Here is a 49,227-nt window from a genome sequence, read left to right on the forward strand (position 1 = left end):
GTCAACAGTCAACAGTCAACAGTCAACAGTCAACAGTCAACAGTCAACAGTCAACAGTCAACAGTCAACAGTCAACAAATTGGCGCTAATCCTCCACTTTCAAAGCCCTTCTTGCCAACTTCACATAAGTTTTCACAGTTTCATAAGGCATTTCCAAATCAGCAGCAATATCAAACAAAGATTCCCCCAATTCCCGGCGCGCCAAAATCGTCGCCCAAGTTTCAGAAATCTCAGCAGCGCGACTTCCGCCTCTACGCTTTCTGTGCGCCATAAACTTCTTTGTCAATTCATCTATTCGCGCCGCCAATACGCTTTGTATCGACACTTCAGGTAGCGCTTCTGTCAACCATTGTGCTCGCGTTTGTCCTAATCCAAAAGTTATTTTGTGGCCCGTGCCACAGTAAGGCGCTAACCGCCCCAAAGCATAAAATAATTGTACAAAATCAGGACGATTGTGAGCCGATCGCCCTAGCCCAAATTCCACAGCCCCTGTGAATCCCGTTACCATGCCTTTTTTGCCCGCGGCTACCTTTTGTGACTCCAATTTGTGGCGGCTAATAATTGCATTTTCATCAATCCAATTCAAAAATTCTGCTTGGTCAAAATTTAGCCCCGAAAAGTTATTCCAGCGGCGCAAATAGCTGTGAAAAACATTTTCGGGAACTGGCAAAGGGAAGTGATGGCCTTTGCTACGAAAGCTTGTAGGAGTCAAAAAACTAAGTTTGATGGTTGGCGAAAATGGGGGTTCTGCTGTTAATAATTGCTGGTAAGTTGTGGGTTCAAAAGCAATATCCCAAGAGCGAATTAGCAGGGGAGCATTTCGCAAATCTATCTCTTCGGGCAAATTTTGCAGCCACTGACTCAGCCACTGCACTACTGGCTTTGAAAGTCCTGTTACGTACCAGCGATAAATTCGATCGCCCAAAAGCTGAAATTCTTTGCCACCGGGGAGCAAATCACCTTCCAATCCCGAAATAGTAAAGGCTTTTTCTGACTGTTCATCGTGCAAAAGTTTCGATAAACCCGGGTCCGTTTGGTGTACTTGACCTAAAAACCAAGCGTGCAAACCTATAGCATACTGCGCGTACAGATAGCTAGCAGCGCCGGGAGTCAATTCAAACACTAATCCGACTAACTCGGTGTCAGCCGGCCAAATCAGCCCAGACGGAGGAGATTTTTTGCTGGGGGTGCGGTTCGGGGAAGTTGCCATCAGATGCCGTGCCTATAGCCGTCACAGAAAGAGCGCCGTGCTATCTTATCCGATTTTTATCCCCTTTGGGGGATGATAGTTGAGGGCGATCGATCGCCCAAATCTTTTGGCTGCTTCAAAAACCCGGTCTGCCGCCAGTTTCCCGCACCCTCCGGGATAGACAAAAACCACTAAAAAACCAACAACCTAAAACTCAATCTTTGTCAAGGTTTTCTTCCTTGTAAGTAAACAGAAATATACAAGTGTTTAAAATCACATTCTGCGCTACAATTGTCAAAAGCTCGTAGCATCCTCAACTCCGATCCTAAACTATGAACACAACAGAAAAATCTAAACTCTCCAACGAAAAAACTTTGGAGGCGATGAAGAATTTCTCCGAAACCTACGCCAAGCGCACGGGAACTTACTTTTGTTCTGAACCTTCCGTCACTGCTGTCGTGATAGAAGGACTAGCAAAACACAAGGATGAACTAGGCGCTCCCTTATGCCCTTGCCGCCATTACGAAGATAAAGAAGCAGAAGTAAAAGCCGCCTACTGGAACTGTCCCTGCATTCCCATGCGCGAGCGCAAAGAGTGTCACTGTATGTTATTTCTGACGCCAGATAACGATTTCGCTGGAACTAATCAGGAAATAGGAATGGATCAGATTCAAGCTGTCAGAGACACTATGTAATCGGTTAAGTAGGCGGTCGTGAAATGGCAGTAGTTTTGAAAACAGGTCGTGATTTTTCCTATTTTTAAGACTTAGCTATTAAAAAACAATCGATCGCCGCCTACTCAAACACACATCCGCCCTCGATAATCCCCAATCTCCAATCGAATGACAGAGGAAATCCCGCTCGACTTTTGGCAAGGTATCGAACAGTTTAACAGCCAAGAATTTTACGCTTGTCACGATACTTTAGAGGCTTTGTGGATGGAAGCCGGCGAGCCGGAAAAAAGGTTTTATCAGGGAATATTGCAAATTGCCGTCGCGCTTTATCACTTAGGAAATCACAACTGGCGCGGTGCAGTAATATTGCTGGGAGAAGGAATAAATCGGCTCAGTTATTATCAGCCGAGTTATGCCGGAATAGCTGTTGAAGACTTGCTCGGACAAAGTGCTAAACTTTTGAGTGCTTTGCAACAAGCGGGCCCGGAAGAAGTAGCTAAATTTCAACAGTTATTCGCAGGTACAGAAGTTGCCGGCTTGCAATTGCCGCGAATTATCAAACTACCAAAAAGTTAAATAAATGTTTGTATTAGGGTGTGCAGTATACTTGGCCTCTACACAGAGGAGGGCTGGCTTTCTTGCCGGCTGCCCAAGTATATTAATTTGTTGTGGAACGAGCCTCTTGCCCGTTCCCGGTTAAGACAGTTGCAGCCACTCGGCAAAATAACCAATTAAATTCGCTATTGTCTTGCTAGGATAATTGGTTGAGACTATCGGGTCAATCGATCGACCTCACGGGAATCTTTCTGGCCGTTAAGATAAAATACCTAACTGGAGGTAATCCCCTTCAGCAATTTTACAAATTTTGAGGCTCCAAGCTTATGATGCCCTCCGCTAAACTACTCAATTCCAGAATATTCAAAGGATTATCGCTGCTGTTGCCCCTGACTCTGGCAGGCGCGATTGCCTCTCCCACCTACCCGCAAGCCGGGCCGCCCCGCACTCTCAGCGTGCGATCGGACATTCAAGAAGCCGACTCCAAAACCGGCATCGTGACAGCCCGTGGCAACGTCCAAATTAACTATCCAGCCCGCCAAATACAAGCAACTGCGGCTCAAGCTCAATATTTCAGTCGCGAGCGCCGGATCATTCTCAGCGGAGATGTTTACGTATTGCAGCAGGGCAACAGCCTGCGCGGCGAAACCATAACATACCTCATCGACGAAGGGCGGTTTATTGCCCTGCCAGACAACCCAGGACAGGTAGAATCTGTTTATCTGGTTGCCCCGGAACAAGATGCTGCCGCCCAAAATGCAGTGGGATCCGAACGTCCAACTACAGCCCCCCGGTAAAAGCGACTCGCAGCAGCGAAATTTCGCCTCAGCCAAAACATACTACTTGGGATAGATGCGAAATTTCGTCTTTATAAAACTAACAAACTTGAAAAGGTAAAATTTAAATTAGAGAGTCGATCGCACAAAGCCGCAGTCTGAAATTTAGCTTGTAGAGGTTGCCGGGAGCGAAAATGAAAATTGTACTCGAAAATATTCACAAATCCTACGGAAAACGCAATGTAGTTAGTCGCGTCAACCTGTCGGTAGCCCAAGGAGAAATCGTAGGACTGCTTGGCCCCAATGGTGCCGGCAAAACCACAACATTTTACATAGCAACCGGATTAGAAAAACCCAATCAAGGAACTGTTTGGCTAAACGATTTAGACATCACTAAATTGGCGATGCACCAGCGAGCGCATTTGGGAATTGGCTATCTCGCTCAAGAAGCAAGCATTTTCCGAAACATGAGCGTGCGGGACAACATTTTGTTAGTCCTAGAACAAACCCAAGTGCCGCGGTGGGAATGGAAAGATAGAGTCGATTTCCTATTGCAAGAATTTCGCTTAGAAAAAATAGCATCCAGTTTGGGAATTCAAATATCGGGGGGAGAAAGGCGGCGGACTGAACTAGCGAGAGCCTTAGCTGCTGGGCGAGACGGCCCGATGTTTCTATTTTTAGACGAACCGTTTGCAGGTGTCGATCCGATCGCCGTAGACGAAATTCAAACCATTATTGCTAAATTGCGCGATCGTAAAATCGGCATCCTGATCACCGATCACAACGTCCGAGAAACCCTCGAAATTACCGATCGAGCCTACATCATGCGAGACGGCCAAATTTTAGCCTCCGGGGCAGAAGAAGAACTCTACAGCAACCCTTTAGTGCGACAGTATTACTTAGGTGACAACTTCGTGCGATAGTCTTTTGAAGGCATTCCCCATGGTCATAAATTTAGATTTGAGATGTTAGATTGAGGAGCAAACTGCAAAAATCCCAAACTATGAAAATAGCAATATCCAATTCTTTGAATCCCATCAACTGGCTGCCGAGAATTTCCGTAATGGACTGGTACATTACCAAAGAACTAATCGGCCCATTTTTATTTGGCGTCGGACTCTTTACATCCGTCGCCGTAACAGTTGGAGCTTTATTTGAATTAGTCCGCAGAGTAGCAGAATCCGGCCTCCCCTACAGCGCAGCCATAGAAATTTTTCTCCTGCAAATTCCTTACTTTGTAGTATTGGCTTTCCCGATGTCGATGCTGCTAGCAACCTTAATGGCCTACAGCCGAATGTCTAGCGACAGCGAACTCATCGCCCTCCGCAGTTGCGGAGTTAGCGTTTACCGATTAATACTGCCCGCAGTGATTATGAGTTTAATTGTTGCAGGCTTAACCTTTGGTTTGCAAGAGTTAATCGTACCCGCCGCCAGCTACAGAGCTACTGTGACTTTAGACAGAGCCCTGAAGCGAGAAAAACCGATATTTCAAGATAGAAATATTATCTACACAGAATTTCGCAAACCAGAAAAAGGCGGCGACGAAATCCTGGCCCGCTTTTTTTATGCAGAACAATTTGACGGCCAGCAAATGAAAGGTTTAACAATTATCGATCGCTCCACCCCAGGCCTCAATCAAATCGTTTCTTCAGAATCAGCTACTTGGAATCCCTCAGAAAATACCTGGGATTTTTTCAACGGAACCGCTTATATAGTAGCTCCTGATGGCTCTTACCGCAATATAGTTAGGTTTCAACACCAGCAATTGCAACTCCCCCGCACGCCCTTAGATTTAGCGGCTAGAGTGCGGGATTTCAAGGAAATGAACATTGCCCAAGCTTTAGAGCGTTTGGATATCATTAAAAACAGTGGCGACGAACCGCAAATTCGCAAATTACAGGTGCGAATTCAAGAAAAATATGCTTTTCCTTTCGTGTGCATGGTATTTGGTTTAGTGGGAGCAGCTTTGGGAACTCAACCGCGCCGCTCCGGTCGAGGAACGAGTTTTGGTATTAGCGTAGTTGTGATTTTTACTTACTACGTATTTTCTTTCATCACCAGTTCTATGGGCGTGAAAGCTGTTTTGACTCCGATTCTGTCGGCTTGGCTGCCGATCGCATTTGGCTTAGGAATCGGCGGATTATTGTTGGGACGGGCCGCCGCTAGGTAAGTTTTACCGCTAACATTGGGAATGGGTAATTCGGAACTTGTACTGCCCTTCCACTGCCTTCTGCTCCCTTCCCTTCGACTATGCTGAGGAAAACCGAAGTCGAAGGAAAGGAACCGCGTAGCCTAAGTATTGGGAATTGATAATATCGTTTTCGTGACCGAACTTCCTTCATTTAAGGATTAGAAAAAGTATTGATTTCGCCACCGCCAATGTAGCGTCCCGGAGCCAGGGAGCGGGGTGTAGCAAAAGTTTGAGGTTGAATGGGCTGTACGCCCTGATTGGTATTTTGGGGAACAACTCCAAAGTTAGGCTGGTTCGGCGGCAAATTAAGCTGACTCGGTGGAGGTGTTTGAAATTGAGAATTCGCTGAATTGGGAGAGAATTGAGGGCTAATTATCTTGCTTCCCCCGATCGTACTCGGAAAAGGGGACTGTCTGACACTGGGAAGTAGAGGTGTTGGCGAAGGTATGGCTACTGGCAGTGCCACAGGTTGAACTTCAGGTGCGAAGCCTGAGCCAGATAAATTAGTTTGGTAGGGATTTTTCGGCAAAGCCACCGTTGCAGCCCCTGCATTAATTTCGGGAAGGCTCCGTACTCGGGAACTTAACCCCGCCAATGATTCAGGGACTGTAGCTGTCGGTTTTAAGAATTCTTGAGATTCCTTGCTCACAGTATTTGTCGGAGCCACAAGTGGGGGAAGTGCTGTGGGAACATTCACAGGATTTGCTCCACTTTGAGCTGTAGCGGTCGTTGGGAGCAAATTTGTCGCATTTCCTGCAGCCGGATCGGAAGCCGGTCGATCGAGCAATTTAGCCGAGTCTGCTGTTTTCTCAGCCGAAGCCGCCGTTGCCGAAGTGTTAGCAACGACGTATTTTTTCATAGCTGCTTGCAGCGGACTCAAAGGCAGAGAATTTTCGTTTTGTTTACCTGAATTAGCATCACTCGACGCCTGCGATAAAGTTGCTGTCGCTGTACCCCCAGACTCAGGATTAATCGTTTTTATCCCGGAAGTCAGTCTTCCACTGCCAGATAAACTCAACGCTGATGTTGCGTTTGAACTTGGCAAGCTGGAATTTTCAGGGTTATTGTTTCCGGCCTCGACATCAGGATTTGCTAAATTTGGCAAGGGGAAAAATCCGCTGCTTCCTACCCGATTGGGGGCTGAAGATGGCTGAGGAGTTTCTAAGCCCCGATCTCGAAGTTCCTCGAATAAACCTTTGCTTTTTACTACTGATGAATTTAACAAGTTCAGTTCAGAAGCAGTAGAGCCATTAAACTGATTGACTAGCACTGGTGAGCTGTCGATTTCAGCCGCAATGGCGGTATCTTCAGCAGATAGCCCCGATAGCGAAGCTGGAGTGTTTGAGGCTGGTTCTTCTTCGCCATCTATGCTCAACCTTTCTGGATTTACAGATACCTCCCAGATAAATAACCCCCCCGCACACAGCACGGCTAACGGAGCCCAAACCGCCGGTTGGGTCCAGTGGCGTAACCGCGCTATTAGATAGCGGACAGATGTAGGAAATCGCTTAAATATTGACATAGTTTTGATTCCATCCGAGCGTGCGGATTTAAAACTATTTTTCCTAGTCTACCACATCAATCTTGATTATTTTTGCTATGCCGGGGTAAGTGCGATCGGGAGCATCTCGGTTTGGCTTTTACTGTCGGTGTGCGATCGTCCGGCTCGCTATATTAATAGACTTTGCTGTGCGGGACGGATCGGAGTCCCAAAAAACGCTTTTTACTTTCTGCAGAGATGCTCCGAGTACGATCAAACTTTTGATTGAAAGTTGCGAAAGCTCAATGCAACAGGTGAAAATCCATAAAGCACTGGTATAAATATGTCTTGCTTTCCTTAAATCAAAGGGCATAAGATGATAAAATTTTATGGGGTGCTGTGTCCGGCAGGCCGGGTCAGTCAGCAGATCGACCTCAAACCAAAATGTCAAACCAAAATGTCAAGGTAAAATTGGCAATTGCCCAGAACAACACCCAAGGAAAGTTGAGAGGAAATTAATGAAAAAAGTAGTAGAAGTATTAGCAAATCGGGAACAACTGATAGATCGATCGCTGGAGATTGTGCTGTCGAAAATCTCAGAAGCCATAGCAGAACGCGGACTTTGTACGATCGCCGCAGCGGGCGGAAGCACACCCGAACCGCTCTACAGAGCGCTCTGTGCCCAAGACCTGCCTTGGGACAAAATTCACGTTTTCTGGGGCGACGAACGCTACGTTCCCCCAGAACACCCAGACAGCAATCAAAAAATGGCGCGCCTCGCGTGGCTCGATCGAGTGAATATCCCCGCCAGCAACATCCACCCCATGCCCACAGGCGCCGGCGACCCCGCAGCCGACGCTGCGGCGCACCAAACCGAATTGCAGCAGTTCTTCAAAGTATCCGACGGCGAGTTTCCCGCCTTCGACATCATTTTATTGGGCATAGGAGACGACGCCCACACAGCCTCTCTATTTCCCGGCACAGCAGCCTTGGAAGTCCGCGACGCCCTAGTAACTGTCGGCAACAAAGACGGTCAACCCCGCATTACCTTTACAGTCCCCTTAATCAACCGGGCCCGGTGCGTCATCTTCATGGTCGCAGGAGCCAGCAAACAACCCGCCCTAGCTCAAATTTTTGCCCCCGCAGCCGACGAAATGACTTATCCAGCCAGACTCGTTCAACCAGAGGGCGAACTTTGGTGGCTGCTCGATGCGGCGGCTGGTGAAGCAGTAAAATAGCCGACAGAGCCACAATCGTGCCAACACAGTCAGCATTATCACTAACTCAATCTTGCCCGTCACAGCTAACGTCACGGCGTCAGCTCAGTTGCTAGTATTAGCGAAGCAATATAAGAATGTGGCGGTTAAAGTTAAAATTTGACCATATACACGAGTATTTTTATGAGGCTGATTTGAAAATCTGGCCGATAGCAAGGAGAAATCGATGATTGTCTGTCCCAATTGCAATCACCAGAACCCCGACGGGGCCAGCCAGTGTGAGGCTTGCTACACGCCTTTACCTGTTACCGCAAGTTGCTCGAACTGCGGTGCAGCAGTTCAGACAGATGCAGCATTTTGTGGCCAGTGTGGCTTTAACTTGCGTCCGGGTTCCATAGTTCCAGAAGTTGAGGGGACAGTAACGTCCCCCTCGTCTGTAGGCCCCACAGTGGTATCGTCACCGGCGCCGGATTTAGTCCCACCCGAGCCCATGATGGCAATGGAACCTCTAGTTACCCTGAATAAGGGACTCAACTTGGAAAAAACTCCCGCCAGCATTCCGACGATTCCAGATCCCCCGCCTTCGCCCTCGGTTCCTGTTACAACTGAATCGGTGGCAACACCAGTAAATATCTCTCCTCCGGTTCCGGACCCACAGCCAGCAGGTGTAGCTAAAACTCAACTGCAACAGCAGTCGGCGCGCCTGCTACACGTTCAGACAAATACGCCGATGGAATTGCCTCACAGTCTGTCTGTGGTTCACATAGGCAAGCCAAATGACTTAGTACCGCCGGATATTGATGTTTCGGGATTTGCTAATTCTGAGATAGTTTCTCGGGTACACGCAAATCTCCGGGTGGAGGGAGATGCTTGCTACCTAGAAGATGTAGGTAGTTCCAACGGCACTTACGTCAACAATACTCCGCTACCCAAGGGAAACCGCCACCGGTTGCGACCGGGAGACCGCATCTCTCTGGGCAAAGGAGACCTGGTTACGTTTTTATTTCAAATCTCTTAGAGCGAGTTTGGATTGGGCGATCGAAAGTCTAAAATCTAAAATCGCATCTTGAGGCGCTCTACCAAAACTCAATGCTGCCAATGTGATTAAGCTGACCTTGCTACATCCACTCCAGTCTATACCCGTCCGCAGTTGGATCTTTGAAGACGAGCAGGTCGTCCGGATCGGGCGATCGACCGAAAACCACGTCGTTCTTTTTAGCGCTGTGGTTTCTCGTCGCCACATCGAATTGCGGCGCAGCGGCATAACTTGGGAACTGATCAATTTAGGTACCAACGGCACTTACCTCGATGGTAAGCCGATCGCTAAGGTTCCCATTGTGGACGGTCTGATCGTTCACTTGGCTCGCTCAGGTCCGAAAATTCAAATCAACGTAGGCCCGAATCAGTCCTCCGTCCAGTTAGGACTTCTTAGCGTCAAGCCAAGGGAGGCTAAGGAAATTCACGCTCCCTCGGGCGGGGTGCACATTAGCACGATTCCTGTTCCCGACCAAAAAGAAGTTGGCACTTCCAGGGAAGAGGAGGAGTTAACCGAGGCAGATAATAATCGCCATTATTCGGAAGAAGAATATTAAATCGGCTTCTTTGGACGATCGACATTTTTCAAAGGCGGCACTCAGGAGTTTATTTATGAGTACATCACCACAGATTGTTAGGCGCAGCGAATTGCTCAACCGTCGCACGATCGACCGCTCAACGGCGGAAGAGGTCGGCCGGGTAGATCGGGTTTGGCTCGATGCTCACTCCCAGCGGGCGATCGGCTTTACTTGCAAGTCGGGACTTTTGGGCAGCAAAAAAACTTGGTTCGCTTGGGCGCAAGTTGATACGGTGGGGGAAAATGTTTTTGTCACCATTAACCCGGAACTGCCGGAATTGCATCAGCCGGAACAAGCTGTTTGTCCGATCGGCCTTGAGGTACTCACGGACGCTGGGAATCAGGCAGGTACGGTGGTTGACTACCTATTTGATGTCCGCACGGGTTCAGTCACCCACTACCTATTTAAATCGAGCGGCTGGCGCGGTGTTTTAGACGGAATTTACTTGTTACCTGTGGCAGCTATTTCAACCATCGGCAGCAAGCGGGCGATCGTCTCTGAAGCTGCTGTATCGGAGCCAGTGCAGTACGCAGAGGGACTGCACAAAAAAGTCGGTCTGGTAGCAGAGTTTTTACATGAAGATTTCGACAGAACTCTCAAAAATGTGGCTGGTGTGAAGCGGGGCGCTCAAAGTCTGGCGGAAAAATTCCAAGATAAAGCTCTCGAAGTCAGGGATGTAGCTCAAGAAAAAGTTGCAGAGTTGAAGCGGCAAAGGCAAGAATCTGTCCCGCCAGAGCCGAACCCGGAGCCGCCCGATTCAGATTTGAGCTGAAGTTTGGCCTTCCCGCTCGCCGGGGGACTAATTGCCGATCGCATTTTGGGGCGGCGCGCGCGAGGAAGGTCGATCGGTATTTTCGCTATCAGAGATTGATGCGTTGTCGCTCAAAATTCCAGTGCTGCTCAAAGCATTGTATTTTAAAGGTATCGCATCAATAAGGAAAATGTTAGCAACTCAAAAAGACCTATGCTGTTTGATACAACTCACATCTTGCAACATTCTCAAGAACAGGCAAGATCCCTGTTCCACAAACAGTGAATTTTCTTGTGGAACAGGCATCTTGCCTGTTCATAAAAGGCCTATTCAGAATGGTGCAACATCTCAGATACAACCAACAAGTATTTTATCTAGAGACCCCAAGATTAATAATAGGTTAACTTCTGTCTCCACAAACAGCGATTCGTCGATCGTTGACTGTCGCCCGATCGAGAACTTGAATCAGCGGTGCAACCAGCACAGGTCTGAGTTAAATTCTCTGGTTCATCAGCCGGAAAAGAATTATTTAGCCGATCAAATTGAGCGGCTCACCCATCGGCACAATCGCGCCCTCACAGACCACATTAATCAAGCGGTTAAAACCGCTGTCCATCACTGGGAAGTTCACCTGATTAATAACATCGTGTTTGGTTGTTACCGAGGGCAGCAAAAATTTGCGCCTGCGCTAAAAGCTAACCCTCAAAAGTTTGTTCAAATGCCTCAAGCAGCCAAAAGTTCGACTTTTACGGCAGAGCGAGGGAATCCAGGCGCACTGATGACGCCTTTAAAAATCAAAATTTTTGCAGTTTTCTCCCAAAAAATCTCTCTGGAAGTATCCCCGTTTCTGTCTGGCGGTGGAGTGTCAAAACATCAGTGATTACCTTAACTCTTTTACATCCTATCCAGTCGGTCGCGGTTCAAAGTTGGTGTTTTGAATCAGAACCGGTGGTTCGGATCGGTCGATCGAACGACAATGATGTAATCATTTACAGCGCTGTAGTTTCCCGCCACCACGTAGAGCTGTGGAATCACGCCAATAGCTGGGAAATTATTAATTTTGGTGCTAACGGCACTTATGTAGATGATAGACCGATCGCTCAGGTGTCAGTTGTGGACGGGATGACAATTCGCTTGGGCAATTCCGGGCCAAAAATCAGGATTCGGGTGGGCGCAGCGAATCAACCGGGCAAAATAATCCAGCCACCGCAGCGCGAACTCCACCAAAAGGAAGAAGTTTCAAAAGACAGGTCAACTGCTTGGCCTCGGGGTGTGGGAATCATCGAAGACGATGAACATGGAGGGCTGACTCAAATCGATCTTGACTGACCGGCAGCTATCTATCCCTGCAAGCCAACTCAAACAAAGCTCAAGGTACGCAATTCGATCATCTAACTAATTTTTCGGTAAGTGGCCTGATTTTTGCCTAAATATGCCTATAAATTAATTAACAGCTTCTCTAGTAGGATCTCACCCTTCTAAAGATAAGATTTGGGGGAGATCGCTCGATATTACCTCAGTTTCGTTGCTTGCCCACCGGCGGTAATCGGAGAGCAACTGGTACATCAACCGCTGTTTGACGCTCAGCAGTACGCTCTTGAGCAAAGCGTTGCCCGTAGCTTCTAAAATTGCTTTGGGCGTCAGCCAAAACGGCGGCGGTAACTCTACTTGCACTTCCAAATCCGCTTTTCCCTTCAAGTATGCTACCCCGCTGGTTTGGTGTACACAAAGCTGTCCTTTGAGATTGAGAGCAAAGCGATCGTTTATATAACCCACGCCACGAATTTCGCAGGCGACGGACTCCAAATTGATTGTACCGTCCGACTCAGCCCACACCCTCATGTCTACTGTGGGTTGAATGCTCAGCATCATAAATTGTAACGGCCGCATTTTCAGGCGGAAACAGTCATCGCTTAGCTGCTCTGTGCGACTTTGATCGACGAGGGCGTTCACCAGTCGCCTCGGCTGGCGCAGATAATGTTGAATGGGAACCCGTTCGTCTGGTACGGCGATCTCAACGGATTGGGAAGAATTAAAGCGGATATACATGAGAAAATATCAAAATATAGGATTCCTAAGCATATCTTAATAAACTATCACCTTTTTTTAAGGTGACATAAGTCACGCAGTATGTCGCGCACCCAGCAATGTCAACCGAGAAATTACGGATAAAAGCTTTCGGGACATCGCTAATTTTTCATCATACTTGCTAGCTGATGAGAGTAAAGCAAACATTTGTAACCTAAAATTACCTCTAAATGAAAATTTCGTTAGCGAAGCCCTCGAAGAGGATCGCACATCTCGGCCCTGTTGGTACAAATGCAGAAACAGCGGCTCTAGCTTATGTCAATTGGTTGAGCCTGAAAACTAACTTGGAATGCACCCTGTGTCCTTATTCCACCATTTCCCAAGCGCTAGAGGCATCTGCCGTAGGGCAGGTTGACTATTCAGTTGTGCCCGTCGAAAATTCGATCGAAGGCAGCGTGACTGTCACCTTAGATACACTGTGGCGACTCGATCAACTCCGCATTCAACACGCCTTAGTTTTGCCAATTTCCCACGCCCTGGTGTCTAATGCTAAAAATTTTAACGAGATTCAAAAAGTTTACTCTCATCCGCAAGCACTAGCTCAGTGTCAGGTATGGTTGGGGCAGTTTATTCCCTCAGCTCAATTAATTCCGGCAAATTCAACCACGGAAGCATTGCAATATCTGGAAGATAGAAATGTAGCAGCGATATCTTCGCCAAGAGCTGCTGAACTTTACCATTTGCCAGTGTTAGCCCACCCAATTAATGATTATCCCGATAATTACACTCGCTTTTGGGTACTCAGCAGCAGTGGTGGAGAAATCTCAAACGTAGAAGCAGCCGATAGCTCATCCCTTAAATCCCTCACAAAATCGGCTGCTAAGTTGATCCCCGATGTTTCACCGTGTAATTGCACCCATACGTCACTAGCTTTTAGCGTACCTGCCAATATGCCGGGATCACTGGTAAAACCTTTGCAAGTATTTGCCAGTCGCGGTATTAATTTAAGTCGGATTGAATCTAGACCGACTAAAAGATCGCTCGGAGAATATATTTTCTTTATGGACGTTGAGGCCGATGTTTGCTCTGCATTAGTTCGCGAGGCACTAGAAGAGTTAAAAAATCACACTGAAACTTTAAAAATCTTTGGTTGCTACAGTCTACTGTCAGTAGTATAATTTTAAGTAAAATTTAGGAGGCTAGCCAGATGAATGCGGATGAACTTCTGAAGCGATATGTAGCCGGAGAAAGAAATTTTCATGAAATTAACTTGAAACAGGCTTCTTTGCGAGAAGCTTTCCTGATTCATATTAATTTAGCCTGTGCAAATTTGACCGAAATCAATTTAGCTTTAGCAGATTTAAGTTGGGCAAAACTTAATTTTGCAGACCTCAAGAATGCTTGTTTGGTAATGGCAAAACTAAAGGCGGCCGATTTGACTGGAGCCAATCTAACTTTTGCCAGATTGACAGGATCTGAGATGGTTGAAGCCAACCTGAAAAACGCCAATTTGAGCGACACAAAAATGATAGGTGTTGATTTTACTGGCGCCTGCTTGTACGGTGCCAACTTAATGGAAGCCAACCTCATTGATGCTTGCTTGGACAATACAGACCTCAGAGAAGCCAATCTTAGTGAGGCAAAACTCCGGGGAGCGAGTCTCCAAAAGGCTAATCTGACAGGAGCATTGTTGTATGAAGCTAATCTTCAGGGCGCGGATTTGAGACAAGCTGACTTGCGCGGTGCTAATTTAAGCGGGGCTTTTTTATGCGGTGCTAACCTCGAAGGCGCTCAGCGTGATGAGGAAACAAATTTAAGTGGGGCGATTCACTTTTGCATCAGAGAACTCTGAAATCAGGCAATATAGCTACGCAGAGAATCCGACAACTAAGGACTAAAAAATATACTATTGACTTGGCTGAAAGTGAAGTCTATTTGCTGCTGTACCTTAGCAAAATGAAGCTGCATCTTGAGGATCTCTTTCTTGGAATTAGCTTGAGCAATCTTACTTTCCAAAGCCAGCAAGTTGCGGTTGAGATTTTCTACTCGCACAGTTTGGTAGTCTAAGTCAATTTTTAGTTCTGCAGCCTGCTCGAATTGAACCTGCTTGCGAACCACGGCGAGGCGGACTGAATTTTCATCCTGTGTCTGAAGAGCTAGCATAGGTCGCTGCTGCCAATGGTTGGCTTGAGATTCAGCTTGATTGTACAGCCACTGAATCCGCAGTTGGGCGGAAATCGCACTGCCAACAGCCTGACGCAGTTCTTTGAGAGGTTCCTGAATTTCTAAGATTAATAGTTCCCAAAGATTCATCAGTTCGCTGGTAAATTCTTCGCGTTCTACAGAGGCTACCAGTGCTTCTAACAGCAACAAATTTGGTTGCATCTGCTGCGTAATTGTCTCAAATATTAACTGTGCTTCGGACATTTGCCGATCGTAATTTTTTTCTGAGACTGCACCGGATGAGTGCTTTAATATTTTTTCAGTGTTCTCTACCTGAGCTTCTGAATCTGAACTTGAAGCTACAAAGGCCTGTAATTTTTCGCGGGCGATCGAATTCAGCCTTTGTCGAAGCAAATCGCAGGCTGCCCGCTGCACTGGCCCTGTTTCGCTTTGACAAATCTTGATTACTATTTTTAAGCCGGCATCGCCATAATTCAATGTCTCTCTCAGGGCGGCGATTCGATGTTCGCTGACAGAACTAGACAGCCGATGTTTAACTCCTGCTAGTCCGCCGAGCACTACACCGCCCACAGGAGGTGGCAGTTGACCGCCTTTAACTGCATCGTATGGTTTCGGTTGGTCGTGATTGTCTAACACAAGCATCTAATTTTGGAACGGGCAAGATGCCCGTTCCACAAGAATAAATTTTTCTGTGGAACGGGCAAGATGCCCGTTCCTAGATATTTTTGTAAAAGGTCTATTAATTCTCAATTATTTAATCTCCAATGCGAAAATCTAAAATCGAAAATAGTATGATTTGTGTGTGAATTTGGCTTCAATGCAGGCAAAACCGATCGTACTTTTTGCCTGCGCTAATTCCCTATTTGAGCGTATCTTTAAGTACAGTCCTCGCTGCCAAGTGATTGCGAGTAGAAGTCAAAATTTCGGTTTCGCGTTCCAATCTCGCAGCAGTATCTTGCAATTCTAAAAGAGTTTGCTGTTCTGTCGCTGCACCGTAAAGGTAGCTGGCTACCCAGTAGGACAGTTCTGTGGGCAAACTGGGAATGTCTTCCGGTAGGTCGATCGGCTGATCCATCAATTTGCTAGACAGGCGAACTACATCTCTCAGCAGTTGTTCGACATCTTGGCCCAAAGATCGGAGGTCTTTTTGCGGCGGTTCGTCTTCAATCCATTCTACTAGACCGACTAAATAGGGTTTTTCCCGAACGGCATCGAGGACTCGGAACCGCTGCTGTCCGAGAGTCATGATTTTCATGCGATCGTCCGGCAGGCGTTGGCAGTGAATCACTTCGGCGCAACAGCCAACGGCAGAGACTTTGTTTTTGTTGGGGTCCCACATGAGTACACCGAAACGCCGATCGCCCTCCAGAATCGTATTCATCATGATTCGATAGCGAAACTCGAAAATTTGCAGCGGCAGCGGTCTACCTGGAAATAGAACCACTTCCGGCAACGGAAATAAGGGGAGTTCGCGAACTGCGGAGGAGGAAGAGGATGCCATTGTCGCTCAAAGATGACGGTACTTGCGCTTATTTTTCTTACTTTAACTGATTTGAGCAATTCTGGGACGGGAGCGATCGGGCTTTTGCGACGCAGATTCGATCTATCGATCGCGATCACTCATGCTCCCAGCAACTGCTGCTAGCTTATTTAAGCCGTCACCCCTTTAAAATGATAAAAATTATGTTTTTGCTTAAATAACTATTTCAAACGCTATGATACCCACTTTAAAATCAGCGTTTGTTTGATTATCCCTAATTTATAAAAATTTACCTTTAATTGGAGCGATTTACTTACAAACCAATGACTACTGACTACTGACTACTGACTAATGACTACTGACTACTGACTGCTGACTGATGACTATTGTTGATCGCACTTTCAGCAAAAAGAAGGAACCAACGATCTTTCCATTGTTCCTTCTTTCTGCGTTTTCCTAATCCATCAATTTACAGCTTGACTTCGATATCTACGCCGGCTGGCAAATCCAGTTTCATCAAAGCGTCAATTGTTTTGGCCGAAGGCTGGTGAATGTCGATAATGCGGCGGTGCGTGCGGGTTTCAAAGTGTTCGCGAGAATCTTTGTCTACGTGGGGCGATCGCAGCAAGCAATAAATCCGCCGTTTTGTCGGTAGGGGAATCGGGCCGATCGCAGTGGCGGCTGTCCGATTTGCTGTATCTACAATCTTTTCGCAAGATGCGTCTAGAATTCGGCGATCGAAAGCTTTGAGGCGAATGCGAATTTTTTGCTGTTGAATTGTTGCCATTTTTTTTCTTGAATTTTCGAGGTTCAGTTTGTTGTTTGTTGTCTGTTGTCTGTCGTCTATTTGCAGTTTTTTTTGGGCTAACTGCTAACTGCGGAATCGTGACTAATGACTAATCACTAAATAGCAGAAAAGCCTGATTAAATTTGGTGGCTTTTCTGCTATTTAAGCTGTTATCGGATTCCTACTTGAGGATTTTGGAAACAACGCCGGCACCGACGGTGCGGCCGCCTTCGCGGATAGCGAAGCGCATTCCTTGCTCGATCGCGATCGGGTGGATCAGTTCAACAGTCATCTTGATGCGGTCACCGGGCATCACCATTTCAGCTTCCGAACCGTCATCAGCAGTGAACTGCATGATTGTACCGGTTACGTCAGTCGTGCGGACGTAGAATTGAGGGCGGTAGCCCGAGAAAAAGGGCGTGTGACGGCCGCCTTCTTCTTTTTTCAGGATGTACACTTCAGATTCAAACTGAGTGTGAGGACTGATAGATTTTGGCTTGGCAATTACCATGCCTCTTTCAATATCCGCCTTTAAAATCCCCCGGAGAAGTAGACCCACGTTGTCGCCGGCCAACCCTTCATCCAAGGACTTGGTGAACATTTCCACACCAGTCACGGTAGTGCTGCGAGTGTCTTTAATACCAACCACTTCTACTGTTTCGCCGACTTTGATGGTACCGCGCTCGATCCTGCCTGTGGCGACAGTACCCCGACCAGTAATGGAGAATACGTCTTCAACTGCCATCAAGAAAGGCTTGTCAACTTCGCGTTCTGGGGTAGGGATGTAAGAATCTACGGCTTCCATCAGCTTGTAAATCTTGTCTACCCACTCATTCTCGCCCTCCTTGGTTTTGGGATTAGCAAGCATCGCTTCGAGAGCTTTCAATCCCGAACCGGTCACGATGGGGATGTCATCGCCAGGAAAATCGTAAGAGCTCAAAAGTTCGCGAACTTCCAGTTCTACCAATTCCAACAGTTCAGCGTCATCCACCATGTCTTCTTTGTTCAAGAAGACAACCAAGCTGGGAACGCCAACTTGCTTAGCTAGCAGGATGTGTTCGCGAGTTTGAGGCATGGGGCCGTCGGCCGCTGACACTACTAGGATGCCGCCGTCCATTTGAGCAGCACCGGTGATCATGTTTTTCACATAGTCAGCGTGTCCGGGGCAATCTACGTGGGCATAGTGCCGACCTGTGGTTTCGTATTCGACGTGAGCAGTATTAATCGTAATACCCCGTGCTTTTTCTTCTGGCGCAGCGTCGATGTCGGCGTAGTTCTTAGCCTTTGCTTGACCTAGTGCAGAGAGAGTCATCGTAATTGCGGCGGTCAAAGTTGTTTTGCCGTGGTCAACGTGACCGATCGTACCGATGTTTACGTGGGGTTTATTCCGTTCAAATTTTGCGCGTGCCATTCTCGATCTGTTCCTTGTTTTTTTTAGCGATTTTAGACTTGAGATTTTAGATTCTAGATTTTGGATTCAATCCAAAATCCAAAATCTAAAATCCAAAATCATTAGTTCCCTTTGTTTTTCGCGATAATGGCTTCCGCCACATTTCGCGGCACTTCTTCGTAATGGCTGAATTCCATTGTGAAGATGCCTCTACCTTGGGTTTTCGAGCGGATGTCGGTGGCGTAACCAAACATTTCTGCTAGGGGAACCTTGACAGAAACTTTGGCAATTCCCTGATCCGTCTCTTGACCTTCGATATGACCCCGACGCGAGTTGAGGTCGCCGATGACGTTCCCGATATAATCTTCGGGAACTTCTACCTCTACTTTCATCATAGGCTCTAGCAGCACTGGCGACGCCTTCATCACGGCTTCTTTGATCGCCATTGAGCCGGCGATCTTAAATGCCATTTCCGAAGAATCTACGTCGTGAAAAGACCCGTCTACCATAGTAGCTTTAAGGTCGATCACGGGATATCCTGCTACAATACCTGATTCGCAGGCTTCTTTCATCCCTTGTTCTGCCGGGCCGATGTACTCTTTCGGTACAGTGCCGCCGACAATTTTGGAGACAAATTCAAAGCCGGTTCCGACTTCGGTGGGTTCTACTTCGATCACGACGTGACCGTACTGACCTTTACCGCCGCTTTGGCGGATAAATTTACCTTCGGCGCGGACGGCTTTGCGAATGGTTTCGCGGTAGGCTACTTGCGGCTGACCCACGTTAGCTTCTACTTTGAATTCCCGCAGCATTCTGTCTACCAGAATTTCCAGGTGCAGTTCGCCCATGCCGGCGATGACTGTCTGGTTGGTTTCTGGGTCAACGTTGACTCGGAAGGTGGGGTCTTCTTCCGAGAGCGACTGGAGGGCTTTGGAAAGCTTCTCCATGTCTTGTTTGGTTTTGGGTTCGACAGCCACTGAGATGACTGGTTCTGGAATAAACAGGGACTCCAGAATCACTTCCGAGCCTTCTTCACAGATGGTATCGCCGGTGAAGGTGTCTTTCAAACCCAAGACTGCTCCCAAGTCTCCGGCGCGGAGTTCCTTTACTTCTATCCGCTCGTCCGCTTTGAGAACAATTAGGCGAGAAACTCGCTCTTTTTTGTCTTTGGTGGAGTTGAGGACGTAGGTGTTGCTTTTGAGGACACCGGAGTAGACGCGAACGAAGGTCAGGCGACCGTACTGGTCTGCCATGATTTTGAACGCCAGAGCTGACAGGGGGGCGTTGTCGTCGGCAAAGCGCTCTGCTGTCTCGCCGTTGGGCAGAAGTCCTTGAATTGGGGGAACTTCCAAGGGTGACGGCAGATAGTCTATCACTCCATCCAACAAAAGCTGAACGCCTTTGTTTTTGAAGGCCGAACCGCACAGCATGGGGACGATCGCCCCGGAGATTGTGCCCGCACGCAGGGCCGAGCGGATTTCCGCTTCTGTTAACTCTTCGCCTTCAAGGTATTTTGCCGTGAGGGCGTCGCTGGTTTCTGCTACGGACTCGATCAGCTTGGTGCGGTATTCTGCGGCGAGTTCTTTTACCTCATCGGGGATTTCTATTTCCTCGATATCGGTGCCGGTGTTGTTGTTGTAGATGTAGGCTTTCATTTCCACTAAATCTACAATTCCCCGGAAGTTTTCTTCGCTGCCGATCGGGATTTGGACTGGTACGGCGTTCGCTCTCATGCGATCGCAAATTTGGCCGTAAACTTTGTAGAAGTTTGCACCCATGCGATCCATTTTGTTGACGAACACAATCCGGGGCACATGATACCTATCGGCTTGGCGCCAAACTGTTTCGGATTGTGGCTGCACTCCGCCTACCGAGCAGAACACTGCGATCACTCCGTCGAGCACTCGCATCGAGCGTTCAACTTCGATCGTGAAGTCTACGTGTCCGGGAGTGTCGATGATGTTGATTTTGTAATCTTTCCAACTGGTGGTGATAGCAGCGGCAGTAATCGTGATTCCCCGTTCCCGCTCTTGCTCCATCCAGTCAGTGACTGCTGTTCCCTCGTGCACTTCACCCATTCTGTGAACCATGCCTGAATAGAACAGAATTCTTTCCGTTGTTGTTGTTTTGCCCGCGTCAATGTGGGCGGCGATGCCGATGTTGCGAGTTTTTTCTAGCGGGACGGTACGTGCCACAGCTATCTCCTTGATCTTGTGTTGCTGTTATAATACTACTATACTACACAGAAACCCTTTTTTGCACTCCCCAGCCACTTACAACAGTCTCTGGAGCTTATTGTTACATTTTAATACTTTTTGCAAGATTTGTTTACAAAAATATTAAGGATGCGACATGGAGGATTTACAGAGTGCGTGAATTTTAAGTTTGCTTCACGAATGGCAAATGCGCCAAGAGAAGCAATCTCAACACTGAAAACTTAAACTTTTCAATTTCTCGCCCGATGCTTTTATACCGAACGATCGCGCTCTTCTCCATGCCCGATGTTGCAGTTAGTAGCGGTAGTGAGCAAAAGCCTTGTTAGCTTCGGCCATGCGGTGAGTTTCTTCGCGCTTGCGAATAGCACTCCCTGTTTCGTTAGCTGCATCCATCAGTTCGTTAGCCAACTTGGCGGCCATTGAGCGGCCGGTGCGGGCGCGGGCAAATCTGATCAGCCAGCGCAGGGCGAGGGTGGTTCCGCGATCGGAACGCACTTCCATCGGCACTTGGTAGGTGGCGCCACCTACCCGGCGGGCTTTGACTTCTACCAAGGGTGTAGCGTTTTTGACTGCTTTTTCAAACAAGTCTAACGGTTCGGCTCCCGTGCGTTCTTGGATGGTTTTCATGGCATCGTAGACGATGCTGGAGGCCACGGATTTTTTGCCGTGCTGCATGATCCGTCTCACCATCATGCTTACCAACCGGCTGTTGTAAGTTGGATCTGGCGGAACTGGACGTTTTTGAATAACTGTGCGGCGAGACATAGTTTTATTGGGGTTTTTTGATTTTGATTGATTGAATTTGGGGTTGTGAGTTCAAATTTTAGATCGGCGATCGAACTTAATTTTTGCTGGCTCATCCCCGGCGATCGGGCGAGTCCCGTGTTATTTTTTCTCTTTAGGACGCTTGGCCCCGTACTTGGAACGACCTTGTTTGCGGTCTTTCACACCGGCCGTGTCTAATGTACCGCGAATGATGTGGTATCTAACTCCGGGCAAATCTTTTACCCGACCGCCCCGGATCATTACTACCGAGTGTTCTTGCAAGTTGTGACCGATGCCGGGGATGTAGGCGGTGACTTCAAAACCAGAGGTCAGCCGTACCCGAGCCACCTTCCGCAGCGCCGAGTTGGGTTTTTTCGGGGTGGTCGTGTACACTCTGGTGCAAACTCCGCGGCGCTGGGGGCAACTCTTGAGAGCTGGCGATTTGGTTTTTTTCTGCGTTTGTTCCCGTGCTGAACGGATGAGTTGCTGAATAGTGGGCATGAGTTACGGCATTTCTAGCTTTTTGCTGAATATAGTGATTTGGCTGTATCCGCACTGAAAGTCCCTTCCCCTCTGGGGGGACGGGATGAATGAAAATAATTATGGGTAAGTGAGGATACCAGACTCTATATTGTACACGACGCGTGTTTCTTTGGCAAGAAATTTGCGCGACTAGCACTCAAACTTCCTTCCTTGCTGCAAGTTGGGAGGGGGCGAGCGCAACGGGCGAATGGTATGTGACATCCTATAATTTAGGCGCAACTATGATGATTGTCACAGCCGTCAGCAAAATTTATGACGATCGCAATATCGCGCTTTTTTGATCAAATTACCATCGATCAAATTACCATTATTAGGAGAGGCGCATTAACTTCAGCCTGCGATCGCATCACAGTCTATAGCCGATCGATATCACATAAAGTTATCTAAAATTGCCGGATAATAAGAAATATACATTGAGTTGACGGCAGATGACAACCAAAGCTTATATTCCTGAATATAAAATTTCCGAACTTTACTTGAACATTTGGAAATCCGGTAAGATCGATCGGACTGTGTTCCAGCAAATCCAATACGCAATTAATTCTCACAGTTTAAAAAGTTCAGAGGATAGAAAAATTGTCAGCAGGCTGCTGTATGCAGTACGGCGGGGATGGGTGTCAGTGATGGACTGAGTTACTTGGGAATTTTGAGTCAGGGCGCGAGATTGCTTGGCGACTCCCCGGGCGTAGCTGCGTCAATGAGTTTTGAGATTGCCACCCACTTGGCACCCACAGAGCATAACGCACACGGGGTGCATGAGTTGTGAGCTAAAATCTCATCCATAAAATTAAAGGACTCCCCAATAGATGCACCGCTCTTAAAAGGAAATATTAAGGTAAAAGGACAGGGTATGTTTAATTCTACAGAACTGCTGATCGAGGCTTTCATCGAACAACTTCAGAACGGGTACAGCCGCACTTACGGAGGCTACAAATCAGACTATGCTGACATTATTGCCTGGGTGGGGGCAATGGCGTTAGAAAACATCGCCAACAGCGACGCTCTTTATCACAATGTAGAACACGCCATTTGCATTAGCTTAGTCGGTCAAGAAATCTTGCGGGGAAAACACATTCGCAAGGGCGGAGTTTCCTGCGAAGATTGGCTGCACTTCATCATTTCTTTGCTGTGCCAAGACATCGGATATGTCAAAGGAGTTTGCCGGCAAGACCAAGAATCAGAAGGATTGTATGCTACTGGAAAAGATGGTATGAGAATTGCACTTGCTCCCGGTGCAACAGCGGCTAGCCTAGCTCCTTACCGAGTTGACAGAGCTAAATTGTTCATTGACGAGCGCTTCGGCAACCACAAGCTAATTAATGCTGAGATAATTAAGCAGAACATAGAACAGACTCGTTTCTCGGTGCTTGACGGTAACACTGACGAGGATGCAGTTAATTACTCTAGTTTAGTGCGCGGTGCTGACTTGATAGGTCAGCTCAGCAACCCGCAATATTTGCAGAAAATTGGCGCGCTATTTTACGAGTTGGAAGAAAGCGGTGCTACTAAAATTTTGGGCTACCGACATCCGGGCGACTTGCTGCAAAGCTACTCTAAGTTTTACTGGAGCGGCATTTATCCTCACATCAGCGAATCTCTCGGTTACTTGCAGTTGACGCAGGAAGGTAAACAAATTGTTGCTAGTTTGTACGCTAACATATTTCGGATGGAACACCAACGTTGCGATTCTGAGGTTGCTTGATGCAAGGGGAAGCGGAAGCGGAAGCGGAAGGGGAAGTGGAAGGCGGCAAGTTTTGAAGGTGTGAGATTGCTTTCTGAAGAATCACTTCGCTAACCAAAGCACAGCGGATTTAAGCCCCCACCTTTAGGTGGATTGTTTTTAGGCAGGGGCTTAAATCCCCTGCCTAAAAACTTCGCACTCCGAAGTCAACTGTCAACTGTCAACTGTTAAATTCCTTGCAACGCTATTAAGAGGAAGGGAAAGACGGCAAGTTTTGAAGGCGTGAGATTGCTTTCTGACGAATCACTTCGCTAACATTCCTTGCAACGCTATTGCCGTACCTGAGTTACCAATTACCAATTACCAATTACTAATTCCCCATTACCGAAGTGTATTTCATCCGACTCAACTAATTTCCTCCTCAATTTCCGAATGATATCGCGGACATGACCAACTGCTCGGCAGCAAAGAAGGCCATCCCTCCCGAAGCGCTTCCAAACACACAGCACGCACAGTTAATTGACAGTCAAGCAGTTCAACACCAGCTTTGTCAACTTGCTTTTTGCCAACTTTTAAAATCGATTCATCGCTAAATTCAAAGGTTTTGTGACACTGAATGCAAACCAGATGGTGGTGGTGGTGCAATTCCGGCAAATTCAATTCGTAATGTTTGTGTCCTTCTGCTAATTCTAATTCACGCAAAATCCCAATTCTTGCTAATAAATGCAGCGTTCTATAGACAGTAGACAAGCCAATTGTTTCTCCTTGATTCTGCAAAGTCTTGTATAATTCTTCGGCACTTAAATGATTGCCTTGCCGCAGATTTTGAAAGACACTCAAAATAGTTTCTCGCTGGGGAGTCAGGCGGCAGCCTCTCTGGTTGAGTTCGACTTTGAGTGAGTTAGCGCTGTATAGATTCATAGCAAATTTGTCCCAATAATTGTTATAATTTCCCCTGTGTTAGGGGGAATTTACTAGATCCTAATTCCGGTTGCTAAAGGTGGAAGAGAAGGATTAGTGGTCTGTTTTTCTGCATAATCTTTGTGAGCCCTAGAGCAATGTTGCTGGCAAGAATTGGCAAAATAAGTCTTTGGTTCAAAGTCAGTACAGCCGATCGCATTTTCAGTACAAGCAACGCACGGCCGCACCGTACACTTGAGACGGTAGTCATTAGTAAAAAACTCGCAATCCGCACAGGGAATTTGGTGCAAGCGCCGGAGTTGATAAACTCCTTCGCGCAGCGCTACCGAAACACTCCACAAAAACATAACCATCACAGTTACGATACAAAAACAGCACATAAAAACAGTCATAGACTAATTTTCTCTCTTGGTACCTACAAATCCAGAACTGATGAAGTTTAAGCAAGAAACTTCAACTTTGTTTCTTGCTTATCTTGATTAAACTGCATTCAGTTTCTATTAAGGCGGGCGCGACAAGCGTGCCAGATGTGACCGGCAAGCGCTGTTACACCCAATAAAAATTGTGCATTTAGGCGGGCATTACCAACCCAAAACTTAAAATTCGCTTCATCCTTTCCCAAGCCGTTAATGCTAGCAATTGTCACAGTTATTTCCCTCGTAAAATTAATATCTGGGCAATTTTTAACTTGAATCTTGTTGCCATTCACATTTTTTGCAGAGTTTTTTGAAATCGGCAAAATTTGAATAAGACTTACGAATGAAGGTTCAGAAACCGGGGTTTTTACGAAAAGACTTGTGGTCATCCGTAGATTCGGTAAAAACCCAGTTTCTTTGGTGGGAGTGAGTCCAGGAGTGTTTAAGTCCTACGAATCAGGTATGATTTGACAGAAATTTAGCTATGACTTGAGAAAAAACCGGATTTCTTGAAGGTATTAGTGCCGCAAGTAGCGGACAGAAACCCGGTTATTTAGTTTTTCGCAGTGCGGAATTAATTCCGCACTACAAACCGTTTTTATTTCAGTTCACAACCCCCCGGAAGATTGCATCAATGCCAGCAAAATTATCTAACAGCAAATAGGCAAGGAATGCTCCGCTGGTACCGCCCATTACCAAACCGCCCCGGAATAAACTCCAATCTTCAGGCGTTTTGTGCCAGTAAAGAACTTTACCTGCTTCAATCTTCCGATTCTCGTAAATCGAAAGACCCGTTGACAGAATCAACACCAATGCCAGAGTTACCAGCAATGCTGCCAGCGGTGCTAAACCTTTTTCTTGTAAAGGCAGCAATACTGCAAAAGCTCCTACTAGGAAATAGCCGTGAGCCAAGCTAACTTCTAATCCCCTGACTATGGGAGACAATCCCTTGCGGTAAATCGGCAAATTCCGCAAAAAAGTTACAGTCACATCGGAAAAACTAACTGCTGTTGCTGCCGCAGGTTGAGCTTGCATCTGAGGCGATTTTTCAACCTTGCTAGCAGTTGCAGTTACAAATTCGCCCGATCGAAAATCAAATCCCGCCGCTTTTGTCCGAACGCGCAGCGCGTGCCAAATATGGCCGCAAAGTGCCAAAATCGCTAACACAAAGTGGCTTGTTGCGAGCCAAGTCCGCGAAGAAACAACCGCTGTCTCCGGGCCGCTCAAACCCACCGGGCCGTAGAAAACCTCTGGATAAACAGTGTCATTTACAGTCACAAAGTAGGCGGCCAAAAAGCCCATATAAGCCAGAGCGCCCAAACTGTAAGAAAGGTAAGCTTCGCCAGACCAAAACAGCACTCGCTGGGCCCAAGCAAAAGGCTTAGTGAAGATATGCCAGAAACCGCCAAGAATGCAGAGCAAGCCAACATAAATGTGACCGCCGACAACATCTTCTAAGTTATCAACTGCTGCCATTCCTTCCGGGCCGCGCACTGGTAAAAGATAGCTAAAAATGCGGGCGGGATTGAGGGTTGGTTCGCTAATTATCCGCACGTCAGCAACGTGGGGATCGTAAAGACCGCCCCAAAATAAGGCTTTTGCTACTAACAACCAAGCACCAGCACCTAATAGCAATAGGTGAATGCCGATGATGGTTGTCATTTTGTCTTTGTCTTCCCAGTCGTAGCCGAAGGAACCAAAGAATGTTTTGTTTTGCGGCAATACTTTCGGGCCGAGCAAGGAATGGTAAAGACCGCCGGCACCGAGAACTGCGGAACTAATTAGATGCACAACTCCGATCGCAAAATAGGGATAGGTATCAACAATTTGACCGCCTGCTCCTACTCCCAAACCCAAACTTGCCAAATGCGGCAGCAAGATTAAACCTTGGTTGTACATCGGCAACTCTGGGTTAAAGTTTGAAAGTTCAAACAGAGTCATCGCTCCGGCCCAGAATACAATCAAGCCCGCGTGAGCGACGTGAGCTCCCAAAATTCGTCCTGAAAGGTTGGTGAAGCGGGCGTTACCGGCCCACCAGCCGTACTCGTTTTCTGAGTTTTCCGGCTCTGAAATTAAATTCTGATCTGTTATTGCTTGCATTTTCGCTTTCCTCCTGATGCGGTTAACTGGCTGGACTGGCTGCAACTTTATTTCCTTCGGGCTGGATATCTTCGCGCATTGCTTGCACGACTTTGCCTTTGCGGAAATCAAATCCTGCCGATCGCAAAGCGTGCCAGAAATGCCCTTGCAGAACGAAGAAGGCGAGCCAGAAGTGGGTGTTAGCCAACCAGACGCGGGAGGTCAGCATTCCTTCGCTGTGGAAGTAGGGGAACTGCTCGAAGCCAATTTTTAAAGTCGGCCCGTAGAATTCCTCTGGGTAAGCAATGGTGTTGACTGAAACAAAGTAGGCTGCGATGAAACCCATTAAGGCTAAGGCACCGAGACTGTAGGAGAGGTAAGCTTCTCCTGACCAGATGAACAGGCGTTTTGCCCAAGCAAAAGGTTGAGTGCGAATGTGCCAGAGGCCGCCGGCTGTGCAGAGGATTCCTACCCAGATATGTCCGCCGACAACATCTTCGAGATTGTCAACAGAGGCGAGCCAGTGCGTGCCACCTGCACCGAACAGGTAGCCGAAAATCACGGCGGGATTGAAAGTGGGTTCCGAAATTACCCGCACTTGCCCGATCGTGGTATCATATAAACCACCGAAATACATAGCTTTGGCCACCAACAACAAGGCACCGACACCAAGCAAAACTAGGTGGATGCCCAAGATGGTGGTCATTTTATCTGCGTCTTCCCATCTGTAGCCGAAGAAAGGAGTTTTTTCTTCGAGGGTGGCGGGCCCTTTGAGAGAATGAAAGATGCCGCCGAAGCCGAGAAAGGCTGAGCTAATTAGGTGAATTACACCAATCTGAAAGTACGGATAAGTATCGACAATTTTGCCTCCGGCACCAACTCCAAAGCCGAGTCGGGCTAGGTTTGGCAACAGGATTAAGCCTTGTTCGTACATGGGAAATTCTGGGTTGAAACGGGAAAGCTCAAATAGGGTATAAGCTCCCGCCCAGAGGACGATGAGGCCGGCCTGGGCGACGTGGGCGCCGAGCAAACGACCGGAAAGGTTGATTAAGCGGGCGTTGCCTGCCCACCAGGGAAAGGTTTCTCCTTCGGCTGGGAAGGATTTTTTGGCCATGCTTGTCACGGCGATTTACCTCTTGTGAAGGATGTCAGTTGAGTTTTAAGCGCTTGCGGCTTATTGATATAGATAATCAACAATTTTAGAAGTTTCGTCAAGGGCTTTTTGATAAAGTTTTTCACTTAATTTGGTTAAAATATGTAACACAACGGTGTAAAATATCGTCAAATCAAGCCTATGACTGGTTTCTAGGCTTGACGGCAAGTTTGCCCGTGATTGGAAAAAATAAAGATTAGATCTAATTTAAAACTTTTATTGACAAATAGTCTTACTAAGCTTATTGTTGTTTAAGTAGCTATCTCATCCTCTGGGAAAAGACAAGGTGGCAGAACAAATCCGGTACTTTCTTCTGGGTAAGCTTCGATCGAAGTGGGACTAAAAGACGGTGCGGGATTGTTTTTTCTCAATTAAGAGAATAAATGGCTACTTGTCGGCATATTCAACTCAAACTCCAAACCACAAAGCCTGAGAGCGTTTGCTCTCAGGCTTTTCTATCGAAATTTTTAACTGCTTGTGGAATCTGGCGCGCCCGTTCAAGCAGAGGATTTGCTTTCCTCGGCGACTTGCTCGTTGCTGGGCAATTCGAGGCAATAACCCGCACCGTATACGGTTTTGATGTACCGAGGATGGCGGGGATCGGGTTCCATCTTGGTTCTCAGGTGTCTGATGTGTACGCGAATTGTTTCGATGTCGTCGTCTGGGTCGTAACCCCACACTTCTTTGAGGATTTCGCTGGGAGAGACTGTTTGACCGTGGCGCTGCAGCAAGCAGTGCAGCAACTCGAACTCTAGGTGAGTCAGTTTGACGGTATTAACGTACCAAACAGCTTCAAACCTTTCGGGGACGAGGGTCAGCGGGCCGTAATTCAGGATTTCGGAGTGTTTCGCTGCTTGGGGGATGCGGTCTGTGCGCCTCAGCAGGGCTCGCACTCGCGCTAGCATCTCTTCTAGTTCAAAGGGTTTGGTCAGGTAATCGTCGGCGCCGGAGTTGAAGCCTTCTACTTTGTCTTGAGTTTGACTTAAGGCTGTCAACATCAAGACGGGTATGTCGGATGTGCGATCGTCCCTCCGCAAACGCTGGCATACTGTGAATCCGTCTACTCTAGGCAACATCAGGTCTAGGACGATCAGATCTGGCAGCAGTTGTATTGCCAGTGCCTGACCTTTGATGCCGTCTTCTGCCTGGGTGACTTCGTAGCCAGCCATTTCTAGGTTGACGGCTACCAGTTCGGCGATCGCCGCGTCATCATCAATAACAAGTATCCGAGGCATCATTATTTATCTCACCGCTAACCGAATGGCAGAGCCTACAGCCTTCTGGGGGTTCCAGGTAACTTTAACGAACAATTTTTTAATTTTAAGCTTCATTAAGGATTATAAGGTTGATTAAGAACTTTTTGAGCTGTGTAAATATTCTTGTACTAATTGTAAGCGCTAAGGGAGTCTATCAGAAAGCTTGATCGCCAAAAATCTGGCCTGCAGCAGGATATCTGCGTGCGGGCGAGACTTCGGAAGAGGAATTTTTCCGGCGATTTGAGGTTTTAGAGAAGATTCTGGGCGGGCGGGCAGGTACAGGGTTGACAACTATGGGGCGATATTTGTGTTTTGAGCAGGCTGAGTGTTGTTGCCCGAAACGGTTGGTTTAGCGCCTAGTTTTTGGAAATAAAGATTGCCGATTGTTGCTAAAAATGTGATGTAAACTGCTGCTTGGATGAGATAAAGTCGATCTCTGTATCCAAATAGTGCTTTGAGAAAAACTCCCGGAAATTGCCGATCGGGCAAAACTGCTTCTGCATTCCACACCAGCGGCCCTAAAATACAAGAGTGAATTTGTGAAGTGCGATCGAAATAAACACAAAGCGCTGCATATTTACTATCCATCTGCGACAAAATGGCAGCCGCTTGGTCAAAATGTTTCAGTGCAGATACTGCTAAACCCGCAACAATTAACAGCAACAAAATCCCCATAAACTTGAAAAACTGGCGGATATCAATTTTGATACCCCACTTAAACAGCAGCGCGCCAAATATCGCAGCCCCAATCAAACCGCCTAAAGCACCTAAAGCCGGACTTAAACCTTGTTGAAATTGAGCGCTGACAAATATAACTGTTTCAAAACCTTCGCGAAGTACGGCGATAAAAATTAAGCCGAACACGCCCCAACCAGCTTGAGTATTTTCTGTCAAAGCTGCTGTAACTGCTCCTTCCACTTCTGCTTTGAGAAAGCGGGCTTGCTGAGTCATCCAAATTAGCATCCAGCTTAGCATGGCGATCGCCACAATTCCCAACACACCTTCTAGTAGCTGTTTAATTGCCGGTGCGTAAGGCTGATTAGATGTTGATAGTGCGGCGAGCAATCCATTAAACAATACACCTACAAAACCGCTAGCAGCAATGCCGGCTCCGACACCTGCATAAACCCAGGAATTGAGATTGCTTTGCTCCGCTTTTTTCAAGCAAGCTAGGACTATTCCGACGACTAAGGCGGCTTCTACGCCTTCGCGCAGGGTAATTACAAAAGTCGGTACCGCTTCGCTAAAATTCATTTTTTATAATCATGGGGCATGGGGGATGGGGCATGGGCATGAGGCATTGGTCATTGGTCATTGGAAATAACAACTCACCACTAACCAATAACCAATAACCAATGATTAAATCAACTATAATCCCGCAGCATTTTTTTCAATTCTACTTGGTGCAATTCTTCTTGTCCAATCAGATTGCGGGCATATTCTTCCAAATAAACGCTGGAGTCAGTCACAACTTCAAGGAAAGATTTATACTTTTTAAGCGCTTTTTTCTCGTGATTTAAACTTTCTTCCAATAAGTCTTTCACAGAGTGTTTGTAGGTTTCTTCGATGGGAGCAATTTTCTGACTGGGATGCCCCTCTAAACCGGTGAGAATTTCTCCTGCTTGTTGGGCGTGGAGTAAGGATTCCGTTGCTTGTGCTTTAAAAAACTGCACGATGGGAATCCGGTTTGGCCCTGTCACCATTAGTGAATAGTGGGTATAGCGCACGACACCTGCAAGTTCCCATTCCATGATGGTGCATAGCAGTTCCTGGGTTTTTTTCTCGTCAAGTTCTTTCATTTGTTGTTTTAGAAGTAGCAGGCCTTAGAGGGCGCTGTTTATAATATCACATTTAAGTTAAAAATTTAAAATAAGGTGCTGATGGCGCACCTTACCGGATAGATGTTCTATGTGAGTTACGGGTTAACTTCTAAGGTTCCAATAGGAGCAAACACTACAGTAAACTTAGCCACGGGTGCTGCACTGTTGCTGCTAGTTTCGGAAGATTTGAGCAGATTTGGCAAAGGAGTTTCTTGGGTATAATCCTTGGCTGGTTGATTGAGGGGCTCGAAATTGTCGATCGCCCCATCTTGACTGACGCTGACCCGATCGACTAGATTTTGAGTTGAATGTAGGGCTAGCTTGCCAACTTCGATCGATGCGACGATCGTACAGTTTCAGAATTAACTCCTCTAACTTTGCCCGATCCGTAATTTCTGCTGTCTAATTAGTCCCATTGACCGCCTGAACTCCTTGCTTGCTGATACAGGCAAAACTTGCACAGTCTTCTTTGTACGGCTACTCGCAATAGCCGATTCAGTTTACTTATTAGTAAAAGGTGCAACATCAACCAACTTGTCAGGCAGCTTTTTGTGGCTGTAAACAGCTCAATTAGAACTATTTGCAGCCAGAACCTTACCGCTGCTACTTGCAATAGCAGATTCCGTCGGCTTATTCGCAACAGCATTAACATCTGCTGGTGCGTCAGAAGGATTTTTCCACTCGATTGTCATAGACTTGACGTAAATACCGCGAAAGTTTTCTTTTTGTGTTGCCGAAAGATTGCAATTGGATAAGTTTCAATAAATAGGGTAAAAACTCCTACACAAACCCAAACAAACTTGTGCATCTTCCTCGCCGGGAGTGGCTTATTTTTTGTCTCCATAAATCAAATTTCACATTACTTAAGTTCATGGCTAATAGGGGAATAGAGGATGCCAGGACATAGCTCTGCAAGCAACCAATAAAGCAAAAATCCAGAAAAATAAGGTTCACAATTTGCATAATTTTTGCGTGAAAATTATCTGGTGATCTGATTCATCTGTTGAAAATGGTAATTAATAATTAACCGCTAACTAATAACGACAAAGCGCGAATTTTATCAACACCTAGTCCGCTCACCATGCTGCCACCCCAGAGTAACTTTTGTGAGAGTGAAATTTGAGCGATATCTAACTATTTGGAAAATTCAGATGGAAGTAAATCGGTAGTTGAGTCTTGGGTGTTGCACCACTGGCAAATATCCTGTAGGTTGTGCGGAAAATTACTTGAGAATAAGCGCATTAGTATTTTGAGTTTCTTGATAATGCAGCTCCTGCGGGCAAAGCCGATCGCGCCAATGTGCGATCGACAACCGCAAACCTACTGGTAATTATATTGACTAGCAATAATTCGGACTTTTTAGTTTCTCGAACACGCAATACTTTGGCTGTGACTAGCTATCTGCTAATTTCACTGCTGCGGTCGTCAAAAACTTAACGCTATTTATTCTCAGGAGTTGAGAATAAAACCAATGAGATATTTTCAGTGTATTATTTATGTTTTTTTAATATTCTTGCTTGAGCTTGACGGTGAATACAATTTTGCAGTTGAATCTGTAAACAAATATTGATAATTCTTATCAAAAAGCTTCAATGTGGGGGTGCTAGGTAAAATATCCCAATAATTCTTCAGGATTATTTAATATAAAATTTCTCATCCTCAAAATTCTGCCTTTGAGGCGGTAATCTATATAAAATAAGCGATCGCCCGCCACGAATTGCCCGCTAACGAAGAGCATCGCTCCCCCGCACCAATACCCCCAGAGGGGATGGTAAATTTTTGTAAAAAATAGTTGACTAAAGGGTTGGGAGTTCAATTGTTTGGGATAGATCTATGCACATACCTGATGGTTTTCTTTCACCGCCCGTAGCCATTGCCACTGGCATAGCAAGTGCAGCAGTAATTGCAGTTGCCCTAAGTCGAACCCGCACCAGTCTGGGCTCGCGGCAAGCCCCAATCATGGGCTTAACTACAGCTTTCGTGTTTGCAGCCCAGATGATCAACTTTCCCGTAGCCGGCGGCACCAGCGGACACTTGTTGGGAGGGGCGCTGGCATCTGTGGTTTTGGGGAGCCCTTGGGCGGCAACTTTGGCGATGAGCACCGTTTTTATCATTCAAAGCGTCTTGTTTGCCGACGGGGGCATCACCGCCTTGGGTGCGAATATTTTTAACATGGGGCTCGTTGGCATTTGGGTGGGCTGGTGGCTGTTGCAGCCGTTGCAGCAACTCTTGGGAGGTTCCAGAAATCGCTTGCCCATAGCTGCGGGTATTGCCGCCGCCCTCAGCATCGTTGCTGCTTCTATTTGTGTGGCGATCCAACTGGCAATTTCTGGTACAGTAGCGCTGAATATCGCATTGCCAGCAATGGTAGGCATACATATTTTAATTGGCATTGGCGAAGGGGTAATTACAGGTGCAGTTTTAACTTATCTAGTCAAAGTACGGCCGGATTTACTGCCGGGAGAACAGCCGCAATTGCAAAAATGGGTAGTGCCAGTAATCGGGGTTTTATTAATTTCGGGGGTGCTTTCGCTGTTCGCTTCAAGTTGGCCTGACGGGTTAGAATCGGTAGCCGAAAATTATGGCTTTAAAGAGAAAGAAGCTGTAGCGATCGAAAATCCTACTCCTTTAGCAGATTACACAGTTAAAGGATTAGAAGAACAGCCGATAGGTACTAGCATTGCTGGAGTTGTGGGAGCGGCCACCTGCTTCGGTGCAGCCTTTGGTATTGCTCAATTAGTCAAACCGAAAGATGCTTAAACTCTCGATACCTTTTCGATTGCGGTTATCTCTGATAATTGTAATCGGCATTGGTTTTATGAAGACTGGCGCTTGGCTGTGGCTGGGGATTTATGGGGCGATCGCACTTATTTGGTCGTTTTGGCTGAGAGCGCCCCTGCGAACGCTAGTACAACTGTTAGGAGCCGAATTAATTTTTCTGTCATTGTTAGTATTGCCGCAAGGTTGGGAACGTGCCAGTTTTCTGTTGCTGCGTTCCCTAATTTGCCTGCTAATTATGAACAGTTTTCTGCTAACTTTGCCGCCCCACAGTTTCGGAATCGCCCTCAAAGGATTACCCCTACCAGCAGGTTTGCAAGAGATAGTTCTTTTAGCGGGACAATACTTAGAAATCTTGCTGTCCGAAGTCAACCGCATGAAAAGATCCGCGCAACTCCGAGGCTTATCTGGTACAGCAGGATGGTTGCGCTACGCCAGTGCTTCCATGATCGGAGCGCTTTATTTGCGAAGTCTCGATCGCGCAGAAAGAGTACACGCAGCCATGATGATTCGCGGCTATCAAGGAAGTTTGCCCACCGAATCACAATCAACACCAAAACAGCGACTGTGGCTGACACTCGCAATTTTAACCGCAGCGGGATTAACAATAGCTTCTTACGGTAATTGGGCATAGGGCATAGGAAATTGATTAATTCATCCCTCTATCTTTTTCCTTATCCCCTCCCCTCTCTGCGTTCTCTGCGCCCTCTGCGGTTAAAAACTCTTAATCCTAAAATCGAGGCAAATAAAAATTGACTAATCTCAAATCACCGCCAACCATTGAAGTGCAAGACCTAGTATTCAGCTATCCCCAGCAAAAACCAGTATTGCGGGGAATATCCTTTAATTTGCAACCCGGAGAAAGAGTTGGTTTAATGGGTTTAACAGGGGCTGGAAAAAGCACCTTACTCGAAAATTTAATCGGCTTAAAAATGCCTCAATCCGGCGAGATTAGAGTGCAGGGAACAAAGCTGGAACAGGCGACTTTATCGCAAGCGCGGAAGCAAATAGGATTTTGTTTTCAAGATGCTAACGACCAGCTATTTATGCCGACTATTTTAGAGGATGTGACGTTCGGGCCGCGCAATTATGGAGTGTCGCTTGGGGAAGCGCGCGATCGAGCTTTAGATTTATTAGACGAATTCGGCTTAGTCGAATTTGCCAACCGTTCGGCCCACGAACTTTCCGGGGGTCAAAGAAGGTTAGCAGCCTTGGCAGCAATTTTAGCATTAAAGCCTGCAATTTTAATCTTAGACGAGCCGACGAACGGACTAGACCCCTCGTGGCGCAGGCGTTTGGCTAAAGTTTTGTCGCAATTGCCGGTCGAGGTAATTTTAATCGCATCCCACGATTTGAATTGGATCGGAAAAACGACTCAAAGGGCGTTAATTTTGGCGGATGGTGAGATTAAAATTGACAGAGACACTGAAGATTTGATGAAAGACAAATCAACTCTTGAAAGTTATAATTTGCCGCCAGATTGGTAATCGGTGATTTGTTTGTAGAGTGCTACAACATCAGACTGTAAGTTGCGAGATCAAAGGAGGCTGAGCCTCCGAATCTGCATTACCAGGCAAAGCGAAAGTAACGAGCAATTGCTTAAGTTATTAAATTTTCATTCGTAATGCCAAAAATTAGCTTTTTTTATAGATGCTTTCGTTGGGAAACTCCAAATTTCTCAGGGAAATTGTTTTTTTGGGTTAGGGAGTTTTGGTGGGGAAAGAGAGTTAATCTGGAAAGAATTGCTAACTATTACTGAATTTGCAGGCAAAAATCATGAAGGTAGCTGTATTCAGCACGAAATCCTACGATCGCACTTTTTTAGAAGCAGCCAACGCTGGCCAACACGAGTTGGTGTTTTTTGAACCGCGCCTGAACCTGGAAACGAGCGTGTTAACTGCGGGATTTCCGGCGGTCTGCGCGTTCGTTAACGACACTTTGGACGCAAAAACGCTGCGGGCGATCGCCCAAAATGGTGTGCGCTTGCTGGCGCTGCGATCGGCCGGATTCAATCACGTCGATTTAGCAGTAGCCCGCGATTTAGACTTAACTCTGCTGCGAGTTCCCGCTTATTCTCCCTACGCCGTCGCCGAACACGCAGTGGCGATGATTTTGTCCCTCAACCGCAAAATCCACCGCGCCTACAACCGCGTCCGCGAAGGCAATTTTGCCCTAGATGGCCTGTTGGGTTTTGACCTCCACGGTAAAACGGTGGGCATCGTCGGAACAGGGAGAATTGGCGCAATTACTGCCCAAATTCTGCACGGATTCGGGTGTCGCCTGCTGGGATACGATGTTTACCAAAACCCAGATTGCCTCGCCCTAGGCATGGAATACGTCGCACTCCCGGAACTATTCGCCGCCTCTGATATTGTCAGCCTCCATTGTCCGCTGATACCGGAAACTTACCATTTGATCGGTGCAGAGGCGATCGGGCAAATGAAACCGGGAATGATGCTGATCAATACCAGCCGCGGTCAGTTGATTGACACTAAAGCTGTTACCAAAGCACTGAAGTCTGGTATAATTGGCTACCTCGGCTTAGATGTTTACGAACAAGAGACGGATTTGTTTTTTGAGGATTTGTCAAATCACGTCATTCAAGACGACGTTTTTCAACGTTTGCTGACTTTTCCCAACGTCCTGATTACCGGACACCAAGCTTTTTTCACCGAGGAAGCTTTGAAAAATATCGCCGAAACCACGATCGGCAATATCACCGACTTTGAACAAGGACGCCCATGCCCGAATCAAATCGACCTCGATCAAGTGAAAAAATGAGTCAAAAGACCGATTTGGCAGCGAAGGCAATTGTTTAAAATCAAGTCATATCGTTATTTTTGCTTGCAATTTGTGAAACTCTGCCTTAGTCTCATCAATTAGTCCCTGCAGCGCGGATGCTGTGCTAATTGCCGGAGAATTATACTGGCAGCAATTCACAGCCTGCAATTTTACCTGACAACGGAGGAAGTATTCAATGACACAAGCTAACTTTTCGGACGAGACACAAACAATCACTGAAGTCGTGACAGTAGATCTGGTGGAGGACAAACCGGGGGTCATGACTACAGTGACAACCACGGAAACAACGACCAGCCAGTTCCAAGATATTAAAGACCAAGTTATTACAATTTTGTCGGAACTTCCAGCCTATCTCTCTAATTTTTTTGCTGACTACCAAAAGCCCCTCATAACTATTGGTTTAATTCTGGCAGGCGGTATTAGTATTAAGGTAATGCTGGGAGTTTTAGGTGCTCTTAATGATGTCCCTTTGGTAGCTCCAGTTTTTGAGTTGATTGGGATGGGATATACGGGTTGGTTTGTTTACCGCTATCTGCTCAAGGCTTCTAATCGCCAAGAGTTGTTAACGGAAATTGATTCTTTAAAAGAACAAGTTGTAGGCAAAGATTCTTAATTTGTCAGTTGACAGTTGACAGTTGACAGTTGACAGTTGACAGTTGACAGTTATCAGTTGACAGAAGGAAGAGGGAATATTGGGAGCATCTCAGTTTTGCATTTTTTTAAAAGATGAGATGCTCTCGGCAATATTTGCCAAATCTCCCCCTCTCCCTCACTCTCCCGCTCTCAATTTCACTGGCAAATTTGTTGCAAAGTGGCGGTAAAATCGGGGTAGGAAATGGCAGCAGCTTCGGCCCGGTGAATGTTAGTAATACCTGTGGCGTTGAGCGCTGCGATTGCCAAACTCATCGCTATTCTGTGGTCGGTGTAACTGTCAACATCCGCACCGGTCAAAGGAGTTCCCCCGGTAATTTCTAAACCGTCGGGTAACTCGGAAATTTTGGCTCCCATGCGGTTGAGTTCTGCAGCAGTCACGGCCAGCCGATCGCTCTCTTTGACTCGCAACTCGGCCGCATCTCGAATTATTGTAGTACCCGACGCAAAGATCGCCGCTACTGCCAAAATCGGGATTTCGTCAATCAGTCGGGGAATTAAGTCGCCCGCAATGGTGCATCCCCGCAATTGGCCGGAACTACGAACCAAGATATCCGCTACCGGTTCCCCAGCCGCCTCTCGCTGATTTTGCAGTTCAATGTCGGCCCCCATCATTTCCAAAGCTTCCAAAATGCCTGTACGAGTTGGGTTGACGCCGACATTTTCGACTACGAGCTCGGAACCAGGGACGATCGCCCCAGCCACCAGCCAAAATGCCGCCGAACTAATATCTCCCGGTACAATCACATTCTGCCCTTGCAGTTGCGATCCGCCAGTGACTGTCACGCTACAAGTTTCTGGATCGACGGTTAATTTGGCTCCAAACGCCCGCAACATCCGCTCGCTGTGATCCCGTGAGAGCGCGGGTTCTGTGACTGTAGTTTCTCCCTCAGCCATCAAACCTGCTAGCAAAATGCAGGATTTAACTTGAGCTGAGGCGATCGGAGAATGGTAGTGAATCGGTTTTAACTGCTGTCCCAGTATCGCTAAAGGAGCTAAAGAATTGCCCTTTCTACCCCAAATTTGCGCTCCCATTTGTTGCAGCGGTTTAATGACGCGCGACATGGGGCGCGATCGCAAAGAACTGTCACCCGTTACTGCATAAAAACGCCCCGGATGAGACGCTAAAATTCCCAACATCAGCCGCATCGTCGTGCCGGAATTACCCGCATCCAAGACTTCCACAGGCTCCTCTAACTCGCCAATTCCGACACCCGTGACTGTCACCCGTTCCGCGTTGAGTTCAGAAACTTTGGCTCCGAGGAGCGAGAAACATTTAGCCGTGCTGCGGGGGTCTTCTCCTAGGAGTAGTCCCTCAATTGTAGTTTTACCTTGGGCGATCGCGCCCAACATCAAAGCTCGGTGAGAAATCGACTTATCCCCTGGCACTCGAATCCTCCCCACCAGCGACAAGCCCGAGGCAGGTTTTTGAATGCTTAAAGTTTGGCTTTTGTCAAGAAGCGTAGTAGTGATAATGTCAGCTTGCATTGAGATAAACTAGGATTGGATGGCGTTAGCTATCCTACCTTTTTCCCAGTCCTAAGTCAGTTGTCTTTTGTACGGCCTGCGGTTTTTTTCCCAATGTGTCCGGTTAACTTAAAGGCTGATTAAACTCGCCCGGAGACTGCGCTGTCAGTTCTCGATGACACGGGAGTGCGGACGCAACGGCACGGATTTCACATTAATTTCACAAATATTATCCGTGTATTTGCTTAGATTTCATGTCCAGCTCTCAGTTATCGACCAGATGATTGAATTGTGACTAAACAATTTTAGATTTTCGATTGCGAGTTGTAGATTTTTCATTTTTTTAAGCAAAAGCTCCGGAATTTGGAAGCCAGCCAATCTAAAATCTAAAGTCTAAAATCTCCAATCTCAAACCGCCCGATCCACAACAACTCCTAAACTTTTATTTATGCTGACCCATCACCGCAAGCCTGTAAGTTTATCGCTGGTATCCACAGATTTACCATTGTGGTCAGTTGTTGAAACCGCTGGTACGCTTTATCAAAAAGACCAGGATCGCTTTCACTTGTTGCTGCACGAACCAGCAATAATCGATCGCCAATTTTCCGACGGCTCCGACGAATCTGCCGAGCAAGTTACAATCTTGCCCCCAACTACAAAACCCCGGTTGCTCTGGCTAGAAGTTTCGCCCTATCGAGTCATTATGACCATGCAAGGAAACGGCAAATACAGTTACCGCCACTGCTGGGAACGAGGAATGTACGGCCTGAGCCGTTATTGGCTTCAGGGCGAATCGCTGGCGACTCCCGAACAGTTGCGACTCCGCAACTTCACCCGCAACTTGACGCTGACAGGAAAGCCGGAGCCCGGACACTTGCAGTTAGAATACGAGTTGTGGTCGGAGAAAGTGCAACTCGGTTGCTATATTTTGAATCTAGAAATTCATCACTAAATTGGGTAATTGCAAAGGGGTAGATAGTAGGTGAAGGCGACGCATTCCTCAAATTCATTCACCCCCCGTGGGTTGTTGGGGTTCGCGTGGCCATCTCAAAACTCAAAACTCTTAGCCTTTAACGATCGCCCTTACAATAATTAATCAGTTTGCTAGTCAAAGCGTCTTGATTTGCGGCTGCTTGATTCGCCTGTTGGCCGGCTCTGATAATATCTGCTTGAGCTGTTTGGATTTGCTCTCGACCTTCTATACTTGTAGAAGCGAGATTTGCAGCCTGAAGACTTTTGCTTATGTCGCCGAGGGCTTGACTAATTTCCTGGAAGGATTTAACCGATGGCTCCTGAATTTCTTTGAGGGTTGAATCTGTTATTCGCAGATCCTCAAGTTCATTCGCTATCAGGTTCAAATTTTTAGCTAACTTGTCGGTCGTTGCAGCATCGTTGCTGTCTTTATCAACATCAATGAGAGCGTTGCCTTTGTTGACAATTTCAGTAAATTTAGTACACTGGACAGCTCGGCTATCGCTGCAACTAATCGTCAGCGTACAGCAAGCAACAACTATCAGCAGGATGGCAATCTGTTTGCGAAAAAAGTACATGAAACCTCGGTTGCAAAAAAAGTAGATTCTGGGATTTTGTAGTAGAGTGCGTCAGCGATTAGCCGATATATCAACTGTCGAAAAACTTTCGCGGCATTCAGACACGCTCTACTAAGCTAAACTACGTACCTGTTTAGGAACTATGGTCAAAAACAGCAATAACCTAAAGAAGGGAAGCATTTGGGGATATCTTACCCTGCTTTTGCCTATTTCCTTGACGGCGGTTGCCAGTTTCGAGTCGGGAAAGATGTTTTGGGCGATCGCCACCACAGCGGGCATTGCTTGGGCTTACAAGCTCTACCAACAGCAGCAAAAACATAAACTCGCTCATTTAGACTCGGTTTTCTATAAGTTGATCAAGGAAAATCAAGGGCGAGTTACGGCTTTGGATTTGGCGATGAATGCGAAACTGCCGGGAGAAAAGGTTCAAGAGTATCTCGACGAACGAGCCTCTGAGTTTGCAGCGGATTTTGAAGTGACGGAACAAGGCGGAATTTTGTATTATTTTCAAATAGCTCCACCTGTCAATCAAAGCGAAACAGCTATTGCGGGAATAGCTGTTCAAGAGCCTCCCACAAATCGGGAAAAAACACAAGATAAAAAACCAAATTTATTCCCCATTGCTCAAACCAAGACTCCTGGAAAACCCAAAATCTCTTTTACCCAGACGGAACTCTCCCGCAGATTCAAAGTTCACGCAAGTACGATCGGCAAGTGGAAACTTAAGCCGGAGTTTGCTCAGTGGAGTCGCGAAAAAGACCCCGAGGCGATCGCCTGGGAATATTCTACAGAAAACAAGCGATTTTATCCCAAAGATTGAGTTCCTCCGGTATTCGCCCAAATATATCAAGAAACCCGGTTTATACGACGCTCTGCGGTTGCTAACGAAGAATTTGTGAAGAAACGGGGTTTCTCTTACATCTTGGACAATTCTCAAGAACAGGCAAGATGCCTGTTCCACAAAGAATGAGTTTTCTTGTAGGGTGGGCTTCTAGCCCGCCCATAAAAAGCTTATTGACAATGGTGCAAGATATGATGTTTCTGAGACTTGAGCGTGTCTTGGACTGATTAGGCCGCCGTTGACCGATCGACCTATTTAGGTTATTTTAAGTAAAATCCTCTATTGTTGAGTTTGCCAAATAAAAATCGGTAAATTCGATCGTCCTATCTGTGACTTTTTTCTCCTATGTCCAAAACAACCTTGCGAGTAGTCGCCCGCCTCGCCGCCTTTCCCGACAAAGTAGCAGAACTTAAATCTCTGCTGCTGAGCATTATGGATCCCACTCGCAAAGAAAAAGGCTGCATCAAATACGAACTCCTGCAAAATCAAGCCGATCCCACAGATTTTACGTTTGTTGAAGAGTGGGAAAGTGCAGATTTGCTCGAACTACATCTCGGTTCAACTCACATTCAAGACGCCGTGCAGAAATTAGACGGTTTGGCCGTTGGGCCTCCAGATATTCGTCGCTATGAATTGCTAGCTTAATCGGGTTTTTATAGCAATTTTATTAATGTTTGTGAAATAGCTTATGCCCCCTATATCGGCTTTTTAAGGGGGCTATAGTTCATTATAAATTGAAGCAAAGCTAAAAAAAATATGACAGTAGCAACAATAAAACAGTTATTTATTTATCCAATTAAAGGGCTGACACCGCAACCAATGTCGGAGTTTGCTTTAACAGCCGGACACGGAATTAAGGGCGATCGAGCTTTTGCCCTGATGTTTGCAGATAATCTTGAAGCTGCTAAGATGCCCGCCCAAAATATGCCTTGGATGAGCAAAAAACATTTTGCCGTTCAAAACGATTGGCCTCTGTTAGCAGCTTTGGAATGTGATTATCAACCGGAAACGACGGTTTTAACAGTCAAGCGTCAAGGAGTTGAAGTATTATCCGCAGAAACGAACACAGCAGCGGGGCGCGATCGCATCAGCAGTTTTTTCACAGAATATTTGGCGGCAATTGAACCCACAAAAGAAGCGAGACACCCGCAGTTTGCACCTTTGCAATTAGTCGGCGACACCAGCGGCGAAACTCGTTATCCCGATCGAGAACCCGTACACATTTCTTTACTCAGTCAAGCCACATTAGATCAATTAACAGAAATTGCTGTTCAAAACATTGACGTGGGCCGATTTCGCCCGAACATTGTGCTAGAAGGTATGGCAGCTTGGTCAGAATTTGAGTTGATCGGAAAACAGTTTCAATTAGGCACAGCGCGCATAGAAGTTACAGCACGAATCGGTCGCTGTGTCAATATAGAAGTGAATCCAGAAACGGGCGATCGGGATATTTCCCTACTCAGTTTACTGCAACAGGAATTCGGTCACGCACAAACTGGAGTTTTAGCCAAAATTATCGACAGTGGCACAGTTAAAATCGGCGATGTTTTGACTTCTTATTAATAAAAAGCGACATTAAGATTGTGAATGCTGGCTAACTTCCTCTACTGATAAACCCAGCGCTTCTGCCACTTGCTCTGTATTCAATCCCATTGCCAACAACCGAGGGATCGCATCCCGCCGCGCTTGGGCTTCTGCACTCAAAGCCTGCTCTGCTAAGGAAGCTCGTTGCTGTTCGACAGCAGCTCGTTCTGTACCTGTCAGCAGCAAATTGCCCTCGCTGTCCCACCACCGCAGCCACAGCATTGTCTGGTTTTGATAACTGCCTTCCCACAGTCCTAATTCTACGCCCATGGGCGCGATCGGATAATGAGCGCGATCGTTCGGAAGCAACTGCTGGTAAAACCCATTGTTCAGGCTGTAAACCTCCAGCCTGCCAGTATTGATCTCATAGATGCAATAATACGGAATCCGCATGATCCGCTCATAAACCCAAAACTTCCCAGGCCTTTGGGCCGCTCCAACTTCCGAGTACGATAGTGGGGTTGTGTCCCGCTCTTCTGAACCGTCTCCCGATGCGAACTCCAAAGCAATCATCGGAGCCATGAATTCGCGCCACAACACGTAAGAGCGACGAATCTGATTTCCTAGTGTTGGTGGCACGTTCGGCACGTAGAACCAGTCTGGAGCTTCTGCTCCCTTTTCAAGCGGGTCTGTTTCTCGCCAGTAGATGCCACAGTCTTGCCCTATAGCATATTGCCCATCGGGATGAAGCCGTTGCAATACCGACCCGATAGAATCAGTCAAAATAATGCTCTGCGGATGCTCCTGAAAATTCTTCACAAAAGTGCCGTCTTCCTCTGGCAGTTGAGTGTGGTCGGGGAAGGGAGAGGGAAGGACAATTTTTTCGCTTGCCTGGGTCATGCGACCTCTCAAGTATTGCAGCTTACCTGAATATCTTAACTCATCCTTCTGCCGGCACCCTCACCTTATTACCAATCAAATTCAGAAAACTCGTTCCAAAATGTTGAACCTCCAAAAAATTAGCATAAGCAGGAGTTGACTTGTAAACTCTAAAAGTCCGCATAATTCCTAAAGTCGCGGCACTTTCCAGCGGGCCGATAAAGCTAGTATCCCTGTCCAAAAAATGAGACTGCTTAGCCCAGTGTGCCATCTGTTCCGCATTTAAAAAATAGCAGCCGGAATGAGGATTCAACGCCCGCTCAAAAGCGACTGTTTGTTCCATGATTTTTCCCATTAACTGCCGCTGCTCCTCTACATTTTGAAACGGAGAAGTCGCTGAGTCTGCTAAATCACCATCAACATATGCTTTAAAAACCGCGCCTTTAGGCGCTATTTCATAGCGATTAGGTTGCAGCAAATTCCCATTTCCTCCGTGATGAGTAAACCACTTTAATTTACTAAAAAACCACGGATCATGCAGAACTAAATCATCTTCCAAATAACAGAAATAATCGTATTTGTTAAGACACGCTCGCAAAACTGCTTGACACTCAAACCCCAACAGCAGCGGTTCGCATTTTGTAGCATGGTGCATAAAACATCTGGGCTGCACTGGCAATTGAGGCAACAGATGATAACCTTGAGTAGTGCAAACAACAATGTCAATTTCGTGCTGTTGAGATTGATTTGCTGGGATAGTTGCACATTCGCTAATGTCAATCATCGACTGAGATTTGCCGTACAAAGCTTGCAGCGATGTCACGCAAGCGGTTAAAGCGTTTAGTCGTGGTTGCGGATCATTTCGCTGGGAAGCGTGTTTCCCCTCGCCGCTGGGATTGTAAAAGTGAGCAATAGTGAAGAGAATTCGCATTGGTGTGGAGTAACAATTAAAAATTAAACAATAAAACAGAACGATCGCACAATAACCCTATAAATTTTACCGCACTTAGTCACCAAATAACTCCGGCAGGCGATCGCGCAGCTCAGCATTTAAACGTGGCAACTCGTCTCGCATCTGTAAGTACCAATCTCGGCGCTGCCGGTAGTGCCCGCACAGCAAGCGGTTGTCCCGCACCCATTCGTAAGCATTGGCGGCTATTTCCCGGCGCATAGAAGTGTCTGAAATCAGCGAATTTAGTTTGGTTTCAAACTCTTTTTCATATCTATAAATAAATCCGGTTTCACCTTCGACAATCGAATGTTCGTACACAGTGGGACTTGCCAGCACCGCTACTCCCCGCGCTGCACATTCAATAAATTTTAAGTCGGATTTCATTTCGTTAACCGGGTTAGCAACGAGCGGCAGTAAAGCTATATCGCAACTGTACATTATTTCTTGATACCGTTCGTAACTGCAAAATGGTTCAAATTCTTTTTGTTGTATTTTTAAGGCTTCAAAAAATCTGCGGTCGTGGATTACTTTAACTCGAATCCGGTGCTTGTGTGCAACTAAAACTCGATTTACCGCTGCCATAATCGGCTGCCAATCTTTTTCGCGGTTGAGTGCACCAAAAAAGATTGTGACTGTATCTTCTGCCGGATAAATTCGCGGCGGAGGTAGATAAGCTAATTGATTGGGAAATACGGCCACATTGGGATTGTAGTGCCGCAAAATTTTGGCTAGCGGTTCTGTAGAAGTTTGAACGCAGTGACAGCCGCGATAGCTGAGGTAATTATTGTCTGCGTATTCGCGGCGGCGGACGGGATTATCGTCAATTTCAGCTACTATTAAATAGCCTTGTTGCAGCAGTTCTTTGAGTTGGGGAATATAGCCGGGATATTGCATGATTGTCCGCTGCCAGATGAAGACTTTTTCTTCTCCCAGCAGGGGGGGAATTAATTCTGCTGTTTTCACGCCGGATACGGTGCGGACACCGGGAATTGTAGCGCTAAATTTGTCCGGTTCCAAAACTCGCACACGATCGCACCCTGTAGGAGCCATAATGATAGTCTGAATCAGCAGTCTGCGCGCAGGTACGGTCGATTTGGTCGATCGCACGATATAATGTTCCGCACCTGTTTCCGTAGCAAAGCTGCTCGATGTTAGCTCTAAAGCCTTTACCATGGGATGCAGTAATTCCTGAAAGTGGACAAAATTTTCGGTTTTGTGTCCCTTTCCTTGAAATTCATAAACCTGCAATCCGGCTTGAGCAAATAGTGATTTAATACTTTCTAGGGTAAACCAGTGCTGCATCTTGTTGTCGGGATTCTCCCACTGTCCCCGCAACAGATTGACAATTCGCCGCCAGTATTGAACATTAGGGATTCTGGCGAGAATTTGCCCCTCTGGATTCAGCAAACCACTGTACTGCTTGAGGATATCCCAAGGGTTTTTGAGGTAGGGTAGCAAGTCGCCAAAAACCAAACAATCGACGGTTCCTGGGGCGATGTCGAGACTTTCGAGGGCAATTTCTTCAATATCGGCTACCGTCACCCAGTTTAGCCGATCGACTGCAATTTTAGCTTTTTCTCGATCGCATTCAATGCCGATATACTGACAATGGGGATTTATCAGCTTGTACTGTTCGCCCGTCGAGCCCGTACCGCAGCCAATTTCGACAATGACTTTAGCATCCGGCGGTAGCAGCTTCAAGAAGTCGTGGTTGACGCGATCGATCACTTTCTCTAAAATTCCTGATTAGTTTATCGTAAAATAAAACAGAGCAACCCATGCCGACAGACAACCAGCCGAAGGTTAGCATTGCGATGCCAGTATACAATGGCGATCGGCACATTTGTCAAGCACCCAATTTTCTGTTACCAACCCTTTCCCTTCCCTCTCTTCTCTTCCTCTGCGTTCTCTGCGCCCTTTGCGGTTCATTTAATCTTATTCACCCATCCTACAAGGATTGCCATATCTTAGCAAATATTGAGCAAAATTATAATTTTTTCTCAACCCATACCCTCATTGAGCGCGATTGAGACTCTCAATTAATTCTGCTTTTTTTCCAAAAATCAACACAACAATTTGCTGAATACATTAGAAACTATGAACCCTAATCTAGGAATGAACATCGCCGGCTACATCAACGGCGAATTTGGCATAGGAGAAGGTGTCAGAGCAAACATCAGAGCCGCAGAAGCCGCCAACATTCCCTTCGTCATCAACAATTTTACCCGCAGTCCCCACCGCAAACAAGACACTACCTATCAAAACTTTAGCCAAGACAATCCCCATCCCGTCAACTTAATTCAAGTTAACGCCGATGAAATTGCAACCTTTATCAAACATACAGGTTCCACCTATTTTGAAAACAAATACAATATCGGCTTTTGGGCTTGGGAACTTCCCGCATTTCCCCCAGAATGGCAGCCAGCATTTAATCACTTTCACGAAATATGGACTTACAGCAACTATTGCGCCGAGGCAATTTCGGCACTTGCGCCAATTCCCGTGATCAAAATTATGCCCAGTATTGCTCTCCCCGCACCTTCCCTGAACAGAGAAGCACTGAGTTTACCTAAAGATAAATTTATTTTCTTGTTTGTATTCGACTTTTCCAGCCGCATCGAGCGCAAAAATCCTTTAGTGGCCATACAAGCATTTAAACAAGCTTTTGGCGAAGATGACCGCCTATTGTTGATTATCAAATCTTCTAATTCAAACAGAAATTTAGAGCAGAAAAACTTATTAAATTCTGCCATCGCCAATTATTCAAATATCAAACATCTAGACGGGTATTTGTCCAAAAATAAACTTAACGGTTTGCTCTACAATTGCGACTGTTATGTATCCCTGCACCGCTGCGAAGGATTTGGCTTAACAATGGCTGAAGCAATGTTTTACGGGAAACCCGTAATTGCCACCGGCTATTCATCAAATACAGAATTTATGAATGTCGGCAATAGCTATTTAGTCAAGTATAAATTAATCCCACTTGAGAAAGATTTCGGGCCTTACAAAAAAGGCAATGTTTGGGCCGAAGCGGATGTCGAACACGCTGCGGATTTAATGCGGTACGTCTTCAACAATTACCGGGAAGCTCAAGAAATTGGAGCGATAGCTGCTGAGGAAATTAAGACTTTACTCCACCCGCAAGTTACAGGCAATAAAATTAGAAAACGTCTCGAATATATTGCCGAGATTACCGATAACTTTCAAAGCATACCTCTGTCAGGAACAGCCACAGCGAAGTCTGCCAAAATTAGGGCAGACTTGCCACCATCACAGCAAAAAAATCAATCCAAAGCAGAAGTACAAAACGAGCAGCCGAAGGTTAGCATTTGCATTCCAACATACAACGGAGAAAAATTTATTGGGGAAGCAATTCAAAGTGCTTTGGCCCAAACCTACGCTAACATAGAACTGATTATATCCGACGACGGCTCCACAGACAGCACAATTGCGATCGCCCAATCATTCCAATTACAAACCTCAGTCGATTTCCGCATCGTACTGCACCGCAACTACGGCTTATCACAAAACTGGAACTTCTGCATATCCCAAGCAAAAGGTCAATACATTAAATTTCTGTTTCAAGACGACTTGCTCGCACCAGAATGTATTGAAAAAATGGTCGCAGTCGCCCAAAAAAACCCAGAAATAGGTATGGTTTTCTCCCCGCGTGGCATCACCATAGCTGAAAATGAATCTAACCCGATTTTGCGGAGAGCTTCTCAATCAATTAAAGATTTGCATAAAAGTTGGTCGAATTTAAAATCTCTTCAGCCCGGAAAACAATTACTGGCAGATACTAACTGCTTGAACAACCCGATAAACAAAATTGGCGAACCTAGTACCGTCTTAATTGCCGCGCGAGTATTTGAAGAAATAGGATTATTTGATTCGGGATTATCTCAGTATGTAGACTTAGATATGTGGTGGCGAATCATGGGCAACTATCATATCGGATTTGTAGACGAAAAACTGTCCTCCCTGCGGATTCATCCCGAACAACAAACTTGGAAAAACTTCGCTGCTGGGGAAAATCATAAGGATGTAGTCAGATTTTACAAAAAACTACTAAATGCTCCTGATTACAGTTTCTTGAATCAACAAATTAAACAGACAATCCGCCAAAAGTTGGCATTGAGAACCCAGCCGAGTTTATCAGAATTGTCAGCAATGCTTGAGCAATACAATAAATCCCCCTCAAAACAGCCTCTTCTCGCGCTGCGCTCCTACCGCCAACAGCTAGCTGAATATTGGCTGAATTTGCCAGCGAAAAAATTAGAAAGTGCTTACTTGAAAGACACGGGAAAAGCTCATAAATTGCTCCTAGATAGCGCCCTCAAAAATGAAACTTTAACTGAGTCAGAACAAAGTTTTGTCCAGCAGTTATCCTCGAAACTTGCTGAAGGAGGGGAAATTGCCGAGAAGATGCAATATCTCCTCGCAGCGATGCTGTACCGCGACGCTTATCAGTTACCACTTGAGTATAACAATGCAGCGATTCCCCAGTGGTTTTTTGACGACTTTTTGAAATTTATATTTCAGTCGCCGAATTATTTTCAACTGAGATGTGGCATTGTCAAGAACGGGCAAGATGCCCGTTCCACAACAGATAAAT

General features: G+C 46.5%; 51 protein-coding genes and 1 pseudogene. 26 read left to right on the forward strand and 26 right to left on the reverse strand.

What is annotated here, in order from left to right:
* Positions 1 to 85: 85 nt before the first annotated feature.
* Positions 86 to 1,210, reverse strand: coding sequence for a CRISPR-associated endoribonuclease Cas6 (gene cas6 / locus QUA58_RS07810; protein ID WP_333393558.1), 1,125 nt, complete (start codon positions 1,208 to 1,210; stop codon positions 86 to 88).
* 311 nt (positions 1,211 to 1,521) lie between these two features.
* On the opposite strand from cas6, the gene QUA58_RS07815 reads away from it, so the two are divergent.
* The 5 genes from QUA58_RS07815 (at position 1,522) to QUA58_RS07835 (ending at position 5,364) form a co-directional block, all read left to right on the forward strand.
* Positions 1,522 to 1,884, forward strand: coding sequence for a ferredoxin-thioredoxin reductase catalytic domain-containing protein (locus QUA58_RS07815; RefSeq protein WP_172186333.1), 363 nt, complete (start codon positions 1,522 to 1,524; stop codon positions 1,882 to 1,884).
* A 147-nt stretch (positions 1,885 to 2,031) separates the two neighbouring features.
* On the forward strand, positions 2,032 to 2,439 hold the full coding sequence (locus QUA58_RS07820; RefSeq protein ID WP_333393559.1) for a DUF309 domain-containing protein: 408 nt from the start codon (positions 2,032 to 2,034) through the stop codon (positions 2,437 to 2,439).
* Between the two features lie 305 nt (positions 2,440 to 2,744).
* Positions 2,745 to 3,215 carry an LptA/OstA family protein gene (locus tag QUA58_RS07825; protein WP_333251098.1) on the forward strand — a complete coding sequence of 157 codons (471 nt, stop codon included), beginning with the start codon at positions 2,745 to 2,747 and terminating at the stop codon, positions 3,213 to 3,215.
* Between the two features lie 173 nt (positions 3,216 to 3,388).
* A complete protein-coding gene (gene lptB, locus QUA58_RS07830; RefSeq protein ID WP_333393560.1) occupies positions 3,389 to 4,117 on the forward strand; it encodes an LPS export ABC transporter ATP-binding protein in 729 nt (242 codons plus the stop codon).
* 80 nt (positions 4,118 to 4,197) lie between these two features.
* Positions 4,198 to 5,364, forward strand: coding sequence for an LptF/LptG family permease (locus QUA58_RS07835; protein ID WP_333251093.1), 1,167 nt, complete (start codon positions 4,198 to 4,200; stop codon positions 5,362 to 5,364).
* A gap of 172 nt (positions 5,365 to 5,536) precedes the next feature.
* Here the strand turns inward: QUA58_RS07835 and QUA58_RS07840 are convergent, their stop codons facing one another.
* Positions 5,537 to 6,907, reverse strand: a complete 1,371-nt coding sequence (locus QUA58_RS07840) for a hypothetical protein (protein ID WP_333251091.1) — start codon at positions 6,905 to 6,907, stop codon at positions 5,537 to 5,539.
* A 476-nt stretch (positions 6,908 to 7,383) separates the two neighbouring features.
* Here QUA58_RS07840 and pgl point away from each other — a divergent pair, with 476 nt between their 5' ends.
* From pgl to QUA58_RS07870, 6 genes are all read left to right on the forward strand, one after another.
* Entirely contained in the window at positions 7,384 to 8,103 is a 720-nt protein-coding gene (pgl, locus tag QUA58_RS07845) for a 6-phosphogluconolactonase (protein ID WP_333251089.1), read from the forward strand.
* Between the two features lie 205 nt (positions 8,104 to 8,308).
* On the forward strand, positions 8,309 to 9,100 hold the full coding sequence (locus tag QUA58_RS07850; RefSeq protein ID WP_333251087.1) for an FHA domain-containing protein: 792 nt from the start codon (positions 8,309 to 8,311) through the stop codon (positions 9,098 to 9,100).
* An 82-nt stretch (positions 9,101 to 9,182) separates the two neighbouring features.
* A complete protein-coding gene (locus QUA58_RS07855) occupies positions 9,183 to 9,674 on the forward strand; it encodes an FHA domain-containing protein (protein WP_333251086.1) in 492 nt (163 codons plus the stop codon).
* A 55-nt stretch (positions 9,675 to 9,729) separates the two neighbouring features.
* Entirely contained in the window at positions 9,730 to 10,467 is a 738-nt protein-coding gene (locus QUA58_RS07860) for a PRC-barrel domain-containing protein (protein ID WP_333251083.1), read from the forward strand.
* Positions 10,468 to 10,498: 31 nt separating this feature from the next.
* A complete protein-coding gene (locus tag QUA58_RS07865; protein ID WP_333393561.1) occupies positions 10,499 to 11,326 on the forward strand; it encodes a hypothetical protein in 828 nt (275 codons plus the stop codon).
* Positions 11,323 to 11,775 carry an FHA domain-containing protein gene (locus tag QUA58_RS07870; RefSeq protein WP_333251077.1) on the forward strand — a complete coding sequence of 151 codons (453 nt, stop codon included), beginning with the start codon at positions 11,323 to 11,325 and terminating at the stop codon, positions 11,773 to 11,775. The genes QUA58_RS07865 and QUA58_RS07870 overlap by 4 nt, the downstream gene beginning before the upstream one ends.
* A gap of 141 nt (positions 11,776 to 11,916) precedes the next feature.
* On the opposite strand, the gene QUA58_RS07875 is transcribed toward QUA58_RS07870, so the two are convergent.
* Positions 11,917 to 12,495 (reverse strand): DUF1997 domain-containing protein, encoded by a 579-nt coding sequence (locus tag QUA58_RS07875; protein ID WP_333251074.1) that lies wholly within the window; start codon positions 12,493 to 12,495, stop codon positions 11,917 to 11,919.
* Between the two features lie 209 nt (positions 12,496 to 12,704).
* Between QUA58_RS07875 and pheA the strand changes: the two genes are divergently transcribed.
* Both pheA and QUA58_RS07885 read left to right on the forward strand, forming a co-directional pair.
* Positions 12,705 to 13,652, forward strand: coding sequence for a prephenate dehydratase (gene pheA / locus QUA58_RS07880; RefSeq protein ID WP_333251071.1), 948 nt, complete (start codon positions 12,705 to 12,707; stop codon positions 13,650 to 13,652).
* A 29-nt stretch (positions 13,653 to 13,681) separates the two neighbouring features.
* Entirely contained in the window at positions 13,682 to 14,326 is a 645-nt protein-coding gene (locus QUA58_RS07885) for a pentapeptide repeat-containing protein (protein WP_333251068.1), read from the forward strand.
* 35 nt (positions 14,327 to 14,361) lie between these two features.
* Here the strand turns inward: QUA58_RS07885 and QUA58_RS07890 are convergent, their stop codons facing one another.
* From QUA58_RS07890 to rpsL, 7 genes are all read right to left on the reverse strand, one after another.
* Positions 14,362 to 15,300 carry a PspA/IM30 family protein gene (locus QUA58_RS07890; protein WP_333251066.1) on the reverse strand — a complete coding sequence of 313 codons (939 nt, stop codon included), beginning with the start codon at positions 15,298 to 15,300 and terminating at the stop codon, positions 14,362 to 14,364.
* Between the two features lie 217 nt (positions 15,301 to 15,517).
* Positions 15,518 to 16,159: an LON peptidase substrate-binding domain-containing protein gene (locus QUA58_RS07895; protein WP_333251064.1), complete on the reverse strand. Its 642-nt coding sequence runs from the start codon at positions 16,157 to 16,159 to the stop codon at positions 15,518 to 15,520.
* 448 nt (positions 16,160 to 16,607) lie between these two features.
* On the reverse strand, positions 16,608 to 16,925 hold the full coding sequence (gene rpsJ / locus QUA58_RS07900; protein WP_006632193.1) for a 30S ribosomal protein S10: 318 nt from the start codon (positions 16,923 to 16,925) through the stop codon (positions 16,608 to 16,610).
* A gap of 181 nt (positions 16,926 to 17,106) precedes the next feature.
* The gene (gene tuf / locus QUA58_RS07905; RefSeq protein WP_333251061.1) at positions 17,107 to 18,336 is read right to left on the reverse strand and encodes an elongation factor Tu; all 1,230 of its coding nucleotides are present in this window, start codon (positions 18,334 to 18,336) and stop codon (positions 17,107 to 17,109) included.
* Between the two features lie 101 nt (positions 18,337 to 18,437).
* On the reverse strand, positions 18,438 to 20,510 hold the full coding sequence (gene fusA, locus QUA58_RS07910; protein WP_333251059.1) for an elongation factor G: 2,073 nt from the start codon (positions 20,508 to 20,510) through the stop codon (positions 18,438 to 18,440).
* 315 nt (positions 20,511 to 20,825) lie between these two features.
* Positions 20,826 to 21,296, reverse strand: coding sequence for a 30S ribosomal protein S7 (gene rpsG / locus QUA58_RS07915; protein ID WP_106150481.1), 471 nt, complete (start codon positions 21,294 to 21,296; stop codon positions 20,826 to 20,828).
* A gap of 120 nt (positions 21,297 to 21,416) precedes the next feature.
* A complete protein-coding gene (gene rpsL, locus QUA58_RS07920) occupies positions 21,417 to 21,797 on the reverse strand; it encodes a 30S ribosomal protein S12 (RefSeq protein ID WP_006632197.1) in 381 nt (126 codons plus the stop codon).
* A gap of 143 nt (positions 21,798 to 21,940) precedes the next feature.
* Between rpsL and QUA58_RS07925 the strand changes: the two genes are divergently transcribed.
* The 3 genes from QUA58_RS07925 (at position 21,941) to QUA58_RS07935 (ending at position 23,541) form a co-directional block, all read left to right on the forward strand.
* Entirely contained in the window at positions 21,941 to 22,120 is a 180-nt protein-coding gene (locus QUA58_RS07925) for a hypothetical protein (RefSeq protein ID WP_333251055.1), read from the forward strand.
* Positions 22,121 to 22,267: 147 nt separating this feature from the next.
* On the forward strand, positions 22,268 to 22,471 hold the full coding sequence (locus QUA58_RS07930) for a hypothetical protein (RefSeq protein WP_333034800.1): 204 nt from the start codon (positions 22,268 to 22,270) through the stop codon (positions 22,469 to 22,471).
* Between the two features lie 218 nt (positions 22,472 to 22,689).
* Positions 22,690 to 23,541, forward strand: a complete 852-nt coding sequence (locus QUA58_RS07935; protein ID WP_333251053.1) for an Npun_R2479 family HD domain-containing metalloprotein — start codon at positions 22,690 to 22,692, stop codon at positions 23,539 to 23,541.
* A gap of 384 nt (positions 23,542 to 23,925) precedes the next feature.
* Here QUA58_RS07935 and QUA58_RS07940 read toward each other — a convergent pair whose 3' ends face one another.
* The 11 genes and pseudogenes from QUA58_RS07940 to QUA58_RS07985 form a co-directional block, all read right to left on the reverse strand.
* Positions 23,926 to 24,441, reverse strand: coding sequence for a transcriptional repressor (locus QUA58_RS07940; RefSeq protein WP_333251051.1), 516 nt, complete (start codon positions 24,439 to 24,441; stop codon positions 23,926 to 23,928).
* A 53-nt stretch (positions 24,442 to 24,494) separates the two neighbouring features.
* Positions 24,495 to 24,833 (reverse strand): hypothetical protein, encoded by a 339-nt coding sequence (locus QUA58_RS07945; RefSeq protein WP_333251049.1) that lies wholly within the window; start codon positions 24,831 to 24,833, stop codon positions 24,495 to 24,497.
* Between the two features lie 98 nt (positions 24,834 to 24,931).
* Positions 24,932 to 25,246 carry a hypothetical protein gene (locus tag QUA58_RS07950; RefSeq protein ID WP_333393562.1) on the reverse strand — a complete coding sequence of 105 codons (315 nt, stop codon included), beginning with the start codon at positions 25,244 to 25,246 and terminating at the stop codon, positions 24,932 to 24,934.
* A 214-nt stretch (positions 25,247 to 25,460) separates the two neighbouring features.
* Positions 25,461 to 25,892, reverse strand: coding sequence for a photosystem I reaction center subunit XI (locus QUA58_RS31495; protein ID WP_333118101.1), 432 nt, complete (start codon positions 25,890 to 25,892; stop codon positions 25,461 to 25,463).
* A gap of 54 nt (positions 25,893 to 25,946) precedes the next feature.
* Positions 25,947 to 26,957, reverse strand: a pseudogene (locus QUA58_RS07955) (chlorophyll a/b binding light-harvesting protein); the annotation flags it as partial.
* A gap of 22 nt (positions 26,958 to 26,979) precedes the next feature.
* Complete coding sequence (locus QUA58_RS07960) at positions 26,980 to 28,050, reverse strand: chlorophyll a/b binding light-harvesting protein (protein WP_333393565.1); 1,071 nt, start codon at positions 28,048 to 28,050, stop codon at positions 26,980 to 26,982.
* Positions 28,051 to 28,586: 536 nt separating this feature from the next.
* Entirely contained in the window at positions 28,587 to 29,324 is a 738-nt protein-coding gene (locus QUA58_RS07965) for a response regulator transcription factor (RefSeq protein WP_194011399.1), read from the reverse strand.
* Between the two features lie 312 nt (positions 29,325 to 29,636).
* A complete protein-coding gene (locus QUA58_RS07970; RefSeq protein ID WP_333251041.1) occupies positions 29,637 to 30,599 on the reverse strand; it encodes an FTR1 family protein in 963 nt (320 codons plus the stop codon).
* A 110-nt stretch (positions 30,600 to 30,709) separates the two neighbouring features.
* Entirely contained in the window at positions 30,710 to 31,144 is a 435-nt protein-coding gene (locus QUA58_RS07975; protein WP_333251040.1) for a ferritin-like domain-containing protein, read from the reverse strand.
* A 587-nt stretch (positions 31,145 to 31,731) separates the two neighbouring features.
* Entirely contained in the window at positions 31,732 to 31,857 is a 126-nt protein-coding gene (locus QUA58_RS07980) for a hypothetical protein (protein ID WP_333251038.1), read from the reverse strand.
* A 911-nt stretch (positions 31,858 to 32,768) separates the two neighbouring features.
* Positions 32,769 to 32,903 carry a hypothetical protein gene (locus tag QUA58_RS07985; protein ID WP_333251033.1) on the reverse strand — a complete coding sequence of 45 codons (135 nt, stop codon included), beginning with the start codon at positions 32,901 to 32,903 and terminating at the stop codon, positions 32,769 to 32,771.
* Positions 32,904 to 32,998: 95 nt separating this feature from the next.
* Between QUA58_RS07985 and QUA58_RS07990 the strand changes: the two genes are divergently transcribed.
* The 5 genes from QUA58_RS07990 (at position 32,999) to QUA58_RS08010 (ending at position 37,358) form a co-directional block, all read left to right on the forward strand.
* Complete coding sequence (locus tag QUA58_RS07990) at positions 32,999 to 33,925, forward strand: energy-coupling factor ABC transporter permease (RefSeq protein WP_333251031.1); 927 nt, start codon at positions 32,999 to 33,001, stop codon at positions 33,923 to 33,925.
* 58 nt (positions 33,926 to 33,983) lie between these two features.
* Complete coding sequence (locus QUA58_RS07995; RefSeq protein ID WP_333393567.1) at positions 33,984 to 34,577, forward strand: energy-coupling factor transporter transmembrane component T; 594 nt, start codon at positions 33,984 to 33,986, stop codon at positions 34,575 to 34,577.
* A gap of 118 nt (positions 34,578 to 34,695) precedes the next feature.
* Positions 34,696 to 35,430: an energy-coupling factor ABC transporter ATP-binding protein gene (locus tag QUA58_RS08000; RefSeq protein WP_333393569.1), complete on the forward strand. Its 735-nt coding sequence runs from the start codon at positions 34,696 to 34,698 to the stop codon at positions 35,428 to 35,430.
* Between the two features lie 289 nt (positions 35,431 to 35,719).
* Entirely contained in the window at positions 35,720 to 36,724 is a 1,005-nt protein-coding gene (locus tag QUA58_RS08005) for a 2-hydroxyacid dehydrogenase (RefSeq protein ID WP_333393571.1), read from the forward strand.
* A 196-nt stretch (positions 36,725 to 36,920) separates the two neighbouring features.
* Positions 36,921 to 37,358, forward strand: a complete 438-nt coding sequence (locus tag QUA58_RS08010; protein ID WP_333393572.1) for a CAAD domain-containing protein — start codon at positions 36,921 to 36,923, stop codon at positions 37,356 to 37,358.
* A gap of 176 nt (positions 37,359 to 37,534) precedes the next feature.
* Here the strand turns inward: QUA58_RS08010 and aroA are convergent, their stop codons facing one another.
* On the reverse strand, positions 37,535 to 38,884 hold the full coding sequence (gene aroA / locus QUA58_RS08015; protein WP_333393573.1) for a 3-phosphoshikimate 1-carboxyvinyltransferase: 1,350 nt from the start codon (positions 38,882 to 38,884) through the stop codon (positions 37,535 to 37,537).
* Positions 38,885 to 39,311: 427 nt separating this feature from the next.
* On the opposite strand from aroA, the gene QUA58_RS08020 reads away from it, so the two are divergent.
* Complete coding sequence (locus tag QUA58_RS08020; protein ID WP_333251021.1) at positions 39,312 to 39,815, forward strand: hypothetical protein; 504 nt, start codon at positions 39,312 to 39,314, stop codon at positions 39,813 to 39,815.
* Positions 39,816 to 39,933: 118 nt separating this feature from the next.
* On the opposite strand, the gene QUA58_RS08025 is transcribed toward QUA58_RS08020, so the two are convergent.
* Positions 39,934 to 40,413 carry a hypothetical protein gene (locus QUA58_RS08025; RefSeq protein ID WP_333251018.1) on the reverse strand — a complete coding sequence of 160 codons (480 nt, stop codon included), beginning with the start codon at positions 40,411 to 40,413 and terminating at the stop codon, positions 39,934 to 39,936.
* Positions 40,414 to 40,555: 142 nt separating this feature from the next.
* On the opposite strand from QUA58_RS08025, the gene QUA58_RS08030 reads away from it, so the two are divergent.
* The 3 genes from QUA58_RS08030 to QUA58_RS08040 all read left to right on the forward strand — a co-directional run bounded on the left by QUA58_RS08030 (position 40,556) and on the right by QUA58_RS08040 (position 42,817).
* Positions 40,556 to 41,233: a hypothetical protein gene (locus QUA58_RS08030; protein WP_333393574.1), complete on the forward strand. Its 678-nt coding sequence runs from the start codon at positions 40,556 to 40,558 to the stop codon at positions 41,231 to 41,233.
* A 366-nt stretch (positions 41,234 to 41,599) separates the two neighbouring features.
* Complete coding sequence (locus QUA58_RS08035) at positions 41,600 to 41,899, forward strand: putative quinol monooxygenase (protein WP_333393575.1); 300 nt, start codon at positions 41,600 to 41,602, stop codon at positions 41,897 to 41,899.
* Positions 41,900 to 42,010: 111 nt separating this feature from the next.
* Positions 42,011 to 42,817: an MOSC domain-containing protein gene (locus QUA58_RS08040; RefSeq protein ID WP_333393577.1), complete on the forward strand. Its 807-nt coding sequence runs from the start codon at positions 42,011 to 42,013 to the stop codon at positions 42,815 to 42,817.
* Positions 42,818 to 42,829: 12 nt separating this feature from the next.
* Here QUA58_RS08040 and QUA58_RS08045 read toward each other — a convergent pair whose 3' ends face one another.
* From QUA58_RS08045 to QUA58_RS08055, 3 genes are all read right to left on the reverse strand, one after another.
* Entirely contained in the window at positions 42,830 to 43,678 is an 849-nt protein-coding gene (locus tag QUA58_RS08045; RefSeq protein WP_333393578.1) for a Uma2 family endonuclease, read from the reverse strand.
* Positions 43,679 to 43,718: 40 nt separating this feature from the next.
* Positions 43,719 to 44,588 (reverse strand): calcium-binding protein, encoded by an 870-nt coding sequence (locus QUA58_RS08050; RefSeq protein ID WP_333393580.1) that lies wholly within the window; start codon positions 44,586 to 44,588, stop codon positions 43,719 to 43,721.
* A gap of 75 nt (positions 44,589 to 44,663) precedes the next feature.
* On the reverse strand, positions 44,664 to 46,337 hold the full coding sequence (locus QUA58_RS08055) for a methyltransferase domain-containing protein (protein ID WP_333393582.1): 1,674 nt from the start codon (positions 46,335 to 46,337) through the stop codon (positions 44,664 to 44,666).
* Positions 46,338 to 46,706: 369 nt separating this feature from the next.
* Between QUA58_RS08055 and QUA58_RS08060 the strand changes: the two genes are divergently transcribed.
* Positions 46,707 to 49,227, forward strand: a 2,521-nt coding sequence (locus QUA58_RS08060) for a glycosyltransferase (RefSeq protein ID WP_333393584.1), incomplete at its 3' end; no start/stop codon positions are given.

The sequence above is a fragment of the Microcoleus sp. N9_A1 genome (assembly GCF_036701795.1).
In the GTDB taxonomy this organism is placed as follows: domain Bacteria; phylum Cyanobacteriota; class Cyanobacteriia; order Cyanobacteriales; family Microcoleaceae; genus Microcoleus.

Excerpts from the sequence above, each read along its gene's own strand:
- cas6 (WP_333393558.1), bottom strand. The coding sequence starts at position 1,210 with ATGGCAACTTCCCCGAACCGCACCCCCAGCAAAAAATCTCCTCCGTCT.
- QUA58_RS07815 (WP_172186333.1), top strand. The coding sequence starts at position 1,522 with ATGAACACAACAGAAAAATCTAAACTCTCCAACGAAAAAACTTTGGAG.
- QUA58_RS07820 (WP_333393559.1), top strand. The coding sequence starts at position 2,032 with ATGACAGAGGAAATCCCGCTCGACTTTTGGCAAGGTATCGAACAGTTT.
- QUA58_RS07825 (WP_333251098.1), top strand. The coding sequence starts at position 2,745 with ATGATGCCCTCCGCTAAACTACTCAATTCCAGAATATTCAAAGGATTA.
- lptB (WP_333393560.1), top strand. The coding sequence starts at position 3,389 with ATGAAAATTGTACTCGAAAATATTCACAAATCCTACGGAAAACGCAAT.
- QUA58_RS07835 (WP_333251093.1), top strand. The coding sequence starts at position 4,198 with ATGAAAATAGCAATATCCAATTCTTTGAATCCCATCAACTGGCTGCCG.
- QUA58_RS07840 (WP_333251091.1), bottom strand. The coding sequence starts at position 6,907 with ATGTCAATATTTAAGCGATTTCCTACATCTGTCCGCTATCTAATAGCG.
- pgl (WP_333251089.1), top strand. The coding sequence starts at position 7,384 with ATGAAAAAAGTAGTAGAAGTATTAGCAAATCGGGAACAACTGATAGAT.
- QUA58_RS07850 (WP_333251087.1), top strand. The coding sequence starts at position 8,309 with ATGATTGTCTGTCCCAATTGCAATCACCAGAACCCCGACGGGGCCAGC.
- QUA58_RS07860 (WP_333251083.1), top strand. The coding sequence starts at position 9,730 with ATGAGTACATCACCACAGATTGTTAGGCGCAGCGAATTGCTCAACCGT.
- QUA58_RS07875 (WP_333251074.1), bottom strand. The coding sequence starts at position 12,495 with ATGTATATCCGCTTTAATTCTTCCCAATCCGTTGAGATCGCCGTACCA.
- pheA (WP_333251071.1), top strand. The coding sequence starts at position 12,705 with ATGAAAATTTCGTTAGCGAAGCCCTCGAAGAGGATCGCACATCTCGGC.
- QUA58_RS07885 (WP_333251068.1), top strand. The coding sequence starts at position 13,682 with ATGAATGCGGATGAACTTCTGAAGCGATATGTAGCCGGAGAAAGAAAT.
- QUA58_RS07890 (WP_333251066.1), bottom strand. The coding sequence starts at position 15,300 with ATGCTTGTGTTAGACAATCACGACCAACCGAAACCATACGATGCAGTT.
- QUA58_RS07895 (WP_333251064.1), bottom strand. The coding sequence starts at position 16,159 with ATGGCATCCTCTTCCTCCTCCGCAGTTCGCGAACTCCCCTTATTTCCG.
- rpsJ (WP_006632193.1), bottom strand. The coding sequence starts at position 16,925 with ATGGCAACAATTCAACAGCAAAAAATTCGCATTCGCCTCAAAGCTTTC.
- tuf (WP_333251061.1), bottom strand. The coding sequence starts at position 18,336 with ATGGCACGCGCAAAATTTGAACGGAATAAACCCCACGTAAACATCGGT.
- rpsG (WP_106150481.1), bottom strand. The coding sequence starts at position 21,296 with ATGTCTCGCCGCACAGTTATTCAAAAACGTCCAGTTCCGCCAGATCCA.
- rpsL (WP_006632197.1), bottom strand. The coding sequence starts at position 21,797 with ATGCCCACTATTCAGCAACTCATCCGTTCAGCACGGGAACAAACGCAG.
- QUA58_RS07930 (WP_333034800.1), top strand. The coding sequence starts at position 22,268 with ATGACAACCAAAGCTTATATTCCTGAATATAAAATTTCCGAACTTTAC.
- QUA58_RS07935 (WP_333251053.1), top strand. The coding sequence starts at position 22,690 with ATGTTTAATTCTACAGAACTGCTGATCGAGGCTTTCATCGAACAACTT.
- QUA58_RS07940 (WP_333251051.1), bottom strand. The coding sequence starts at position 24,441 with ATGAATCTATACAGCGCTAACTCACTCAAAGTCGAACTCAACCAGAGA.
- QUA58_RS07945 (WP_333251049.1), bottom strand. The coding sequence starts at position 24,833 with ATGACTGTTTTTATGTGCTGTTTTTGTATCGTAACTGTGATGGTTATG.
- QUA58_RS07950 (WP_333393562.1), bottom strand. The coding sequence starts at position 25,246 with ATGACCACAAGTCTTTTCGTAAAAACCCCGGTTTCTGAACCTTCATTC.
- QUA58_RS31495 (WP_333118101.1), bottom strand. The coding sequence starts at position 25,892 with ATGCAAGCTCAACCTGCGGCAGCAACAGCAGTTAGTTTTTCCGATGTG.
- QUA58_RS07960 (WP_333393565.1), bottom strand. The coding sequence starts at position 28,050 with ATGGCCAAAAAATCCTTCCCAGCCGAAGGAGAAACCTTTCCCTGGTGG.
- QUA58_RS07965 (WP_194011399.1), bottom strand. The coding sequence starts at position 29,324 with ATGCCTCGGATACTTGTTATTGATGATGACGCGGCGATCGCCGAACTG.
- QUA58_RS07970 (WP_333251041.1), bottom strand. The coding sequence starts at position 30,599 with ATGAATTTTAGCGAAGCGGTACCGACTTTTGTAATTACCCTGCGCGAA.
- QUA58_RS07975 (WP_333251040.1), bottom strand. The coding sequence starts at position 31,144 with ATGAAAGAACTTGACGAGAAAAAAACCCAGGAACTGCTATGCACCATC.
- QUA58_RS07980 (WP_333251038.1), bottom strand. The coding sequence starts at position 31,857 with ATGACAATCGAGTGGAAAAATCCTTCTGACGCACCAGCAGATGTTAAT.
- QUA58_RS07985 (WP_333251033.1), bottom strand. The coding sequence starts at position 32,903 with ATGCTCTTCGTTAGCGGGCAATTCGTGGCGGGCGATCGCTTATTTTAT.
- QUA58_RS07990 (WP_333251031.1), top strand. The coding sequence starts at position 32,999 with ATGCACATACCTGATGGTTTTCTTTCACCGCCCGTAGCCATTGCCACT.
- QUA58_RS07995 (WP_333393567.1), top strand. The coding sequence starts at position 33,984 with ATGAAGACTGGCGCTTGGCTGTGGCTGGGGATTTATGGGGCGATCGCA.
- QUA58_RS08005 (WP_333393571.1), top strand. The coding sequence starts at position 35,720 with ATGAAGGTAGCTGTATTCAGCACGAAATCCTACGATCGCACTTTTTTA.
- QUA58_RS08010 (WP_333393572.1), top strand. The coding sequence starts at position 36,921 with ATGACACAAGCTAACTTTTCGGACGAGACACAAACAATCACTGAAGTC.
- aroA (WP_333393573.1), bottom strand. The coding sequence starts at position 38,884 with ATGCAAGCTGACATTATCACTACTACGCTTCTTGACAAAAGCCAAACT.
- QUA58_RS08020 (WP_333251021.1), top strand. The coding sequence starts at position 39,312 with ATGCTGACCCATCACCGCAAGCCTGTAAGTTTATCGCTGGTATCCACA.
- QUA58_RS08025 (WP_333251018.1), bottom strand. The coding sequence starts at position 40,413 with ATGTACTTTTTTCGCAAACAGATTGCCATCCTGCTGATAGTTGTTGCT.
- QUA58_RS08030 (WP_333393574.1), top strand. The coding sequence starts at position 40,556 with ATGGTCAAAAACAGCAATAACCTAAAGAAGGGAAGCATTTGGGGATAT.
- QUA58_RS08035 (WP_333393575.1), top strand. The coding sequence starts at position 41,600 with ATGTCCAAAACAACCTTGCGAGTAGTCGCCCGCCTCGCCGCCTTTCCC.
- QUA58_RS08040 (WP_333393577.1), top strand. The coding sequence starts at position 42,011 with ATGACAGTAGCAACAATAAAACAGTTATTTATTTATCCAATTAAAGGG.
- QUA58_RS08045 (WP_333393578.1), bottom strand. The coding sequence starts at position 43,678 with ATGACCCAGGCAAGCGAAAAAATTGTCCTTCCCTCTCCCTTCCCCGAC.
- QUA58_RS08050 (WP_333393580.1), bottom strand. The coding sequence starts at position 44,588 with ATGCGAATTCTCTTCACTATTGCTCACTTTTACAATCCCAGCGGCGAG.